Source organism: Prevotella herbatica, from assembly GCF_017347605.1.
GTDB lineage: Bacteria > Bacteroidota > Bacteroidia > Bacteroidales > Bacteroidaceae > Prevotella > Prevotella herbatica.
On record NZ_AP024484.1, the window covers coordinates 807,400 to 865,070 of the forward strand.

At 36.5% G+C, this 57,671-nt stretch carries 43 protein-coding genes (1 of these 43 running past the window's edge); 25 read left to right on the plus strand and 18 right to left on the minus strand.

The window, feature by feature from the left end:
• Positions 1–342 precede the first annotated feature (342 nt).
• The 20 genes from prwr041_RS03085 to prwr041_RS03180 all read left to right on the plus strand — a co-directional run bounded on the left by prwr041_RS03085 (position 343) and on the right by prwr041_RS03180 (position 29,200).
• Positions 343–1,593, plus strand: a complete 1,251-nt coding sequence (locus prwr041_RS03085) for an efflux RND transporter periplasmic adaptor subunit (protein WP_207154882.1) — start codon at positions 343–345, stop codon at positions 1,591–1,593.
• Positions 1,594–1,605: 12 nt separating this feature from the next.
• Positions 1,606–2,892, plus strand: coding sequence for an ABC transporter permease (locus tag prwr041_RS03090; RefSeq protein ID WP_207154883.1), 1,287 nt, complete (start codon positions 1,606–1,608; stop codon positions 2,890–2,892).
• Between the two features lie 6 nt (positions 2,893–2,898).
• Positions 2,899–4,191, plus strand: a complete 1,293-nt coding sequence (locus tag prwr041_RS03095) for an ABC transporter permease (RefSeq protein WP_207154884.1) — start codon at positions 2,899–2,901, stop codon at positions 4,189–4,191.
• 24 nt (positions 4,192–4,215) lie between these two features.
• Positions 4,216–4,881: an ABC transporter ATP-binding protein gene (locus prwr041_RS03100; protein WP_207154885.1), complete on the plus strand. Its 666-nt coding sequence runs from the start codon at positions 4,216–4,218 to the stop codon at positions 4,879–4,881.
• A 19-nt stretch (positions 4,882–4,900) separates the two neighbouring features.
• Entirely contained in the window at positions 4,901–6,145 is a 1,245-nt protein-coding gene (locus tag prwr041_RS03105; protein WP_207154887.1) for an ABC transporter permease, read from the plus strand.
• A 3-nt stretch (positions 6,146–6,148) separates the two neighbouring features.
• Positions 6,149–7,414 carry an ABC transporter permease gene (locus tag prwr041_RS03110; protein ID WP_207154889.1) on the plus strand — a complete coding sequence of 422 codons (1,266 nt, stop codon included), beginning with the start codon at positions 6,149–6,151 and terminating at the stop codon, positions 7,412–7,414.
• A 24-nt stretch (positions 7,415–7,438) separates the two neighbouring features.
• Positions 7,439–8,722, plus strand: a complete 1,284-nt coding sequence (locus tag prwr041_RS03115; RefSeq protein WP_207154891.1) for an ABC transporter permease — start codon at positions 7,439–7,441, stop codon at positions 8,720–8,722.
• Between the two features lie 4 nt (positions 8,723–8,726).
• The gene (locus prwr041_RS03120; protein ID WP_207154892.1) at positions 8,727–9,974 is read left to right on the plus strand and encodes an ABC transporter permease; all 1,248 of its coding nucleotides are present in this window, start codon (positions 8,727–8,729) and stop codon (positions 9,972–9,974) included.
• Between the two features lie 16 nt (positions 9,975–9,990).
• Entirely contained in the window at positions 9,991–11,460 is a 1,470-nt protein-coding gene (locus prwr041_RS03125) for a TolC family protein (protein ID WP_207154894.1), read from the plus strand.
• Between the two features lie 62 nt (positions 11,461–11,522).
• Positions 11,523–12,902, plus strand: a complete 1,380-nt coding sequence (locus prwr041_RS03130; protein ID WP_207154896.1) for a sigma-54-dependent transcriptional regulator — start codon at positions 11,523–11,525, stop codon at positions 12,900–12,902.
• Complete coding sequence (locus prwr041_RS03135; RefSeq protein WP_207154897.1) at positions 12,899–14,203, plus strand: sensor histidine kinase; 1,305 nt, start codon at positions 12,899–12,901, stop codon at positions 14,201–14,203. Before prwr041_RS03130 ends, prwr041_RS03135 begins: the two co-directional genes overlap by 4 nt.
• A gap of 288 nt (positions 14,204–14,491) precedes the next feature.
• Positions 14,492–16,735: an outer membrane beta-barrel family protein gene (locus prwr041_RS03140; RefSeq protein ID WP_207154899.1), complete on the plus strand. Its 2,244-nt coding sequence runs from the start codon at positions 14,492–14,494 to the stop codon at positions 16,733–16,735.
• 60 nt (positions 16,736–16,795) lie between these two features.
• The gene (locus tag prwr041_RS03145; RefSeq protein ID WP_207154901.1) at positions 16,796–17,815 is read left to right on the plus strand and encodes a sensor histidine kinase; all 1,020 of its coding nucleotides are present in this window, start codon (positions 16,796–16,798) and stop codon (positions 17,813–17,815) included.
• Complete coding sequence (locus tag prwr041_RS03150; protein ID WP_207154903.1) at positions 17,812–18,567, plus strand: LytR/AlgR family response regulator transcription factor; 756 nt, start codon at positions 17,812–17,814, stop codon at positions 18,565–18,567. Before prwr041_RS03145 ends, prwr041_RS03150 begins: the two co-directional genes overlap by 4 nt.
• Positions 18,568–18,937: 370 nt before the next feature.
• The gene (locus prwr041_RS03155; protein WP_207154904.1) at positions 18,938–21,682 is read left to right on the plus strand and encodes a TonB-dependent receptor; all 2,745 of its coding nucleotides are present in this window, start codon (positions 18,938–18,940) and stop codon (positions 21,680–21,682) included.
• A 4-nt stretch (positions 21,683–21,686) separates the two neighbouring features.
• A complete protein-coding gene (locus prwr041_RS03160; RefSeq protein ID WP_207154905.1) occupies positions 21,687–22,070 on the plus strand; it encodes a hypothetical protein in 384 nt (127 codons plus the stop codon).
• A 2-nt stretch (positions 22,071–22,072) separates the two neighbouring features.
• A complete protein-coding gene (locus prwr041_RS03165; RefSeq protein WP_207154906.1) occupies positions 22,073–23,587 on the plus strand; it encodes a DUF6850 family outer membrane beta-barrel protein in 1,515 nt (504 codons plus the stop codon).
• A 10-nt stretch (positions 23,588–23,597) separates the two neighbouring features.
• Entirely contained in the window at positions 23,598–24,848 is a 1,251-nt protein-coding gene (locus prwr041_RS03170; protein ID WP_207154907.1) for a DUF4876 domain-containing protein, read from the plus strand.
• 6 nt (positions 24,849–24,854) lie between these two features.
• Positions 24,855–27,662: a M16 family metallopeptidase gene (locus prwr041_RS03175; protein ID WP_207154908.1), complete on the plus strand. Its 2,808-nt coding sequence runs from the start codon at positions 24,855–24,857 to the stop codon at positions 27,660–27,662.
• A gap of 611 nt (positions 27,663–28,273) precedes the next feature.
• Positions 28,274–29,200, plus strand: a complete 927-nt coding sequence (locus prwr041_RS03180) for a hydrogen peroxide-inducible genes activator (protein ID WP_207154910.1) — start codon at positions 28,274–28,276, stop codon at positions 29,198–29,200.
• Positions 29,201–29,245: 45 nt separating this feature from the next.
• On the opposite strand, the gene prwr041_RS03185 is transcribed toward prwr041_RS03180, so the two are convergent.
• From prwr041_RS03185 to prwr041_RS03195, 3 genes are read right to left on the minus strand one after another with little or no spacing between them, the layout of a single operon-like run.
• Entirely contained in the window at positions 29,246–30,292 is a 1,047-nt protein-coding gene (locus tag prwr041_RS03185; protein WP_207154911.1) for a S41 family peptidase, read from the minus strand.
• Positions 30,289–31,143, minus strand: a complete 855-nt coding sequence (locus prwr041_RS03190; protein WP_207154912.1) for a DUF3316 domain-containing protein — start codon at positions 31,141–31,143, stop codon at positions 30,289–30,291. Before prwr041_RS03190 ends, prwr041_RS03185 begins: the two co-directional genes overlap by 4 nt.
• On the minus strand, positions 31,124–33,847 hold the full coding sequence (locus prwr041_RS03195; protein ID WP_207154913.1) for a DNA gyrase/topoisomerase IV subunit A: 2,724 nt from the start codon (positions 33,845–33,847) through the stop codon (positions 31,124–31,126). The genes prwr041_RS03190 and prwr041_RS03195 overlap by 20 nt, the downstream gene beginning before the upstream one ends.
• A 177-nt stretch (positions 33,848–34,024) precedes the next feature.
• On the opposite strand from prwr041_RS03195, the gene prwr041_RS03200 reads away from it, so the two are divergent.
• The 3 genes from prwr041_RS03200 to prwr041_RS03210 all read left to right on the plus strand — a co-directional run bounded on the left by prwr041_RS03200 (position 34,025) and on the right by prwr041_RS03210 (position 38,181).
• The gene (locus prwr041_RS03200) at positions 34,025–35,575 is read left to right on the plus strand and encodes a glycine--tRNA ligase (protein WP_207154914.1); all 1,551 of its coding nucleotides are present in this window, start codon (positions 34,025–34,027) and stop codon (positions 35,573–35,575) included.
• The gene (locus prwr041_RS03205) at positions 35,575–36,228 is read left to right on the plus strand and encodes an FKBP-type peptidyl-prolyl cis-trans isomerase (protein WP_207154915.1); all 654 of its coding nucleotides are present in this window, start codon (positions 35,575–35,577) and stop codon (positions 36,226–36,228) included. The genes prwr041_RS03200 and prwr041_RS03205 overlap by 1 nt, the downstream gene beginning before the upstream one ends.
• A 564-nt stretch (positions 36,229–36,792) precedes the next feature.
• Positions 36,793–38,181 carry an MATE family efflux transporter gene (locus prwr041_RS03210; protein WP_207154916.1) on the plus strand — a complete coding sequence of 463 codons (1,389 nt, stop codon included), beginning with the start codon at positions 36,793–36,795 and terminating at the stop codon, positions 38,179–38,181.
• A 77-nt stretch (positions 38,182–38,258) separates the two neighbouring features.
• Here prwr041_RS03210 and recA read toward each other — a convergent pair whose 3' ends face one another.
• From recA to prwr041_RS03225, 3 genes are all read right to left on the minus strand, one after another.
• Positions 38,259–39,278, minus strand: a complete 1,020-nt coding sequence (gene recA, locus prwr041_RS03215) for a recombinase RecA (RefSeq protein WP_207154917.1) — start codon at positions 39,276–39,278, stop codon at positions 38,259–38,261.
• A 63-nt stretch (positions 39,279–39,341) separates the two neighbouring features.
• On the minus strand, positions 39,342–40,580 hold the full coding sequence (locus prwr041_RS03220; protein WP_207154919.1) for a saccharopine dehydrogenase family protein: 1,239 nt from the start codon (positions 40,578–40,580) through the stop codon (positions 39,342–39,344).
• A 27-nt stretch (positions 40,581–40,607) separates the two neighbouring features.
• Positions 40,608–41,219, minus strand: a complete 612-nt coding sequence (locus prwr041_RS03225) for a DUF6621 family protein (RefSeq protein ID WP_207154921.1) — start codon at positions 41,217–41,219, stop codon at positions 40,608–40,610.
• A 213-nt stretch (positions 41,220–41,432) separates the two neighbouring features.
• Here prwr041_RS03225 and nhaD point away from each other — a divergent pair, with 213 nt between their 5' ends.
• Positions 41,433–42,797 carry a sodium:proton antiporter NhaD gene (gene nhaD / locus prwr041_RS03230; protein WP_207154923.1) on the plus strand — a complete coding sequence of 455 codons (1,365 nt, stop codon included), beginning with the start codon at positions 41,433–41,435 and terminating at the stop codon, positions 42,795–42,797.
• A gap of 44 nt (positions 42,798–42,841) precedes the next feature.
• Here nhaD and prwr041_RS03235 read toward each other — a convergent pair whose 3' ends face one another.
• The 12 genes from prwr041_RS03235 to prwr041_RS03290 form a co-directional block, all read right to left on the minus strand.
• On the minus strand, positions 42,842–44,251 hold the full coding sequence (locus tag prwr041_RS03235; protein ID WP_207154924.1) for a sensor histidine kinase: 1,410 nt from the start codon (positions 44,249–44,251) through the stop codon (positions 42,842–42,844).
• Between the two features lie 32 nt (positions 44,252–44,283).
• Positions 44,284–44,979 carry a response regulator gene (locus tag prwr041_RS03240; protein WP_207154926.1) on the minus strand — a complete coding sequence of 232 codons (696 nt, stop codon included), beginning with the start codon at positions 44,977–44,979 and terminating at the stop codon, positions 44,284–44,286.
• A gap of 1,537 nt (positions 44,980–46,516) precedes the next feature.
• Positions 46,517–46,900: a DUF1634 domain-containing protein gene (locus tag prwr041_RS03245; protein ID WP_207154928.1), complete on the minus strand. Its 384-nt coding sequence runs from the start codon at positions 46,898–46,900 to the stop codon at positions 46,517–46,519.
• A gap of 5 nt (positions 46,901–46,905) precedes the next feature.
• Positions 46,906–47,739, minus strand: coding sequence for a sulfite exporter TauE/SafE family protein (locus prwr041_RS03250; RefSeq protein ID WP_207154929.1), 834 nt, complete (start codon positions 47,737–47,739; stop codon positions 46,906–46,908).
• 246 nt (positions 47,740–47,985) lie between these two features.
• On the minus strand, positions 47,986–49,002 hold the full coding sequence (locus tag prwr041_RS03255) for an inorganic phosphate transporter (protein WP_207154931.1): 1,017 nt from the start codon (positions 49,000–49,002) through the stop codon (positions 47,986–47,988).
• Between the two features lie 25 nt (positions 49,003–49,027).
• Positions 49,028–49,675, minus strand: a complete 648-nt coding sequence (locus prwr041_RS03260; RefSeq protein WP_207155561.1) for a DUF47 domain-containing protein — start codon at positions 49,673–49,675, stop codon at positions 49,028–49,030.
• 116 nt (positions 49,676–49,791) lie between these two features.
• Entirely contained in the window at positions 49,792–51,147 is a 1,356-nt protein-coding gene (locus tag prwr041_RS03265) for an NAD(P)/FAD-dependent oxidoreductase (RefSeq protein WP_207154932.1), read from the minus strand.
• A 137-nt stretch (positions 51,148–51,284) separates the two neighbouring features.
• The gene (locus prwr041_RS03270; RefSeq protein WP_207154933.1) at positions 51,285–52,352 is read right to left on the minus strand and encodes an ABC transporter permease; all 1,068 of its coding nucleotides are present in this window, start codon (positions 52,350–52,352) and stop codon (positions 51,285–51,287) included.
• Positions 52,353–52,356: 4 nt separating this feature from the next.
• Positions 52,357–53,445, minus strand: a complete 1,089-nt coding sequence (locus prwr041_RS03275) for an ABC transporter permease (protein WP_207154935.1) — start codon at positions 53,443–53,445, stop codon at positions 52,357–52,359.
• 4 nt (positions 53,446–53,449) lie between these two features.
• Positions 53,450–54,913 (minus strand): ATP-binding cassette domain-containing protein, encoded by a 1,464-nt coding sequence (locus prwr041_RS03280; RefSeq protein WP_207154937.1) that lies wholly within the window; start codon positions 54,911–54,913, stop codon positions 53,450–53,452.
• A gap of 22 nt (positions 54,914–54,935) precedes the next feature.
• The gene (locus prwr041_RS03285) at positions 54,936–55,832 is read right to left on the minus strand and encodes an HlyD family secretion protein (protein WP_207154938.1); all 897 of its coding nucleotides are present in this window, start codon (positions 55,830–55,832) and stop codon (positions 54,936–54,938) included.
• A gap of 13 nt (positions 55,833–55,845) precedes the next feature.
• A complete protein-coding gene (locus prwr041_RS03290) occupies positions 55,846–57,078 on the minus strand; it encodes a TolC family protein (RefSeq protein ID WP_207154939.1) in 1,233 nt (410 codons plus the stop codon).
• Between the two features lie 157 nt (positions 57,079–57,235).
• Here prwr041_RS03290 and prwr041_RS03295 point away from each other — a divergent pair, with 157 nt between their 5' ends.
• Positions 57,236–57,671 carry the 5' end (the start) of a helix-turn-helix domain-containing protein gene (locus prwr041_RS03295; RefSeq protein ID WP_207154941.1) on the plus strand. It continues 464 nt past the right edge of the window, so only the first 436 of its 900 coding nucleotides appear in the window; its start codon is at positions 57,236–57,238; its stop codon lies off the right edge, out of view.

The following is a 57,671-nucleotide window of genomic DNA, read 5'->3' on the forward strand; positions in this document are numbered from 1 at the left end:
TATAACAATGTGTTTGGTGAAATCATGTAGGAAACAGCATTAGAAAATCAAAAAAAGTTTTTTTTATTGTGTCTCAAAACCAAAGGAAACGTATATTATTAAATTTTATATTACTAGATCTTTCGTTTGCAAGAGAGTAATTGCCCAGGTAAAAGATTTGGAAATTATGTAATACTATCCATTAAGTCAACTTTCACAAGTTATGCGATGCTATTAGTGTCCGATAATGAACGAAGTGTTCATTATCGGACACTATGCATTTTTGTTAACACACTAATAATCAGCACATTAGCTTCTTGGCACAGGCATTGCTTATAAATAGGCAGTAAATAATATAAAACTATGGACAGAGAAATACCAAAAGAAGAAATCAAAAAGCGCCGAAAGAAAAGAATCATTCGTGCGGCAGCAATTGTACTTATCATTTTTACTTGCTTCATCGGTGTAGAAAAATGGCTTGGACAAAGTGTAAACCGTGCTGATTTGACTTTCTCAACCGTAGACCGTGGTACTATTGAGGTCAGTGTTAACGCAAGTGGAAAAGTTGTTCCTATCTTTGAAGAGATTATAAACTCTCCAATAAATTCAAGAATTATAGAAACCTATAAGAAGAGTGGAGACGCAGTTGATGCAGGAACACCTATTCTAAAGCTTGATTTACAATCAGCCGAAACTGATTATAAGAAAGGTCAGGATGATGAGCAAATGAGAATATCTAAATTACAGCAATTAAAAGTAGACCAAAATACAAAACTTACTGATTTGGCTATGCAGATTCGTGTAGCACAAATGAAGTTAAATAGAATGAAAGTAGAAATGCACAGTGAACGATATCTTGACAGTATCGGTGCTAGTACGAGAGACAACGTGCACCAGAAAGAGATGAACTATAATGTTGCACGCATAGAATTGGAACAACAAAAGAAGCAATTAATAAACGAGCGTCTTTCGAGTGCTGCAGAATATAAAGTTCAAAAACTTGATTTGGATATGTTTATAAAGTCGCTCGGAGAAATAAAACGTACGCTTGAAGATGCTAAGATACGTGCGCCACGCAAAGCTATTTTGACATACATAAATAATCAGATAGGATCACAAATAACCCAAGGAGAACAAGTGGCTGTAGTTTCTGATCTAAGCCATTTCAAGATAACAGGAGAAATTGCCGATTCTTATGGTGATAAAATATCTGTTGGTGGAAAAGCTATTGTCAAAATTGGCGGTAAGACTATTAATGGAACCATAAGTAGTGTAACTCCCCTATCAAAGAATGGAGTTATCAACTTTACTGTCCAATTAAAAGATGATCACAACAGTGTTCTTCGTTCTGGTCTGAATACTGATATCTATGTTATCAACTCCGTTAAGAGTGATGTTATGAGAATAGCCAACAGTGCATATTACACTGGTCCAGGCACATATAGTCTGTTTGTTGCCAACAGCAATGGTGAGATTGTGAAACGCAAGGTTAAATTGGGCGAAGCTGGATTTGATTATGTTGAAGTTTTAAGTGGATTAAAACCTGGCGACAAAGTCGTAGTAAGTGACATGAATGACTACAAAGATAAGAATAAGTTGAAGCTTAAGAACTAACATTCATATAATATGATAAAAATATATATTCGTCAGGCATTGACGCTGATTAAACAAAACAAATTATACTCTTTTATATATATAATGGGTACAGGATTATCTGTAGCATTAATCATGATTGTATTCATCATATATTACATAAAGTTTGCTCCAATATATCCTGAAAACAACAGAAATAACACTTTGGTATTCAAATCCATTGATAAAATAGATAATCAAGATTCTAATAGTAGCGGAAATCTATCTTACTCACTATGTAGCAAAGTACTTGGAAAGATAAAAGGTGTAAAAAACATTGCTATTAAAGAAAGATTTACAAAATCAGGTTCAGGGTATGTCATAAACATGCCAAAAGGCAAAGACAACATATCTGTAGATTTGACACTTACGAATGGTGATTTTTGGAAAGTCTTCACTTTTAACTTTATTAGTGGTAAACCATATACCGAAGCTAACATAGAGGCTAATAATAAATGTGCTGTAATATGTGAATCGACAGCAAAGGCCGTTTATGGATCTACGAATGTAGCAGGAAGAGAACTAACTATAAATGGAGACAGATATAAAATAAGCGGAGTTGTAGAAGATGTTTCGGCAGCAATGAGCGCAACATATTCTGAAGTATGGACTACAATCTCAAAGGAGGCAATGAAGTCATATGACAAGGATAACCTACTAGGAAGCTATTCTTGTTTTATGACCATAAATGAGAATAGCACAAAGGATGAAGTAAGAAATGAAATACAGTCGTATTTTAAGCGTTTAAACAACACAAATAAGAACTTCAAGATTAATATCATGAATCAACCTGATGAGTATTGGCAAAGTACTTTCAGGTACTGGACTAACGAGGGTCCGAATATTAATGAGATAATTACCGATTTTCTTATCATGATGTTTGCCTTATTGTTTGTTCCTGCTTTAAATTTATGCGGACTAATATCAAGCCGCATGGAAAATAGACTATGCGAAATGGGAATTAGAAAGACATTTGGAGCGAAAAAGAACTCACTCATTTTACAGGTAGTTTGTGAAAATCTTGCGCTTACGGCGATTGGTGCTGTCGCAGGGTTGGTATTATCATATCTTGTAGTCTTAATTTCGAGTGACTGGATATTAAATATCTTTAGCAATGGAGGGGCAACAAATACTCACATTACATTCAACATGCTATTCAATCCAATAATTATAGGCATCGCAATAGTTATTTGCATGATATTAAATCTTTTATCAGCAGTTATACCAGCCTCTCTATCGTTGAGACATAATATCATTTATTCTCTTAACACAAAAAGATAAATCATCATGATAAAAATAATATTCAAAACAATTTGGAATCAGCGTAAACAGAATGCTTGGATAATGATAGAGCTTATACTAGTAGGATTTTTCCTGTGGAAATCTATCAATCCTCTAGTTGGTATTGTAAGTACGGGTATGGTAAATGAGGGATATGAGGATTCCAGATTATATTGTTCACAGTTTAGTATGTACGACAAGAGCAGTGAACACTACGATGCGAAGACTGATAATGACACCATAAACCACGATATTTTTATGCGTGCAGTCAATGCTATCAAGCAATGCCCTGAAGTAGAATCATACGGAGTTGCAAGTGGTTGGTTTTCTGTACCCAACAGTACAAATTACAGTGGCAACAGTATATCTTGTGATACAGCACACCACTCTACACAAATATATGGAATGTGTCATGAAGCAGGAGGCGATCTAATGAAGACATACAAATTCAAAGATGCCATAACCGGCAAGACAATGCAATGCAATAACAGGTTATCAACAAAGCAGGCTATATATATATCAGAACAATTAGCTAAAGATATTTTTAGCACAACAAATGTTATTGGCAGAAATCTGTATTTTAATGACGACAAATCAACAACATTCAAAGTCGCTGGTGTTTTCAAGGATGTAAACACAAGAACCCATACTACTCCATTTGCAGGCTTAACTGTAGGTGATCAAACTTTAAAAGACTGTGGATATACAAATGCAATCATTTGTTTTAGACTAAAAGAAGGAACAGATGCTATAAAATTTGAAGAAAAATTCAAACATAACATTGCTCCAAGATTTGAAGTAGGGAACTTCATTAATCTGTCGTTAATCAGTATGAAAGACATTAAAAAAGATTTTATGGAGAATGACGGTATCAACAATCAGTGTAGACTGCAAATAATGATGTCCGGATTCTTTCTTATTTGTGTGTTCCTTGGAATGGTTGGTACATTCTGGATTCGCTGTAATAACCGACGTGGAGAGATTGGAGTAATGAAAGCTATAGGATGTAGCATAAATAGGATAACAACCCAGTTTGTTACAGAAGCATTTATCATTGTTACAATAGCATTTATAATTTCAATCATCTTAATGCTGAATGTAGCTTATATACAAGATTTCTTTAAGACAGATCCTTCGAATATAAATTATCCATATCTAAGTTTCCATCCAGTAAAGATGTTTGCAGTAGTATCTGCCATAACATATATAATTATGATATTCATATCATTACTTGGAACATATATACCAGTAAGAAGAGCAACAAAAGCACTGCCGGCAGATGCTCTGAAAGAAGAATAAATATAAATAATAAAAATAACAATTATGATTACATTAAAAGGTATTAACAAAATCTACCGTACTGACGAGATTGAAACGGTAGCTCTTGAGAACGTAAATCTCGAAGTAGAAAAAGGTGAGTTCCTTTCCATAATGGGACCATCAGGTTGTGGCAAGTCTACCCTACTCAACATAATGGGATTGCTAGACTTACCTACAAGCGGATCTATCGAGATAGAAGGTATACAGACAGACGGCATGAAAGATAAAGCGCTTGCTGCCTTCCGCAATCAAAAACTAGGTTTTGTATTTCAGTCATTCCATCTTATCAATTCACTCAATGTACTTGATAATGTTGAAATGCCACTTTTATACCGCAACGTAAGTGCCAAGGAACGCAGACAAAAAGCCGAAGAAGTGTTGGAGAAAGTAGGATTAACACATCGCATGCGCCACTTCCCGACCCAACTTAGTGGTGGTCAGTGTCAGCGTGTAGCCATAGCACGTGCTATCATAGGTAATCCTGATATAATATTAGCCGATGAGCCTACAGGTAATTTGGACTCAAAGATGGGTGCAGAAGTTATGGAACTACTACACAAATTGAATAAAGAAGATGGCAGAACTATAGTTATGGTGACTCATAATGAAGACCAAGCAAAACTAACAAGCAGGACTGTTAGATTCTTTGACGGACGCCAAATTCAATAGAATAAAAATAAAATAATTTATGAAGACAATCATTAAGCAAGCAATAAACCAGATCAGGCAACAGCCGTTCTTCAGCATATTGTCTATCTTAGGTACTGCTGTGAGTATAGCTTTTGCAATGCTTGTTGTGATAAACTATGACATACATATCGGAGACATAACACCTGAAAATAATCGAAGCAAAATGGTATTTTCGGGTGAAGGATATTCTTATATGAAAAAAGATCATAGCAATGCAAATTCGGGAATGAGTTATCGCACGGCTAAAATGATATTCAATAACGTAAAAGGTGCATCTATTATAAGTTACCAACGTAAGGGTACAATGTTGTATTGTGGAACTAACAAGGATAAAGGTGAAAGTCATTTCTGCAAATATGTAGATCCTGAGTTCTGGCAAATGTATAACTTTAAGTTTTTAGCAGGCAAACCGTTCAATAAAGGCGACTTCCAAGCAAGGGCTAACGTTGTGGTAATAAATGAGCGTATAGCAAGAAAATTCTATGGTAGTGCTGAAAAATCTATAGGAAAGACCTTCTTCTGTGATTTCACACCAATGAAAATTATCGGAGTAGTAGATAATGTAAGTTCTTTCTTCAATTTTGCATATTCTGAATTATGGATGCCATTTGATCCGACAATAAAAGCCTCAGACCCTTTATATGGAAATATAACAGCTATGGCTCTATGTGCTCCAGGTGTTAGTACCTCTGAATTAAATGAGCAATTACAAATATCTCTTAAGCGCTACAATGCAACACTCAATGATTACACATTTGAGTTAAAAGATATGTGTCCAATTACAAAATACCAATTTTTCAAAGGTCATGTTAATACCACAGCTATATTATTCTTAATCGGACTTATGTTATTAGTAGTCCCAGCTATAAATATAAGCGGATTAGTATCGAGTCAGATGCATCATCAAATGAGCGAACTAGCCATCAGACGGTGTTATGGAGCTAGACGTTGGCAACTGATTATGAGATTTATAAATGAAAATTTTATATTAACTTTTATTGGTTCTATACTAGGTGTAATCTTATCATATTTAATGTTACTCATCGTAAAAGGTTGGTTACTCTTCTCAGAAACATCTCTACTGAATTATGCTGATTGCAAGATATCTACATCAATGATACTAAGGCCAACAATATTTCTTTGGGTAGTTGGAATTGCTATTCTATTCAACTTCATAAGTGTTTTCATTCCTGTTTGGATGGCAACACGTCGCAATATAATTTCCACCTTAAGAGGAGAATAAGTTATGATAAAAAATATACTAACACAAATATGGAATCAACGTCGTACTAACAGTTGGCTGTTTGCTGAACTTATCATTGTATTTGTCTTATTATGGTTTTGCGTAGATGTACTTTTTGGTCTTTTCTCTGCAAGAATTCAGCCAAAAGGATATGACCAAGAACATGTATATAAAGTAACTGTAAATTATAGAGATGATCAATCTGTTAAAATGCAAGATGCCGATAGTATATCTCGCTTCTGGTGGCATCCTTTATCTGAAGTAATAAAAAATTTTAAACAATATCCAGGTGTTGAATCTGTATGTACATCATTTGGAACAGATGTTTATTCTAACAACACAATGTTTCAAGGTTATCACATTGATGGTGACACTACAAATATTTTTACTGCTAATATACGTTATGTTGATGCAGAGTACATTAAGACTTTCCGCATTCCTATGTTACATAGTATACATAAAAACCTAGAAGATAAAGACTGGAATGCTATAAACAATGTAAACCCAGCTATCGTTAGTGCAGAATTAGCTGATAGTTTATGGGGAACTACAAATGTTTTAGGAAAGAAATTCTCAGATTATTATTCGCCTAACTTACACTATAAAGTCATAGCAGTGAGTGCCCCACAAAAGAATTCAGACTACAACAGGTATGAACCCTATATAATGACGCCCTATCCAGAATACATTTATAAATCACAGGCTATACCATCGATTTATATTCGAGTTAAAGCAGATGCGGACAATAATGAATTCGCAAACAGTTTCATTAAGACTATGTCTGCAAAAATACATATTGCACCATTTTATATTTTTGATATCCAAAGTATGAAATACTACAAGCAATTAGACGATGCAAGTCAAGGAGTTACACAAGAGGTTAACAACACTATATTAATGATGTCATTTTTTGTATTCAACGTATTCTTAGGTTTATTAGGAACATTCTGGTTCCGTACGAATAGTCGCCGTGGAGAAATTGCAATCAGAATGGCAATGGGAAGCAGCAGAAAGCAAACAGCTATCCACTTTTTAACAGAAGGAATTTTGTTATTAGCTATCGCAGCTTTACCTGGAACCATTGTTTGTCTTAATATATGGTATGCTGATTTGACAGTCACTATACACGCCGATGCTACTATATTAAGACTATCCATTACACTATTAATATCATTTATTTTAATGACAATAATAACATTAATAGGTATATTGATTCCAGCAAGAAAAGCTATGCATATATTGCCAGCAGAGGCTTTACACGAAGAATAGAAATGAATTATAATTTCATAAAATATGAAGACAATATTTAAACAAACATACCAGCAATTAAAAGAGCAGCCACTCATAAGTATTGTGAGTGTTGCAGGAACAGCTCTTTCGCTTTTTCTTATCATGCTTGTTGTTATGATACAACAGGTTAAGGTGGCACCATTTTCACCAGAAGGCAACCGTGATAGAATGCTACACGTTAAATTCGGATCATTACTCACAAAAGACGGTGAGACTAATGGCCCTATGTCTTTACATGCAATAAATGCTATCTATAAAAATCTGAAAACTCCTGAGGCTGTTACAGCCTACACTTATTTTCCTACACGTGAGCCTCTATCTGCAAATGGTTCAAAATCATTCACTGCAAACGTAAAACTTACCGATGCTGCTTTCTGGCACGTATTCGATTTCAAATACATATATGGCAAACCATATAACGAAGCAAATTTCAAGGCAGGTATACCTTTAGCGGTAATAAGTCGCTCTACTGCCATAAAACTTTTCAATACGACAGGAGATGTTGTAGGACGTACATTCCTATTAAAGTATATAACATATAAAGTTGCTGCAGTTGTAAGCGATGTATCTTCACTTGCCACCATGTCTTATTCACAGATATGGATACCATATACCACGGATCAAGAGACATGCAATATGGTATGGAATAATACAATGGGAATGTTCAGCACAACAATATTAATGCATTCCCCTAAGGACGAAGCAAAAGTACACGCCGAGGCCTTAGCTAATCTGAACAAATATAATTTAACGATAAAAGATAGTGGCAATAAACTTGCAAATAGAAATCGTCCTTACAATACAGAGAAAGAATCTATTGATTTTGCAGCAAACCTCGAACCAGATTTGTCTGCAGAACATCGTACAGAATTAATAGTATTCCTTATCCTTTTAATTGTTCCAGCTGTAAACTTGAGTAGTATGACACACAGTAGGTTGCGCCAACGCATATCAGAGATTGGCATACGTAGAGCTTTCGGCTGCACGCGATGGAGCATATTAAGTCAAATTATCACAGAGAATATGATAGTAACACTATGTGCCGGAGCATTGGGATTTATAATGAGTATAGCGTGCGGGTTCATTTTTACAGACTCACTGTTAACGCCAGCATATTCAAACTCATATAATAATGGGCCGATGGTGAATATAGGCATACTTATCCACGTTTCCACTTTCTTTTATGCACTTGCGTTCTGTTTCGTGCTAAATCTTTTGAGTACAAGCATACCAGCATGGCAAGCATGCAAAACTTCAATTATTAATGACTTAAACGGAAAGAGATAAGACTATGAGCAAGAAACTATTCAAACAGATACGCAACGAATGGCATTATAATATATGGATATTTGTTGAGCTATTGATTGTAAGTGTTGTTATGTGGTTTATAACAGACTACATGTATGTAATAGCAAGAAATTATATTGAGCCACGTGGTTTCGATATATCACATTGCTACCTAATAAGTATGGGCAAACTAACACCAAATAGCCACGAATACAATCCTGCAGACACAACAGACAACGATGATCGTGCCGAACTTTTAAACCGCATTCAACATAGACCAGAAGTTGAGGCTGCAAGTTTATCAAGTAATTCATATCCTTATGATGGTAGTAATAGTTCAACGATTATCAGTCATGACACCATACAAGTTGGTAACAACGATTGGACAATGCGCCGTCTTGTTACTCCAGATTTTGTACGCGTTTTCCGCTATCAAGGTGCAAACGGAGAAACACCAGAGCAGTTGGCAAATCTTCTTAGTAAAGGCGATATTCTTATATCAGACAACTTATTTAATAAACACAGAATGCCTTCACTTACAGGATTAATTGGCAAAACATTCCATCTTAATCTTGACTCTACAATAAACTATACCCTTGGCGCCTCACTCAAGCCTGTTAAATATGACGATTTTGAGAGTGCTCGCTATTCATATTCTGGTATGATCAAACTAGGTAAGGAAAATTATAAAGATATGAACGAACTCTGTGTGAGAGTAAAAGATAATATGGACCATAACTTCATTGATAATTTATGGCGCGATGCAGACAAACAGTTACGTGTTGGCAATCTATATATCAGTGATATACAATCATTCCATGATCTTCACACCTCTTTTGAAAGATTAAAAATGAATACTGTGCGTAATTATGTAGCCGGAGGATTATTCCTAATGTTAAACATATTTTTAGGCATACTTGGTACATTTTGGTTCCGCACACAACAACGTAAAGGAGAGATTGCTCTGTTCAAGGCTCTTGGAAGCACTAACCACGATGTTTTTAAACGTCAGATATTAGAGGGAATTATACTACTATCTATAGCTACGGTCTTTGCAACAATAATAGATTTAAATCTTACTTTCGCAAACTTTAATGCAGCTCATGATGGCATATACTTTGAACCCATTCGTTTCACCGCTACAGTATTGATTTCTTATTTTCTGATAGCAACCATGATAATCGTTGGTACATGGTTCCCTGCACGCAAAGCAATGTCAATTCAACCAGCAGAAGCTTTACACGAAGAATAGAATAAGTATTTATGATATGAAAAAAATTATATTTCTAATTTCATTTTTTCTAATGCATGCATGTGCAAAGGCTGCAGACAACAACATAAAGTTAACTCTTACAGAGGCTATCTCGATGGCTCGCAAAAAGAGTGTTGATGCAGTGGTAGCACGTGGAGTGTTGAAGTCAGCTTACTGGGCATACCGCACATACCAAGCCGACTTGCTCCCAGAGTTATCTTTCGATGGAACAGCACCACAATTCAATAAGAGCTATAGTTCGTATCAGCAAAACGATGGATCTTATAAATTCATACGAAATAACTGGTTCGGTATGAATGGTGCCCTAAATGTTAATCAAAATATTTGGCTGACAGGTGGTCAACTCTCTCTCTCCACCTCTTTAGACTATATAAAGGGGGACGGCATGAAAAACTTTATGTCTGTCCCCATCAGCCTTACTCTTAATCAACCGATTTTCGGTGTAAACAACACTAAATGGAATCGTCGTATCGAACCTCTTAAATATAACGAGGCTAAAGCTGCTTTTGTAACAGCAACAGAAGAAGTAACGATGAAGACTATACAATATTTCTTCAACCTTTTATTGGCGCGTGAAAATGTGAATATAGCAAAGCAGAATTTACAAAATGCAAAGCGTCTATTTGATATCGCTGATGAAAGAAAAAAGATGGGGCAAGTTAGTGAGAGCGATTTGCTAAGATTAAAATTATCAGCCATCAATGCACAAAGTACACTTACTGACAATGAAAGCTCGCTTAATAGCAATATGTTTCAACTAAAAACATTCCTGAATATAAACGACAGCACTCCTATTGATTTGGTCATACCTGAAAAATTGCCAGAAGTGTCTATTCGTTATGCTGATGTTCTGGATAAAGCTTTAGAGAATAATTCGTTTGCTCTGAACATTCGTCGCCGACAATTAGAGTCTGACTATGCTGTAGCAAAAGCAAAAGGCAACTTAAGAAGCATAAAGCTCACGGCATCTGTTGGTTATAGCGGCATAAGCAATGACAGAATAAGATATGCTTATGACGATCTTAAAAATAACACGATAATAAGTATTGGATTTAGCGTCCCTATACTTGATTGGGGTAAGCGCCGTGGTGAGGTAAAAGTGGCAGAAAGCAATCGTGAAGTAACAGAAAGTAAACTGCGACAAGAACAACAAACTTTCAATCAAGACATATTCTTACTTGTAGAGCATTTCAACAATCAGAGCAAACAACTTAAGCTAGCCACTGAGGCTGACAGTATTGCTCAACGTAGATACAAAACTAGTATTGAGACTTTTATGATAGGAAAAATTAATACGCTAGACTTGAACGATGCACAGGTAAATAAAGATGATGCAAGGCAGAAAGACATCGCGCAACTTTTTTACTATTGGTATTATTACTATCAATTACGTAGTCTCACCTTATGGGATTTTGCAAAAAATAAAGGGATAGATGCTGACTTTGATGAAATAATTAAACAGTAATAATAAATCAAATAAGTATATTTCTACTTGCAATTAATCAAAGAAAACTGTATTTTTGCAATATGATTCTAATTATAGACGATGACATTTCTATACGCGCTTCACTATCATTCATGTTGAAACGTGCTGGTTATGAAGTTGTGGCTGTATCCTCTCCTAAAGAGGCTATGGTCACAATTCGTGACACTGCACCTCAATTGATATTGATGGATATGAACTTTTCGCTCTCCACATCCGGAGACGAAGGAATAACTCTGCTAAAACAGGTTAAGTTATTCAGAAAGGATGTGCCTATAATACTCATGACAGCATGGGGAAGCATTGATCTGGCTGTAAAGGGTATGCGTGCTGGTGCATTCGATTTTATAACTAAACCATGGAACAACGCATCTCTTCTGCAACGTATTGAGACAGCTTTAGAGTTAAACTCTATTGATGACAAATGTGATAAGGAATGCTCTCAAAGCATTAATAGCCCAAATAAAGAAGAAGATAGTTTCGACCGCTCGTTTATCATAGGAAACAGCGATGGACTAAACAAGGTTCTTGATGTCGTGAAACGTGTAGCTAAGACTAATGCTTCTGTTCTTATTACCGGTGAGAGTGGAACAGGTAAAGAACTTATCGCAGAAGCTCTTCATCGCAACAGTATGCGTAAGAATAAAAACTTTGTGAAAGTTAATCTCGGTGGAATATCTCAATCGCTTTTTGAGAGTGAAATGTTCGGTCATAAGAAGGGTGCATTCACGGATGCATCAAACGACCGTATTGGACGCTTTGAGTTGGCTGACAAAGGTACGATATTCTTGGATGAGATTGGTGATTTAGATATTGGCAGTCAGGTAAAGCTTTTGCGTGTATTGCAAGATCAGACTTTTGAGCCCCTTGGTGATAGCCATGCTCATAAAGTAGATTTGCGTATCGTATCTGCCACAAATGCTGATCTTACTAAGCGCATAGCTGAACATTCTTTTAGAGAAGATCTGTTCTACCGTATCAATCTAATCACAGTACATCTACCAGCGCTAAGAGATAGGCGCGAAGACATTCCGCTATTAGCAAAACATTTCGCTAACAAACAATGCGAAATTAATAATATACCACAAGTAGAATTTTCACCAGATGCCATGAATCTGCTAACACGACTTCCATATAGTGGCAATATACGTGAACTTAAAAATCTTGTGGAGCGTACTATCATCATCTGCTCTAAGAAAATACTTACTGCTGATGACTTTAAACCACAAATAAATATTCGCCCAGAGACTAATATTGCGATCAATAGTGATGGACTTACGCTTGATGATATTGAAAAACGTACCATAATTTTATCTCTTAAAAAGCATAATAATAATCTATGCCATGTAGCGCTCGACCTTGGACTAAGCAGAGCTGCACTTTATAGAAGACTAGAAAAATATAATATAGACTATAAGAAATGAGACTTCGAGGCTGGTTTATAATACTCATCATACTGTTGTCTGCAACAATCACATTACTGCTGGTGCAAACTTTTGTTCCACAGAAGTTTTTGTTCTACTCAACAGAGGTACTTGTTGCTGTTATAATAGCCTATATGTTTTTCTTCTATCGCAAAGTTATCAATCCTATTCGAGTAATTGGCAATGGTGTCGAATTGCTTAAGGAACAAGACTTCAGTAGCCGACTACGTCACGTAAATCAAAAAGATGCCGACCGTATTGTTGATGTGTTTAATCGCATGATTGCCCAACTTAAAGATGAACGTCTGCATGTAAGAGAGACTAATCAATTTCTAGATTTGCTTATTAATGCCTCACCGCTTGGTGTTGTTATTCTCGACTTTGATGGACACCTATCGTCTATGAACCCTGCGGCAGAGAAGTTTTTGGAAATATCATTAATAGCAACCAAGGGAAAGAAAATAAGCGAAATTGGTAGTCCGCTATCTGATAATTTATCATCTTTAGGTAAAGACACATCAAGAACATTCCAGTTGAACGACTCACATATATACCGTTGCAGCCGTTTATCATTCATAGATAGAGGTTATGCACATCCATTCTACCTTATTGAAAGTCTAACAGAAGAGGTTATGGATGCAGAGAAGAAAGCATACGAAAAAGTGATACGAATGATTGCCCACGAGGTAAACAACACGACTGCTGGTGTAACATCTACTCTTGACTCGCTATGCGATATGCTAAAAGATACGCCCGACTCTACCGACATACGTGATGTGATGTCGGCCTGTATTGAGCGTTGCTACTCTATGAGCAATTTTATAACTAGATTTGCCGATGTTGTTAAGATTCCACAGCCTCAACTTATGGTTAATGACCTTAATCAGTTGTCAGATAACTGCATTCAGACCATGGAGACAAAGTGTGCAGAAAACAACATACACATACACAAGGATTTCGCAGATGGGCAGGTACTTGTAAATGTAGACTCAGAACTAATAGAACAAGTTATAGTCAACATAATAAAGAATGCAGCAGAGAGCATCGGACAAAAAGGTGATATCTATTGCAAAACTTCATCATCACCCACTATACTTGAGATCGCTGATACTGGTGAAGGCATATCAGATGATACACAGAAGAAACTATTCAGTCCATTCTTTTCTACGAAGCCAAATGGGCAAGGCATCGGCCTTATATTCATACGAGAAGTACTTAACAAGCATAACTGCCATTTCTCACTAAAGACTTATACGGACGGCATTACAAGATTCAGAATAGAATTCGCAAAAATAAAATAAAGTCTATGCTAGCACTTATCAAGCTTTTGTATATAGCAATGCTATAATTGGAAATAGCACTCAAGTTTTATAGAAAATATAAGTAAAAGTATATATCATTGTAATGTATTAATTTCTAAATTAAAACTATTACATATAAAATTTGGGAAGAGATAGATTGGTAAAAAGGCCAAACTAAAGTAAGAGAATCTATCATTTCAGTATCATTTTTTGCTGCTTCAGAGAGTTTACAACTTATGTTTACTCCAACCTTTAATACTTTTGCATTGCAATTTTAACAAGACTACAATGAAAGTAAAAGTATTATTTGGTATTAGTGTAATGCTGTTATCTGCGCAAATGATGACGGCACGGACAAAGAATGTTGTTAAGAATGATACAACGACATTGAATAAAAAAGTTCCCAAGGAATGGTACGAGAAAGAACATCAGCTACATGACGTAACCGTTGTAGCACATACACCTATCGTGAAAATGAAAACCGATAAAATTACTTATCAAGTTCGTCACGATGTAGATGCCAAGACTCACACAGTACTAGAAATGTTACGAAAAGTGCCAATGATTACTGTAGACGGCAAGAATAATATATCTGTCAATGGGTCAAAACAATTCAAGGTTTACATTGACGGCAGACCAAGTACAATGGTTACTCGCAATCCAACTCAAATATTACGTAACATGCCTGCAAATAGTATCGAGAGTATAGAGGTAACTACTAACCCAGGTGCACAATATGATGCAGAAGGTGCGGGAGGCATACTGAATATCATCACGAAGAAAAATAAGAATTTGAACAATAAGATAGAAAGTATTAATGGTACTGTACATTCTACTATTGGAACAAATAATTATGGTTTAGATGCAAATATCAGTGGACAAAAAAATCATTTCTCATATGATGTGAATCTAATGACAGACTATATGAAATATAAACACAATAAATCAGAATCTGACATTAATCAAAAATCATTCTCAGCTCATACTTCTCAAGACACCAAACAGTCAATGCCTTTCCATATGGCAGAATTCGGCATAGGATATCAGCTAGATTCTTTATCTTCTTTACATATGAATCTGTCTGTTACAAATTTTAAGCTACATGAATATGGCTTTCCTGAATACTTTTATAAAGGTGGCACTTACGGCAATGGACTGAAATTTGGCAACAACCTAGACACACGCAGTAATGAGACATCGTATGATGGAAGCATTAACTACCAGCGCTTTTTTGGAAAGAATAATAAAGGAAGCATGATGTTTACTTATCAGCTTTCACATAATCCTGTAAAAAATGATAACGTAAATAGTTTTTTCAACATTAATCAAACTCAACTTGTAATCCCTGAGAGTAGAAAGTCTAGCGTAAGGGAGAAAAATACAGAGCATAATTTTCTAGCAGACTTTACTATTCCGCTAAATAAAAACACGAAAATTAATACTGGAGCCAAACTAACACTTGGGCAGAATCAAAGCAATTCGTCTGATTACAGAATTGACAAAGGCCTATATAAAGAGAATATTGACGGTTCTGTTTTCTATAAGCAAAAACAACAAATTATGGCTATGTATGGAGAGTATGATGCCACAATCGGTTGGTTATCCGTAAAACCAGGACTACGTTATGAATATACATTGCAGAAAACGAAATATCTGAAAGGAGCTGGTTCTAACTTCAATATCCACTATGGAACTATTGTGCCAGCATTAAGCATATCGGCTCGTATTAGTGAACTGCAGAATATAGGTGTAAACTATAATCTAAGAATACGCCGACCAGGCATTACTGAACTTGACCCATATGTTGATCGTTCCAATCCAACAACTCTAGTTTATGGTAATTCTCACCTCGATGCAGAAAAAACCAATAATCTATCAATTGTTTATAATCTCACAGCTAGTAATTTTGCAATGAATGCGACTTTACGCCATAGTTTCAGCAACAACGCCATTGAGCAATATTCATTTAATAATAATGGAGTTCTCAATACCACCTATGGTAATATCGTGAAAAGGAACATCTCTGCCCTTAATCTATATATGAATTGGAGTATGACCACCTCCACACGTATGATGCTTAATGCCGAAGCAGGATATACCGACTTAAGAAGTGCAGCTCTAAATGCAAAAAATAATGGATGGAATCTAAACGTTAACTACGGTATACAGCAAAATATGCCATGGGATATCAAACTGACTACAAATTTGGAACTGATGACCCGCAAGCATACACTTCAAGGATACGAATCAGGAATGTCACTACTATCAGCTAGTATATCAAAATCATTCTGTAACGACAAATGGAATGTTACAGTATCAGGGACAACAGGGTTAGGGCATGGTGGAAACATTGTATGGACATCATATAATAAAGGTAATGATTTTAATTCCACAAACAGTTTTACAGAACCAGTAAAGAATATATCATTGGGTATCAGTTACACGTTTGGAAGTAAGAAAGAAACAAACAAAGATGATGATGATTGGATGCAGATTGGTAGCAAATCGCATTCAGGCAAACATAGAAAGTAAAAAATCACAGTATTAAATTCAGTGTATTAGGAAAATACAGTATCTTTGCGACATATGAATATGGTACAACGATTGATATTGAAGATTGTTAGAGTAGTAGCACTTTCTCTATTGAGCCTACTACTCTATTACATACTTTGGTCTACAATAGACGAAGATTTTAGAAAACAGATCTTTCATTGGCCTTTTGAGCCTATGGATATGATTTATGATTATTCATCGTGTCTCATATTCACTGTATTAGCTCTCAGTCTAAGCAAACTTGTTTTCAAGTATATCAAATGGTCGCGTCATCCCATGTTGATGATTATTACCCAGATATTCCTTATACTCGTAGTTAACAATATCACAGCGGGAATAGTCAGTAATTTATTGAATTCTCCATATAACGATAAAGACCCAATCTTATATGTTGAAAGCTTGTATCTAACAGGCATATTGTCTACTTTCATAGCTTGCATATATGCGATGACATACTACTGGAAATCTTATGAGAATGTAAATAAAGAGCGTAACCGTTTCAGATTACAAGCACTTGAAAATCAGATCAATCCGCATTTTGTATTCAACAACTTCAGCATCTTGGCAGACTTGATTGAAGTTGATCCGCATAAAGCAACAGAGTATCTGATGAAACTGTCAAAAGTATATCGCTACACACTTTCACACTTTGACCGCAGTCTTATTAGTATTGCCGAAGAACTGGATTTTTTGAATGAATATCTCTATCTTCTGCATGAACGCTTCGGTAATACAATTACGGTAAACATTGATAAAGAAATAAATAAGCTTGATGGATTTATTCCACCAGCAGCACTGCAGATGTTCGTAGAAAATGCTATCAAGCACAACGAGCACACCACAAACAATCCTCTTATAATAGAAATAAAGACTGATGGAAGCGATATTATCGTGAGCAATAAAAAACACTGTATAAACAGCAGTGTGCTATCAACAAATATTGGCAATAGTAATGTATTAGAAAGGTATGTCATTCTTAGTAAACAGTCTATCAAGATTAATAATACAAAAGAGAACTTTATTGTAAGACTTCCTATCATTCATAAAAAAGACGCATGAAAATATTGATTATCGAAGATGAACTAAGCAACACTACACGACTATGTAGAATTTTAAAAGAAATAGAAAAAGATGCTCAGATACTTGCTACGACAGCAAGTAATAAAGAGACAAAAGACTTCTTTTCAAAGACAGAAGAGATGCCTGATTTAATTCTTGCTGACATCCAATTAGGAGATGGACTTAGTTTTGAGGCATTAAAGTCTGTTCCACAATCAATACCGGTCATTTTCACAACCGCCTACGATCAATATGCTATAAAAGCATTTAAATTTAACAGTATAGACTATCTGCTAAAGCCTATTGATAAAGATGAACTTAAAACGTCCATCAATCAGGCTCGCGAAAAAAGTAATTCCAACACTGATGCCATAAAAGAATTACTTTCCTCTATTCACGGACAGGATATAAGATATAGAGAAAGATTTTTAGTTCCATATAGGGATGGGTATGAAGTTGTATTGGTAACCAACATCAGTCATATCTGTACCGTCTATAAAGATACACGAATATATATGAAATCAGGTTATTTTTATAGTATATCTTTATCACTTGATGACATCATTAGCCAATTAGACCCAACACGTTTCTTTCGAGTAAACCGTCAATTTATTATCAACATAGATGTTATCAGTCAATTAAAGACATACTTTGCAGGAAAAGCCCGTGTATATATTAAAGAATACGAGGATTTAGAAATCATGTGCAGTCGTGAACGGGTGCCGATTCTGAAGAGTTGGTTAAACAAATAAGCAAAGTACATAAATCGCGTTTAGATAATTATTTATTTAAGGTGAAAATATGAGGCATATCATTTGAGATTATTTTAATCCAACGATATGCCTTAATCTCACATAGTAACAAACAATCCCATAGTACGATCCTGAAAACCAGCAGACTTAGCAAAGACTATAATCCTAATCAAATTTACAGGTATCACTATATGCAATGAATTAAATCTGCTACAAATATATCAATCGTATATACAACAAGGTAATGTTCTATTTTAATATTTTATTGATTTGTTTATTTTATCAACAGCTATACATTATCCCAAATCATTATTTTTAGGTATTGCAAATATTTTTCAATCAGTCTACCTTTGCAAAAAAAATAAATTAGATGAAGTTTTGGATATTAATATATTCTTTCCTTTTTATTGTTTTTGCTGATGGCTTAAAAGCTCAGAACATATATAAATGTAGGATTGTCGACGGAATAACAGGAGAACCTCTTGTTGGCGCAGTTATGAGAATGAGCGCTGATAAGAGAATTTCAGCAGTTAGCGATATTAACGGATATGTATCAATCATTCCGAAGAGAGAGCTTATTAAAGATGGAATTGATATAACATATATTGGATATAAAAAACAACATAGCTTACTTGGAAACGGCAATATATATAAACTATCTCCATCAGAAACAACAATAAACGATGTTGTTGTAACGGCAACAGAATCTCATGGAATAACAAGTTCGTCAAAAATAGCGAAATATGCTATGGAACATCTTCAGCCATCAAGTTTTGCAGACATACTTGAACTTTTGCCGGGAGGAATGGCAAAAGATCCAGCGTTAAACGCACCGAATGTAATTTCTTTGCGTGAAGTACCAATATCAAGCAGTGACTATTCAACATCATCTTTAGGAACATCATTTGTTATTGACGGTGCTCCAATAAGTACAAATGCAAATATGCAGTTTATGAACGGAGCATGGGATACCCAAACAACATCACGCGATTTCACAAATTCAGGAGTTGATATGCGTGCAATATCTACAGATGATATTCAGAATGTAGAAATTGTAAGAGGTATACCATCTGTGGAATATGGCGACTTAACCAGTGGTTTGGTTAAGATTAACAGGCGGAAAGGCGGCAATGATATATCTGCTCGTTTTAAGGCTGACATGGATAGTAAATTATTTTATTTGTCAAAAAGCTTTACGTGGATTCCTAGCCGTATGTCGCTAAACTTAAGTGCTGATTATTTAAACAGTAAATCAGATCCCAGAAATATTCTAGAGACATATAGTCGTATCACTATTTCTGCACGATTAAACAAAGAATGGATATCAGACACCAGGAAACTTACAGCTAGTTTGAATATGGATTATGGCGGCTCTTTTGATGATGACAAAGTGGATCCTGAATTAAATTATGGAGGTGTTGACAAATATGCATCAAAATATAATCGCTATTCATTGAATGCATCGGTAGATTACATAAATCTTAATAAGAAATCTATCTTTAAATCAGCTTCAGCGCTTATGTCTGTTGCTTATGAGAAAGATCTTTTAGACCGCACAAGATTGGTACAGCTGAACAGAGAGACTCCTGCTGCAACAACGACAACAGACGGAGAGCATGATGCCGTATTAATTTATCCATACACATATACTGCAAATCAAAAAGTAGACGGGCAACCTTTTAGTTTATATGCAAAGGTAAATACATCTTTAGCGTTTCCGTTAAAAGGTACATCTAATGAATTAAAATTAGGTGCAGATTGGCAGTTAGACAAGAACTATGGTGATGGTCAGATATTCAATCAGTTAAATCCTCTTTATCCAGGATTATCTGTTCGTCCACGTAAATATTCAGCAGTTCCAGCATCACATATACTATCAGAATATACAGAAGAGAATCTTGGATTATCTATCGGCAAAAATAAACTTGATGTTCAAGCAGGAGTAAGATTAAGCACGATGTTAAATCTATCTGATAAATATGCACTTCATAATAAGTATTATATCGACCCAAGAATAAATCTAGGATGGACATTCCCATCTATTGATTTTTTGGGTAAGACTTTAACTATTCAGATTGCAGGAGGATATGGTGAACATACAAAGATGCCTACGATGGATTATATGTATCCTGAACCTGTATATATGGATTTGATAGAACTTAATTATTATCATCCTAACAGAGACTATCGCAGAATATACTTACAGACTTATGTTAAAGATCCTACTAACTACAACATACGCGCAGCACGAAATAACAAGTGGGAACTGAGAGGAGATTTTAATCTTGCAGGGAATAGACTATCGGTTACTTATTTTAGAGAAGATATGAATTCTGGATTCCGTTCTACAGCGATATACAATTCATACAGTTTTAAGAATTATGATGCTTCGGGCATAGATGCTAATACTATAACATCACCACCTGATGTTGCAACATTGCCTTACACAATGCAGAATGAGCTACACAGCTATACTACCACAACGAATGGTAGTCGCACATACAAAAAAGGCATTGAATACACATTCTCCACGATAAGATTTCCTATCGTAAACACACGTCTTACGATAAATGGAGCTTGGTTTAAAACTGAATATAGTAATTCGCAGTCGATAGTGGAAATGCCTTCAAAACTTATTGGTGGAGAAAGCTTTCAATATGCCGGAATATATAAAAATGACGATGGATATATTAGAGAAATGGTCAATACTAATTTTACATTTGATAGCGATATACCAAAACTTAAACTAATATTCTCCATCTCGGCTCAATGCGTATGGATGACAGCATCGCAAAATAAAGAAAAAGAAAATGTACCGACACAATACATGGATAAATATGGAGTTATCCATGATTTCACAGAAGAAGATAAAAATGACACTTATCTTCAGTATCTAGTACGTTCATATAATTCATCTTTATATGACAGGCAGACTGTGCCATTTTGTATGAATGTGAATTTTAAAGCAACAAAGAAATTGCTCGACGACAAGTTGACGATTGCATTATTTGTAAACAAATTGCTGGATTACAATCCTGATTATGTGCGCAATAATTATACGATAAGACGCCACGTGACTCCATATTTTGGACTTGAAATGAATGTAAAAATATAGGTCTATGAGAAAAAAGACACTCGGCATATTGATTTTGATATCATTTATATTGAATATACTATCAGCTTGTCATGATGATAATGAAGACTATACCACATCTGCAAATATCACAGTTAGTGTTCCCGACAGCATTCATATTGAAAAGATGCAGGGCACAGTAACTGTTGTGAATCTTAATAACAAACAGTCTTACTCTTCATCGGAGTTCAATGGTACCTCAACATTAATTGATGTTATGCGTGGAAGTTATTCTATCAATGTGAATGGTACCGTATTATACCATGACAAACAGAATATAAAACACACAAAAAGCTTTAGAGCGGCTTCAAGTTATTGTGAATTTCTTGATCATCCAGCAAAAGCTTATGTTAATATAATATTCATGTAAATATGAAAAAAACAAGGTTCATATTATCATTATTAATGCTTAGCGTTTGCACAATAGTTCGTGGAAGCGTTGAGGATACAGTAACAGCTATAAATGAGCATAATTCTATATTCGGTGATGTACTTTCCTTGCAAAAGAATAATCCAGCATTTATGAATAATGCCTACGATAAACAATATTCTGAATTACGAGTATATACAGATTATGAGAAACTGAATCGCCCTATACTATATGAACTGGGAGATGGACATAATTATGCTGGTATAAATATTAATTCCTACATCAAATTAAACAATACGACAACGGTATGGGGAAGTGCTTCGTATAGAAGTGGAAGCAAAAAAGATATAAAATGGAATTCTACTGCAGATTTCAGCACACTCTATCCATATATTATGGGCGATACACTGGGTGGAAATCTTAATAATGAGCGATATACATTCTCGGGTGGATGTGCAACAAAAGTTGGACGACTAACTATCGGAGAACTTATTTACTTTAGAGCAGAGCACGAATATCGCACAAAAGATCCAAGACCCCGTAGTATAGTAACTGACCTATCCATGCGCTTAGGTGTATTATATGATTTGGGAAAGTATCTTCTTGGAACTGGTTTAGGAGCAAGATTCTACAAACAGACAAATAGCGTTGAATTTTTTAAAGAAGATGGTGTGATACCAGAATATCAAATGCTGGGACTAGGCATGTACCACAAAAGATTTTCGGGTAATAATGCATCATCATATTACAAGGGAACTGGATTTTCTTATGATATAAATATTTCTCCAACGAAGAAAAATGGAATGTATCTATCGGCAGAATATAATTATATTCCATACAAGCGTGTTTTGCCAGATATGAACTCCTTCCCTATAACGACACTCTATTTGTATAATTATAACGGTGAGGTAGGTTGGAAAACCGTGGAGAAACTTGGGTGGAGTTGTTTTGCCGGAATCAATTATGAAAAAAGAGATGGAGATGAACATATTGCTGGTAATTCTTCTTCAGGCGAGTATCTTGTAATAGCAGATATGACAATGTTTCATAGTCATAAAACTGATAGCTACATAGGTGGCGCACTAAACTTTAATGGCAGGACGCAATGGAATTTTACAGGGCGCATAGGATATATTGATTACGCGTCAAATTACGTATTTCCAATTAGCAAGATGTCTTTTTCTAAGTTATATGAACGAATCGAAGGTCAGTTTATTGGTAATATTAAAAAAGATATCACCGTGAATTGCATACTTTCTGCATCATACTTTCATAACCAGAATAAAGACATCACGATGCCCTATACAGCTATGGATAATGCGAATATAAACCTTATGGAATATACATACTCCAACATAACTGGTAATTATTTAATTATATCAGCAAAAATGAGAGCAGACTACACACCATCAAATTGGAAATCATATGGCATGTTTATAGAACTCGGTGGAGGAAGATTTGAAGGAAATAATAATAATGGAAATAAAATATATTTATCAACAGGTATAACATTCTAAATAAAATAATATGAATACAAAAGAAAAATTCAGACTTATACTGGCATTTATTGCCGTAAGTGTTGTTTTCGCATCTTGCAAAGATAACGATAATGAAAATGAGGTAGAGCAAAATGTGAAGTTCGCTATGTCGCTAGACATGCCGCTAAATATTAATTCGCCATCATTAACTGGAGCAACAGCTACCCTAACAAATGTACAAACAAAAAAAACTTATGTAGCAAAAAACTTCAGAAGAGCGGGCACACAGTATGTTGACACAACAGAAGTTCCGGAAGGCAACTACACTCTCGACATACGAGGAGGAATTTCTTATAATCTTGATACAACAATTGTAAATACATCTGTAAAAGCAACAGAAAGTAACGTCATCGTAAATAAAACATCTACTGGTAACGATATGTCTCACAAAACAATAGCATTAAACACCTATAATGCACAAGATGGTTTTGTTATTTCAGAGATGTTTTTCACAGGCACACTTACTCCAGAAGGAAAGCAATATAGTAATGACCAATATATTAAAATAGCAAATAATAGTGATTCTGTTTTATATGCAGATGGACTTGCATTCGTGGAGTCTTCATTCATGACTGTTTCAAAATTTGATTATACTCCTGACATTATGAATCAAGCTATGACTATTGATGCCATATACATAATTCCAGGTAGCGGTAAAGATCATCCTATAAAACCGGGACAAGAGATAACACTTGCACTTAATGCTAAAAACCATAAAGAAATTAATGCGAACTCTATAGATTTGAGCAACGCCGACTTTGAATTCTATGATGTATCTTCTAATCCGAAATTCTCGGATGATGATAATCCAAATGTACCAAATCTTGCAAATTGGTATGACTACTCAAATACATATTTCACGCTTCATAATCGCGGATATCATTCTTATGCTATAGCAAAGCCTGAAACAGACAAGGAGACTTTCTTGCGTAACTATTATTACAAATATAGCTATGTTATGTCAGCAAATGGAAATTCATATACGATGAATAAAGATGGATACAAACTTCCTAATTCATGGATTATTGATGCCGTAAATCTGAGTATTGCAGCTTCTTATCAATGGAACGTTGTGTCGGCATCGCTTGATGCAGGATGGGCTCATTGTGGAAGCATTGACGCTGATAAAACAAGATTTAGTAAAGCCGTAGTGCGTAAGAAATCTGGAAATAGATTCATTGACACCAATAATTCAACAGAAGATTTTGAATCTGATGCAACACCAACATTATTAAAATAACAACTTATGAGAAAACAATTAATAACCGGAATATTGCTAGCCTTTGCTGTATTTTCGCAAGCAGCCGAGCAACTTCCACTAGACAAGAATGTACGTAGAGGAAAACTTCCTAATGGACTTTCATATTATATACGTAATAATACGCAAACTCCAAATGTTGCCGACTTCTACATCGCACAGCGTGTAGGATCTATACTAGAAGAAAAGCAACAACGCGGATTAGCTCATTTTCTTGAGCACATGGCTTTTAATGGAACATTAAACTTTCCTGGTGACAGTATTAAGCCGGGTGTAGTTAAATGGTGCGAAAGCGTTGGAATAAAGTTCGGACAAAATCTTAATGCTTATACGAGTGTAGACGAAACTGTATACAATATTTCTTCTGCACCGGTAACGAATATGAATATAGTTGATTCATGCCTTCTCATTCTTCACGACTGGAGCCATTCATTACTCCTCAAAGATTCTGAAATAGACAAGGAGCGAGGCGTTGTTCATGAAGAGTGGCGTACTAGACGTTCAGGAATGGCAGTACAACGACTGATGGAAGATGCAGCTCCCGTGATATATAAAGGTACAAAATATGAAGATTGCCTGCCTATTGGAAACATGGATATTGTAGACCATTTTAAATATAAGGACCTTAGAGACTATTATGCGAAGTGGTATCGTCCAGACCTTCAAGCTATCATCGTTGTTGGAGATATTAACGTAGATAGTATTGAGAATAAAATAAAGACTATCTTTGGCTCTATTCCAACTCCGGTAAATCCTGCTGAGCGAATATACTATCCTGTAAATAACAACGATTCTATCATTGTTTTTACTGCCAAGGATAAAGAGCAGCCAACGGTAAACTTCAGCATCTATATGAAACGTGATGCAACGCCTAGAAATGAACACAATTCAGTATCTAACTACGAAGATAGTTACAAGTCTAAAATTATAATGAAGATGCTTAACGATAGATTGAAAGAAATTGTCAAGCAATCTAATCCTCCATTCTTATCTTCATCAGTGCGTGATGGTTCTTTCTTCTTATCAAATACAAAAGATGCCTTTAGTAGTTCGATGATGTGCAAGCAAAACAATATAAAAGAAGGTATCGCTGCACTTATTGGAGAACTGCAGCGCGCACGCCATCTTGGTTTCACACAGTCAGAACTTGACAGAGCAAAATCAGAAACATTAAGATTTGCACAGAATGCATACAACAGCCGCGAAAAGAAGCGTAACGGTCATTACGTAAAAATGTGTCTACGTAATTTTTTAGATGAAGAACCTATGATGTCTGCCGAGGATGAACTAAAGGAAGTGACAAAATTAAACTCAGAGATTAGCCTCAAAGATATTAATTCTGCTGTTGATAATATCATAACTAACAACAATGAAGTTGTAACAATATATGGACCAGACAAAAATGGTTTTATGATGCCTTCACGTAGCGATATTATTTCATGTATAAAGAATGCCCAAAGCAAGAAATATGAACCTTATGTTGACAAAGGCGTTTCTGCTGATTTAATTTCAGGAAAGATTAAAGCAGGGAAGATTGTCTCTGAAAAGGAATGGAAACATGGATATAGATTGTTTACATTATCTAATGGTATGAAGGTGTACGTTCGTCCAACCAACTTTGAAGCAGACAGAATTAATCTTTATGCATTTAGTCTTGGCGGAAAATCTTTATACCCAGTATCTGATATGGCTAATCTTAACTATATAACAGCAGCAATAGCAGAGAGTGGTATTGGAGATTTTGATGCTACCTCATTAGATAAAATACTTGATGGTAAGACCGTAAAACTTTCACCATATATTGGTGAAGAAACAGAAGGTTTGAAAGGTTATAGCAATATAAAAAATATGAAGGAGCTATTCCAACTTGCTCATTTATACTTTACATCACCAAGACAAGACAAAAGTGCATTTGCTAGTTTGATGAATAGACAGAGTGAGTTTCTAACCAATCGTGATGCAAATCCTAATGTTTCATATAATGATTCTATCATTTCAATACTATATGGTAACAACCCAAGAATGGCACCAATAAAGAAAGAGAACCTGTCTTTAGTGAACTATGATAGAATTATGCAAATATACAAAGAACGATTTGCTGATGCTTCAGATTTCTCTGTCATCCTTACAGGAAATATAGACATGAATACTGTTCGCCCTCTTATATGTAATTATTTGGCAAGTTTGAAAGGTTATAAAAGTAATGAACAAATAAAAGATAATCACGTATATATACGTGATGTAAATGAAACTCATATATTTCAAAAGGAACAGTCTACTCCATCTTCATTAACAAGTATCTTTATAAAGGCCAAGACAGAATATAATGCTGAGAATTCATTACTTATTGACGTTATGAGCCAAATTCTCCGTATGATGTATACGGAGAAAGTGCGTGAAGAAAAAGGAGGCACATATGGAGTAAGTGTTAATGGTGAACTTGAAAAGTATCCATACGCAGAAGCCCTTATGAAAATAAGTTTCCGTACTGATCCTGAAAAATACCAAACTCTTATTCCTATTATATATGAGCAGTTGAATATATTGGCAAAAGATGGTCCTAGTGAGGAAAACTTAAACAAGGTAAAAGAATATGAATATAAGACATACGGACAGGTTAAAATCACAAATGACTATTGGAATTACATTGCTTATAATCAATTGTTTAATAAAGTAGATTTTGATGATAACTATCTACAGAGAGTAAAATCTCTAACCATAAATGATATACGTAATTTTGCCATGAAAATGCTACAGCCTAATAACCGTATAGAAATTACGATGAAGTCAAAATAGAAATTACGATTTAATTTTTGACTTACATATATTGATATCAAAAAAAACAGCGTACTGCTTATATGCAGCACGCTATTTTTTATAGAAATACTAATCCTCGTATGCAAAGAGTTTTATTTACTTTTGTCAATTGTAAGTTTAATATTGTTGTTATCCCAACAACTATTCGTACAATAATGCATGGGGTGATATCTAGAAATATAATCAATCATTTAATCAGTCGAACTTACATACTGAGGATGTTCCTAGTGTCTGTATTCTTATTATATTCATATTTTTCACAAACACCATTAGTCTAATACCATGCTATTTTAGACTACATCTATTCATTCACTTTTAAGTTGAGAATTCAGCATTTTATTGTAACTAATTCTGAGAATGAAATCGCAAGAAAGTTTGACCTTAATAACGATATACATACTCTAGACGCTGAATCTATTACTTCTAACAATAGAAAAATTAAAATCTTACTAAAGATATGTCATGCCGCAAAGATAATATGTTTCCCGATAGACTCCAACAGATAATATTTATGAGCATATTGATAAAATCTATTTTATGTGATCAAATTTAAATTATAATGTGTACATTTGTAGGAAATTTATGATATTATGACACTGCAACAACTAGAATATATAATAGCAGTAGACCGTTTTCGTCATTTCGGAAATGCGGCAAATTACTGTAATGTTACGCAACCAACTTTAAGCGCAATGATTCAGAAACTAGAGGATGAACTTGGAATAAAGATATTCGACCGCCAGATGCATCCTTTGGAACCAACCAAAATTGGAAAGATTGTATTAGAACAAGCAAGAAAGGCCATACTTAGTTCTATGCGTATAAAAGATATCGTAAATGAACAACAGAATTCTGTTGACGGAACATTTAATCTGGGCATAATTCCAACAATAGCACCATATCTGATTCCTCGCTTCTTTCCACAGATGATAAATAAGCACCCAGAAATGGATGTAAGAATTACAGAAATGAAAACCGAGGATATTAAGAAAGCTTTGCGTCATGGTGATATTGATGCAGGTATAGTTGCAGACCTCGACGGAATGGATGATTTTGTAAAAACAGAACTTTATTATGAAGAGCTCTTCGTATATGTATCACCAAATAATAAACTTATAAATAATGAGACCATAAAAGATAAAGATCTGAATGGTGAATTCTTATGGCTTTTGGGTGAAGGTCACTGTCTTAGCAAACAAATGCAGAAGTTCTGCCATTTGAAACATGCTGCAATAAGTGAACGCGCATATCGTCTTGGAAGTATAGAGACTTTCATGCACATTGTTGAAGGTGGGCGTGGTGTTACTTTTATTCCTGAACTTGCCGCTACACAATTGACTGAAAATAAAAGAAAATTGGTTCGTCAATTCGCTATTCCTTCTCCTACAAGAAAGATTATTATCATAACTACGAATAGCTTTATTCGTAATACGATACTTCAACTTATTACCGATAGTATTAAAAAAGCAATACCAGAAGATATGCTAAAGTTGAAACCCCATCAGCAACGAGTTTAATAATAATCAAGTAAGTTCTTCAGTCTATGATTGAGAAAATTATAGTTATTTTGACAATAGATTTCTCGCAAATTCTATTATAGTATCCTTGCCATGGTAGAAATCTGTTGTCGTCATATCTACTTTATAATCAGGGGCTATGCCAAACTCAGTGCTTGCTTTATTTTTGTCAAATATAGGACATGCTGAAAAACGAATGCCCCAACCAATCGGTATCTCACTGCTGAATGGCATTCCTGCTCCGCCACCAGTTTTATCACCAACTGTCATAACATTTGGACAACACTTCATATACTTCACAAACTCATTAGCTGCACTGTAAACGCTACGGTTAGTGAGTATGATAACGGACTTCTGCCAGCGTATCCCCGTACTAGGTTCTAGATATTGTTCTTGTAATGATGAAAAATCATCATGTCCCTTACCAGTCTTGTGCTGCATATATCCAACCAGAAGCTTCTTGTTGGTAAATCTTGCCGCAAACTCCTCTGCACTGGTCATCATTCCACCGGTGTTATCCCTTATGTCAATAATCAATCCACGCGTCAACAGTAAGCTTGACATTATCTCATCAAGGTTACCACTACCCAACTTGCCTTCAAATGTTGAACAACGTATATAGCCAATATTGTCATCAAGTACTCGATATTTCATGCCATTGGCAATTTTATAATCGGTACCAAGATATTTTGTTATAAGCGAGTCACTAACATTGCTTGGATAGTTTTCATGCCACGACCAGTTTCTTGCAACATCGAAACTCGAATACATATTAACGTGTCCGTCACGCAGTTCGCTAAGCATGTTTCCAAGAACCTCAAAGAGTTGTGCATCAGTCATTTCTCCATTTATCTGTTTGGCATATCTTGTATGGACTTCGTTCCAATCCAGTCCATATTGTTGAGCCTTATAGTCAAAAAAACAATAATGCTGATCTATTATACTCCAAAGAGCTTCAAAGTTTCCCTTGGGATTGTCAGCATACTGATCCTCGTCTACACAGCCTGTCAATGAAGTGAGTGAGAATAAAACAAATAAAATCAATAATGATATATTAGTTTTTTTAAATATGCCTATTGAATAATATCTCATTTTCTTACTTTAATTAGTTTAAATGTCTTCACTATTCCAATCATTATGGCGTGAGTATAGACATGCTGTTTAAGGTTGTTCACACGGGCCTGTTGAAACTCGCCAAGATATCCTATGCTAAAAGTGGAATGCAATAGCGGAAAATCAAAAGTTAGCATGTTGCGTAACGATGGGGCATTGCCGGGATGCGTGAAACAGACATTGTGGTCGTAGTTTCCCTCAGAGAATATCTCATAATAAGACTGTCCGTAATTCGGGCTAAACATTATTCCTGCAACAGGAATACCTATTTCATATCTTAGTTTAAAGTCACGATATGCCCCACTATGAAATGGGTTATGGAAATTATATTCAAGCGCTGCTGTTGGCACAATATTTATAAACGCACGCGCCTGTGCTGGATTATTTCCATTGCGCGTGTTGTATATAAATCCAACGTTTGCCTCTACGTTTCCACCTGCTTCAAGCAGAAGCTGATTGCTCCCTATATTCCAAGTATTAAATAGATAATGCACACCATATTGAAAATTATAGTTGCCAGACATTTCCTTTCCGTCTCCAGAACGATTATCAATATATGAAATATTACCTTGATGAACAAGTTCATAGATAAATCTGTTTCCTTGTCTCTGTCTTAATGTATGACTCATATATCTTACATCTGTACCAGTGTATTTTTCAGGGCTTAGATAAGTATCAAGTATATTTGTCGTTCCTATACCTATCATCTTGCGGTTGGTGATAAACTTATCGCCAAACATCAATGAGTCTGTTTGCGCATTCATACTCATGTTGCACATTAATATTGGCAACATGAGAAGAATCCTATTTTTAATCGTCTTTATTTTCATTGTCTTCTGGGAATAAGCTGAGCTGTCCTATCTGCTCATCGATTATTTGTTGCTGGCTTTTACCAGCATCTGGGTCAAGATTTTCCTCATCATCATCTCCATTTTCAGTGTTTTCATTTTTGGTATATTCCTCTTCACTGAATCTTGTTGGTTCAAGTTCGGTTATCGAGTCAATCTCCCAAGTGGAAATTCTCTTACCCTTTGCCTTAAATCCCTTAACTCCGATGAATTGTTCTGCGTCTATTTCCTCTGCTGGTCTTACAGAGTCGTTACCTCCATAAGAAACTTTTATTAGGGGATAATATGTATCTGTGAGCAATACGAGTTGACTGTTTGCATTATCGCCCAACATATTTTGAGGTCGTTTAATTGCATCCATCGTAAATCGCTTTACATAAGGATAGCCTTGATTGTCAGCATCATACAAAACTGCTGTCCAAATTTTGTGTTGATTCCATTTCTCAATACGCAAAATATTATCAGGATAATGGTTGTTTGCATCAAAGTCTGTGATATAAAAATCACCGTTTTTGAGCACTACTAGTATACGATCTTCATCAAAGAATTCACCTAATGAATATCCGTGCTCTTCATAGTTGATTCGTTTCACGTCTGGATCATACCAAACCTTACGACCACCAAGAGTTGAATGACCATGATTTTTCAGGCTTATGCGATGTATTCCTACTTTAGATAGAAGATTTCCCTTTGCAGACCTAGACTTTATCATGATTTCACTAAAGTCTTTTTCACGGAATATATTCTGTCGTTTCAGTTTTGGATCAACATCGAGAGTAATCTTTATAACCTCAGCTTCTCCATTTGGATTAGCTGTAAAATACATAATTTTTGATCCAGGAGTGCCAAGTGTCAAGTTGTAATCTCTATCACGTGTTATACTAGTGACATTGAATCGCTTGATATAATAACAGCCCTGTTTACCATCCCTGTATACAACGTTGTATATGGTACGTCTATCATTTTTCTTGAACACTTGCAACCAGATGATACCTTTACCTACAAATATCTTTTCGGCAACCTTTACCACCTTAAACAATCCGTCCTTATAGAATATGATGATATCGTCTATGTCAGAGCAGTTACATACAAACTCATCTTTCTTCAATCCTGTACCGACAAAGCCTTCCTGACGATTGATATACAATTTTTGATTAGCTTCAACGACCTTTGTACTATCTATCGTGTCAAAGCTGCGTATTTCGGTATGACGAGGATGATCGGCACCATATTTATTCTTGATAAACTTAAACCAGTTAATCGTTACATCTGTCATATGGTCAAGGTCATTGTCGATATCAGCAACTTCAGCCTTAATCCTTGCAAGCAGTTCCTCTGCCTTATCCTTATTGAACTTAAGAATGCGCTGCATCTTTATTTCCATAAGTCTGAGTATATCCTCACGTGTAACGTCACGTATAAAGTCTGGTTTAAATGGAGTTAGCTTCTCATCTACAAAAGCGATAGCTATATCCATATCTGAAGCCTGTTCAAATTTCTTTTCCTTATATATTCGTTGCTCAATAAATATACGTTCAAGACTTGCAAAGAACAACTGTTCAAGCAATTCTCCGCGACGTATCTGAAGTTCCTTGCGCAACAGTCCCATTGTACGTTCTGCACTATGGCGAAGCACATCACTTACCGTTAGGAAACATGGTCTGTTGTCTTCAATTACACAACAGTTAGGGGATAAGTTTATTTCACAGTCGCTGAATGCATAAAGTGCATCAATAGTCTTGTCTGAGGAAACACCTGGTGCAAGGTGTATCTGTATTTCTACCTCGGCAGCAGTGTTGTCATCAACGCGTTTTGCCTTTATCTTTCCCTTGTCAATTGCGCGAAGTATGCTATCAATAAGAGTTGTTGTAGTCTTACTAAATGGTATTTCACGTATAACAAGAGTTTTACTGTCAAGTTTCTCTATTTTCGCACGAACCTTTAAAGCTCCGCCACGTTGCCCATCATTATACTTATTGATGTCAATAGCTCCACCTGTGGGGAAATCAGGATATATATGGAAATCTTTTCCACTGAGGTAGTTGATTGCGGCATCACAAATATCATTTAAGTTATGCGGAAGTATTTTGCTGCTAAGACCTACGGCAATACCTTCAGCCCCCTGCGCAAGCAACAAAGGAAACTTAGCTGGGAGTGTTATAGGCTCCTTGTTACGTCCATCATAACTCAACTGCCAATCGGTAGTTTTAGGATTAAATACAACATCAAGCGCAAATTTTGATAAGCGTGCCTCAATATAACGTGGAGCTGCAGCACGGTCACCGGTTAAGATGTTACCCCAGTTACCCTGCGTATCAATTAGTAAATCTTTCTGTCCCATCTGCACGAGTGCGTCACCAATAGATGCGTCACCATGAGGATGAAACTGCATAGTATGTCCCACGATATTAGCCACCTTGTTGTATCGTCCGTCATCCATCCTCTTCATAGAGTGTAGGATACGTCTTTGCACAGGTTTAAGTCCGTCCTCAATATGCGGCACGGCACGTTCCAAAATTACGTAACTGGCATAATCTAGAAACCAATTCTTATACATGCCACTGAGATGATGAACGGCAGACGCATCAAATTTATCAACCGGTTTGTAATCGGAATGCGCATTATCCGTCAATTCCTCATCCTCATTGTTTACAATATCATTATTGTCTTTATAGTTATCGTCCATGTATGTATTTTTGTCGTAGTCTTGATTTAATATGGAAAATAGAATGATGCAAAGATACAAAAAAAAATTGATAAATGTCTTATTTATCCTTAAAGTAGAACTAAATTAATAATTAAATAGGGCTTTTTTTATTATAAATATTGTATCTTTGCACAAAAATTTGAACACTTAGTAATTATGGCACAAGAAGATGTATTCAAGAAGATTGTAAGTCATTGTAAAGAATATGGCTTCGTCTTCCCAAGCAGTGAAATTTATGACGGACTAGCAGCTGTTTATGACTACGGTCAGAATGGTGTTGAGCTTAAGAATAATATTAAGGAATACTGGTGGAAAAGTATGGTATTGCTTCATAGCAATATCGTCGGTATTGATGCCAGTATTTTTATGCATCCTACCGTTTGGAAGGCAAGCGGCCATGTTGATGCATTCAATGATCCATTGATTGACAACCGCGACTCTAAGAAGCGTTATCGTGCCGATAACCTTATCGAGGACCAGATTGGAAAATACGAAGAAAAAATCGAGAAGGAAGTTGCAAAGGCAAAGAAACGTTTTGGCGACTCTTTTGATGAGGCTAAATTCCGTGAGACTAATCCACGCGTACTTGAGAATTTGGAGAAGCGCAATAATCTCCATGCTAGATATACAGAGGCTATGCAAGGTCCAGACCTTGAGGCATTAAAGCAGATTATTCTTGACGAAGAAATTGTAGACCCTATCAGCGGCACAAAGAACTGGACGGACGTACGTCAGTTCAATTTAATGTTCTCTACAGAAGTCGGTTCACTTAGCGATCAGGCAAACAAGATATATCTTCGTCCAGAAACAGCTCAGGGTATTTTCGTAAACTATCTTAACGTACAGAAGACGGGCCGCATGAAATTACCTTTCGGTATCGCACAAATTGGTAAGGCTTTCCGCAATGAGATTGTAGCGCGCCAGTTCGTATTCCGCATGCGTGAATTTGAGCAGATGGAAATGCAGTTCTTCTGCCAGCCAGGAACTGAGATGAAATGGTTTGAATATTGGAAAAAACATCGTCTTGCATGGCATGAGGCTCTTGGTTTGGGTGCAGAAAACTATCGTTTCCACGATCATGAGAAGCTTGCTCACTACGCCAACGCAGCTACTGATATAGAATTTAAGATGCCTTTCGGATTTAAGGAAGTTGAAGGTATCCACTCACGTACAAACTTTGACTTGAGCCAGCACGAGAAGTTCAGCGGTCGACAGATTAAGTATTTTGATCCTGAAAAGAACGAAAGCTACACTCCGTATGATGTTGAGACATCTATTGGTGTTGACCGTATGTTCCTATCTATACTTTGTCACAGCTACACAGAGGAGCAGCTTGAGAACGGTGAAACACGCATTGTCTTGAAATTACCAGAGGCGCTGGCACCTGTTAAGTGTGCAGTGTTCCCACTTGATAAGAAAGACGGTCTGCCGGAGTTGGCTCAAAAGATTGTTGACGATCTTAAGTTCCACTTCAATACACATTATGGTGACCCTAAGGATTCTATCGGTAAGCGCTATCGTCGTCAGGATGCAGTCGGAACTCCTTTCTGTGTAACAGTAGACCATGATACGCCAAATGACCACAAAGTTACTTTGCGTTATCGTGACACGATGAAACAAGAGCGTGTGGATATTGATGATTTGCGTTCATTAATGGAAGATCGCGTAAGCATTACCAATCTTCTTAAGAAACTGAATATAGACTAATGAAAAAATATCATATATTATATATCATGCTGCTAGTGATGTCAATCACAGGATTCTCATCGTGCAGCGAAAACAACAACACTGTAGAAGAATTCCCTAACTGGCAAGCTACTAACGAAAGCAAATTCAACAGCATTTATGCTGAGGCTGTGAAATATGTAGCATCCGGTAGTGATTCATGGAAGGTCATAAAGAAATGGTCTTATCAGGATAGTATTCATAATAATCCTGAAGATTATATTGTGGCTCAAGTAATAACAAAGGGTACAGGTACGACAAGCCCAATATACACAGACTCTGTTCGTGTGCATTATGAAGGTCGTCTGCTACCTTCTACAAGTTATCCTGAAGGATACGTATTCGACAAAAGTTGGAATACAGATGAATATAATGCTTCTACAAATGTACCGGTAAAGTTTGCCATTAGTAATGTAGTTGACGGTTTTTCTACCGCATTGCAGAATATGCATATAGGTGACAGATGGAGAGTTTATATTCCATATCAGTTAGGCTATGGTTCAAGCGGTAGCACTGGAATACCAGGGTATTCAACCCTTATATTCGACATTACGCTAGTGAGCTATTATCATGTTGGCGTAACAGTCCCTAGTTTCAAAGCTAAGGCTACAGATAACACATGGATAGATAAATGAGAATAATTCATTGATATATAATATATAATAAGATATATGGCGGTGACTTACTATAAGTAGGTCACCGCTTTTTTATAATGCAGAATATAAATGTAGAACAATGCATAATACGATATATTTAACATTGTGTGCGAACACATATCTTGATATATATCAAGAATGCTAGTTCTTTAAGAATAAAAAGAAAGAAAAATATGATCGAATGATTTATAGTTACTATCTTTGCAGTGTCAAAAGACAAGGTAATTTGATTAAGGATAACGCTAGGTATTGGTCAAGGTAAAGAGAATTCAGGAAAAGGTATTAGTAGAAGCCCATAATTAGGCACTTCATTAATTTCAATTAGGGCATAAGTTTTTTTAGAGGTATATAAAGATTGCTTCAGATACGGATAACAGATTATATAGAAAAAGACAATAGTATTAGTATAAATTTGAGAGTAACGATTCCAAAGATCTGGAATCGTTTTTTTTGTATATATCTGTAATAGTGGTAATTTAAAAACCATCTATTATTTTGAAATTCGATGTATTTACCGTAATTTTGCAGTTTCAATAGATATTTATGTTAAGCAACAGAAAAAGCGACGCTTTATTGGCAAACATCAGAAATGGTAAGCCAATGGCACAACGAGAAAAGCTCAATCTTATAATAGGATTGAGTATACCTTCCATTTTAGCACAGATTACATCCGTAATGATGTTTTTCATAGATGCAGCAATGGTTGGACATCTTGGTGCAGAAGCTTCAGCAAGCATTGGTATCATAGAAAGTACCACATGGCTGATGGGTAGCATGCTTGGCGCTTTATCTACGGGTTTTTCAGTTCAAGTAGCACACTTCATTGGTGCCAACGACTTCTTCAAGGCTCGCCAAGTGTTTCGTCATGCATTGATATGCGGATTAATTTTCAGTCTGCTGATGATGGGTATTGGAATAGCAATACACACTCATTTACCATATTGGTTAGGTGGCGGTTCTGATATCGCAGGAAATTCATCAGCCTACTTCCTCATATACTCTTGTGCTTTACCGTTCGTGCTTCTCTACTTCATGTCGTCATCCATGTTGAAATCATCTGGCAACATGAAAATTCCAAGCATACTTTCAGTAACTATGTGCTTGCTTGATATTGTATTCAATTACATATTTATCTATGTATTTAAGTTAGGAGTATCAGGAGCAGCATTGGGCACCCTGTTGGCTTATGTTGTTACAGTGCTTCCTATGGTATGGCAAGCAACTTGTAAGAGTAAGATTTTAGCATTAAACCTTGATCATGTTAAGTTTTTATGGAATTGGAATTACATACGTAATGCAGCAAAGATAAGCGGTCCTATAGCCTTACAGGCTCTACTTATGAGTGGTGCTCAAGTTATAAGTACTATGATAGTAGCTCCATTGGGTAACATATCTATAGCTGCAAATTCATTCGCCATAACTGTAGAGAGTTTGTGCTACATGCCGGGATATGGTATCGGTGATGCAGCCAGTACTTTAGTAGGTCAGACTTTTGGAGCTGGACGTAAAGACCTTTGCAAAAATTTCGCCCACATGACTGTAGGACTTGGTATGGCAGTCATGGCGTTCATGGGAGTTATAATGTATATATTTGCACCAGAGATGATGTCTATTTTATCTAGTGTCCGTGCAATCCAAGATTTGGGTGCTCAATGTCTACGCATAGAGGCTTTTGCAGAACCATTCTTTGCAGCAAGCATCGTAGCTTACAGTGTATGTGTTAGTACAGGAGACACATTCAAACCTGTACTTATAAATCTATGTACGATGTGGGGCATACGTCTTACCACAGCATACATATTGGCTTCACAATACGGACTAAAAGGTGTATGGTTTGCTATGGCAATAGAATTAACTACACGTGGAATATTATTCCTTGTACGTCTTTTCCGTGGAAAATGGCTAAACGCCCCAGCTATCAAGCATGCATAAATTCACAAAGAACAAAAAAGTGGGATTTGACATATAAATCAAATCCCACTTTATATTATATCTAATGCAAGCAGATATTACTTCTTGTTTTCTATTCCCTGCATGATAAGTCCTTCAAGTTCATCACAGAGTTCTGGATTATCTTTCAGTAAATTTTTCGTTGCATCACGTCCCTGAGCTAGTTTAGAACCATTATAGCTGAACCAGCTACCACTCTTCTGAATAACGCCATATTCTACGCCCAAGTCTACAATCTCACCGACCTTACTAATACCTTCACCGAAAGTAATTTCAAATTCAGTCTTACGGAAAGGAGGAGCGACCTTATTCTTAACAACCTTAACACGCACCTGATTACCTACAACCTGATCGCCATCTTTGATACTTGTAACACGACGTATATCAAGGCGAACACTACTATAGAACTTCAATGCGTTACCACCAGTTGTAGTTTCTGGATTTCCAAACATCACACCAATCTTTTCACGCAACTGATTGATAAATACACAACAAGTGTTTGTCTTGCTGATTGTAGAAGTGAGCTTACGCAAAGCCTGACTCATAAGTCGAGCCTGAAGACCAACAACATTATCACCCATATCACCCTCTATTTCCTTCTTAGGAGTAAGAGCGGCAACTGAGTCAATAACAAGAATATCAACAGCACTTGAACGGATAAGTTCATCAGCAATCTGCAAAGCCTGCTCTCCATTATCTGGTTGGCTGACCCATAGATTATCCACATCAACACCCAACTTCTGTGCATAGAATCGGTCAAAGGCATGCTCTGCATCTATAAATGCAGCAATACCACCCTGCTTTTGCGCTTCTGCGATAGCGTGAATGGCAAGAGTCGTCTTACCAGAAGATTCTGGACCATAGATTTCTATCACACGTCCGCGAGGATAACCACCAACACCAAGAGCAGCGTTTAGTCCAATGCTACCCGTTGGAATAACATCTACATTCTCGACTTTTTCGTCCCCCATTCTCATGATGGAACCTTTGCCGAAATCTTTTTCTATTTTAGACATAGCTGCCTGCAAAGCTTTCAGTTTATCGCTTTGAGCTGCAGCCTGATCTGTTTCTTTTGCCATAATTATATAGTATTGAAGTCTACCTTAATATGATATAAGGTAGACTATTTTATTTAAATTTGATTATAATTCCAAATCACCATCAAACTCCTCATGCCAAGGAAGTCCCTGCTTATTTAGCTGTTCCATGAATGGATCTGGATCAAAGTCCTCTACATTCCACACACCAGCTTTTTTCCAGATACCTTTTATAAACATCATTGCGCCTATCATTGCAGGAACACCAGTTGTGTAGCTCACACCCTGCATACCTGTTTCCTTGTATGCCTCATGATGCTTACAATTGTTGTAAACATAATATGTATGTTCTTTTCCATCCTTGATGCCACGTATACGACAACCTATACTGGTCTCCCCCTCATAGTTTTCACCTAGTTCCTGAGGATTAGGCAATACTGCTTTGAGGAATTGCAACGGAACAATCTTCACACGAGTAGTCTTTCCTGAGCCATCTGCTAGAGGTGCTTCATATTCAACTTCGTCGATGCGTGACATTCCTATATTCTGTATAACGTCAAGATAGTTAAGATACTGCTGACCAAAAGTCATCCAGAAGCGAGCCTGCTTGATAGTAGGATAGTTCTTTACAAGACTTTCAAGTTCCTCGTGATGCATAAGATAACTATCACGTGGACCAATGTTAGGGTATGTAAGATCTTTATGAACAGCCAAAGGATCTGTTTCAATCCATTCTCCGTCCTTATAATACAATCCTTTTTGAGTGATTTCACGTATGTTAATCTCTGGGTTGAAGTTTGTAGCAAAAGCCTTGTGATGATTTCCTGCATTGCAGTCTACGATGTCAAGATATTGAATTTCATCGAAGTGATGCTTTGCTGCATAAGCAGTATATATTCCGCTTACTCCAGGATCAAAACCACATCCAAGGATAGCGGTCAGTCCAGCTTTTTCAAATTTATCCTTATAAGCCCATTGCCAGCTATATTCAAAGTGAGCCTCATCTTTTGGTTCATAGTTGGCTGTATCAAGATAGTTACATCCACAAGCCAGACATGCATCCATAATAGTAAGGTCCTGATAAGGCAAAGCCAGATTAATTACGAGTTCGGGTTTGAAACTATTGAAGAGGGTCTTCAACTGTTCAACATCGTCAGCATCCACCTGAGCAGTCTTGATATCCATGTTCAGACCAGCTTTGTGAATAGACTCTACCAGTTTGTCGCATTTCTCCTTGCGACGAGAAGCAATCATAAACTCAGAAAACACATCTGTATTCTGGGCAATTTTAAAAGCCGCTACTGTAGCAACGCCACCGGCTCCAATCATTAAAACTCTACTCATATTTATATCTTTTATTTTTTATTCTGCTTATTTGCCATTGATTTCATTAGCACGAATACCAAGAGCATTCATCAACGAATATCCCAATATCTCCTGACGGAAATTACCACCTTCAATAGGTTGCATAGCAAACATCGTTATTCGTTTATTATCGTCTTCCACATTACGCAGTAAACTTCTTATCTGAGAACAAATATCACTTTTTTCACTATCAGGAATAATCATGACTCTCTTCACTTCCTCATGTTGCAATACGGTCTTAAGTACATTCTCAATATACTCATCTTTATTCACAACATCGCCTACTTCAACTGAAGTAAATGTAAACTCACCGAGTTTATCGTCATTAAAAGCTTTCGAATTTAAATCCTTTTCATAATCAGAAGGTTTGAAATTGTCCAAGGATGTATTTTTTTTCTCATGAACAAGTACTATCTGAGTATCGTTTTTACCCTCACGAACGCCTCCATCAAGAGCGACACAAACAGCCCATTGGCTAAGGTCAGCTTTTGGAATGGCACGTCCAATCATACGCTCGAAATTTACGATAAGGTTGAAAGCTACAGAATCCACATAATCAGCATCAGCAATAATTATGTTTTCGCTCATCTTTACATTGTCAGTATTTGGAGTATTCATGCTACAAAGATAATAGAAACGAACGTAAATGCAAAGGAAAATTTGTTTTTAATTTTGCATTTCCACTCATTTCAAGTATCTTTATTAATAAGACACACCACATCTTTACAATAAAATAAATAAAATTTATTTTGTATTATCTTCGATTTACATTACCTTTGTCAGTGAACTAAAAAACAAATTACTCATAACTGCAAATTAATAATTAGGAAAATGAGTTCTTTAACAATCGCTATTGTTGTAGTATTCGTTCTGGGCTATCTATTTATAGCCCTTGAGAGTATTACAAAAGTCAACAAAGCAGCCGTAGCGCTGCTCATGTTTGTTGCATGTTGGGCACTGTTCATGATCAATCCGGGGAGTTACATTTCTGGCTTTACTGGCAATGAATTAGTTAATGAAGCATGCAATGCAATTGAACGGCACTTGGGAAGCACCAGTACTACCCTATTCTTCCTTATGGGAGCAATGACTATCGTTGAGATTGTCGACCAGAATGGAGGATTCAATTGGGTTCAAAGCAGGATGTTTACTAAGAGCAAACGAGGAATGCTATGGAAAATAGCCTTTATGACATTCTTCCTTTCGGCTATTCTCGACAACCTCACCACAAGTATCGTGATGATTATGATTTTGCGCAAATTGGTTCACGAACATAAGGACCGTATAATCTACGCATCCCTAGTAATAATAGCCGCCAATGCTGGTGGGGCGTTCTCCCCTATTGGCGATGTCACGACAATCATGCTATGGAATAAGGGAGTCATTACAGCGCTAGGCGTCATATCAGAAGTATTTATTCCTTCAGTAGTTTCTCTTGTTATTCCTGCACTTATATTACAAACTCAGCTCAAAGGTGAACTAATAGACAATAATGTTGTTGCTAATGACAAGCGTGAGGGAGAAGGATTAGATTTCTCCAGCATAGAACGCAAGGTAATATTCTTCATTGGTGTAGGCGGTTTAATGTTTGTTCCTGTATTCAAGTCATTGACAAATCTTCCACCGTTTATTGGAATACTCTTTGTCCTCGGTGTACTTTGGACAATCACAGAAGTATTCTATCACCGTTTGCATAAGATAAATTCCGAAGTCACATTCCAGAAAAGAGTAAGCAATCTATTGTCTCGCATAGATATGACAACAATACTTTTCTTTCTCGGCATATTGATGGCAGTAGCATGTCTTGAGGAAGTCGGAATCCTCACATCACTTGGTTCTACTCTTAATACCACATTCAATGGTAACCATTATTTTGTAACAGGAATCATTGGTGTCGTGTCAAGTATCGTTGATAATGTACCTTTGGTTGCAGGATGTATGGGCATGTATCCTATCGCACCTACTGGTGATATTGCCGTTGACGGATTGTTTTGGCAGCTTCTTGCATATTGTGCAGGAGTAGGTGGAAGCATATTAATCATCGGCAGTGCTGCCGGAGTTGTTGTAATGGGATTAGAAAAGATTACTTTTGGTTGGTATATGAAGAAAGTCAGTTGGATAGCCTTTATCGGATATATTGCTGGTATTTTCAGCTATTGGCTCATAAGGACTTATCTTTTTACAGCACCGCTATAAATTTAATATAAAGGCTGATAAAAACTCTATCAGCCTTTATTATTTTATTTTTTCAAGAAGAAAGTAAACATAAGTCCACCCTCTTTTCTATTTTCGACTTTTATCATTCCCTTATGAAGAAGCACAGCATTTTTTACAATAGCTAGTCCCAAACCAGTACCTCCCATCTTTCGACTTCGTCCTTTGTCTACTAGATAGAAACGCTCAAACAGTCGTGCCAGATGCTCATGCCTGACACCTATACCATTGTCTTTGAATACAAACTGCCATTCGTTTATATTGTCTGTTGCACTCAAAGTTATCTCTGTCCCTAATCCAGCATAGGCAATGGCATTATCTGTAAGATTACGGAATATACTGTATATGAGACTTTGACTACCGTTGACAACAATATTATCAGGCAACAGGTTCTTAAACGTCATTTTTTTACTGCTAAGCTGCAATTCCGTATCCTTAATAATATCCTTAACAGTCTGTGATATATTCACACTAGTAAAGTCTATCAAATGAGGAGCATCATCCATACGGTTCAACATTGATATATCCTGAAGTAATGCCGTTAGCCTCTGACTTTGTGCATAGCACCTCTGCATAAACTGCAATCTTGTTTCATCGTTTATATTAGGATTATTGAGAATTGTTTCAAGATATCCCTGTATACTTGCGACAGGAGTCTTTAGTTCGTGTGCAATATTCTGAGTTAATTGTCGTTTCAGTATGTCCTGTTCCTTTCGCGTAGACTGCAACCGTTTATACAACTTAATAATTTTCTCAGCAATTTCACCAAGTTCGTCACCTGGAAACTCCATAAGATCTTCTGTGTCAAGGCTCTCGTTATGATCTGCTTTACTTGCAAAGCTACGCAACTTAGTAATATTTCGTCCAAGAGGACCAGTAAACTTATAGAGTACTAATGTAAGAATAATTATTGCAGTAAGAGAGAACCAAATATAATGCTGATCTGTTTTCAACGATTCAGAAAGGTAGTTGTCATAAGGCATCGCACTGCGTATAATAAAGCCGTCTTTTTTAAAATATGTGGCATAATAGAAATATTCTTTTTTCAGCGTACTACTGTTACGGTCTATTTCTGAACCATAGCCATATCTAAGTGCAGACTTCACTTCTTTTCTATTTGCATGGTTACCAAAGTTGGCATAGTCTTTTCTTATATTGTCAAAAATCACCTTTCCTTTTGCTGTGATAAGGGTTACTCTAAGGTCGGAATTATTATATCTTCTCACGTAACCATCAAGAGTCTTCTCATCTATTTTGCCAATATAATGCAAAGCATCGTCCATACTCTCGTTAAAAGATTGCAGACGTATTTCTAGATTATCAATCTTGTATTGCTTTTCTCTAACATGCTGAAACAAAGTAAATGCCACGGCAAATAAGAGAAAAACAAACATTACGGTCAGATGAAGTTTTGTTCCTACGGATATTCTCTTCATTCTTTTGCTATATTATATTATTATGGTCGGCTTTATGAGTCGAAATAATACCCAAATCCCAGCCTTGTGACTATACATTTAGAAAATCTACCAATCTTTTTTCTAAGTCGTGTTATGTTTACATCAACAGTTCTATCAAGCACCAATACGTCTTTTGGCCAAATTCGGTCAATTAATTCTTGACGAGAAAATACTCTTCCACGTTCTTCTAGAAGCAGCTGCAGAAGTTCAAATTCTGTTTTAGTGAAAGGAATGTTCTCTCCATCAATAGCCACTGTCTTTTTGCTAAGATTCATTTCGAGTCCTTGGTAGCTTAGCAATTGCGGTTCAACAGAAGCAGTTCCTTCATCAGAAGTCCGTCGCAGAACAGCACGTACCCTTACCATCACTTCCCTAATTGAAAATGGTTTAGATATATAGTCGTCGGCACCAATATTGAATCCTGTTACGGTGTCGTTTTCCGTATCACGAGCTGTTAGGAATATGATAGGAATATTAGCAGTTGCAGGCTCTTTCTTTATAGTCTTAGCCATTGAGAAGCCTGAGATGCCTCCCATCATAACATCAAGCAACAACAAGTCGAAGCCGGCTATATCCATAGTCAAAGCCTCTTCGGCAGAGTTAGCAGTCTCCACTTGATATCCTTCGGTTTCTAAATTAAACTTCAGAATTTCACATAAGTCCTGTTCATCATCAACAACAAGAATACGATAATTATTTTCTGTCATGTCTTTATTATTTGTGATGTTGCAAAGATACAGCTTTGTTTATTTATATCTATTTCATTATAGTTACAATAATGTTACACACCATATCCATGTAATAAAAATCAATAGCAAATATACAACATTTTCTAATATGAACTAATAGTTTGACAGATTTTTTATTATTGCTGTCCGATAAAACTTTTTGAGTAATTACAAAAAAAGACTGAATTCTTTTCTAAGTTCAGCCCAAAATGTGTACTTTTGCCCATGGTTATAAATTTGTTTTGTGGTAAAAGCAAAGTAACTAAAAAGGGCTGATTCCTGCAAATGGAATCAGCCCTAATTATATGACTATTTTACTTTTTATCGGATAGCAATAAAAGTTTTTAAACATCTTGCAAGTGAGAGCCAAGTTTACTTGAACAATGTTGAGTGCAGCCTATATTCATGTAATAAAGACAAAACGTCAATAAAATCAATGTAATTAAAAGATTATCTTTTAATAAAGCAAGTGTAAAATGACTTAAAATCAAGGGATATTTATGGAGAATACTACCCCTAAATAGAAAAAGATTCCAGAAAAAAAGAAAAATAACCTACATTACCTACATTTTTGACTTAAATTGTTATTTATCAATAGTTTATATGATGTATATGAGTGCCTTTTCCTACATCTTTCCTACATGGTTCCTACATTATAAACGCGTATTTATACCTAAAACGATGAGAATCGATCAAAGTATAATACCCAAATCGCTTTTTTGTCCCACCATCAAGTCGTGTATTTGGCTGTAAAGTAAATCACAGTAATGCCTTTCTTTCGAATTATAAAGCTAGAAATATTATATCTATTTGTAAATAAAATTTTAAAACAAATGGATTTATATAGCATTTTGATATGCCAATCTTTTCAGTAAAGGATTTCATGCAACTATACTGATTATCAGTAACAGCTTAAAAATGTGTATAGTGTTTCAGAATTTATAACTTCAAATGTTTATAATCAATTCCTATTATAGTCAAAATGTATGGAGCACAACAAAAATAAAATCACCTTTTTCGGTGCGCCTTTGAGTAATAAGGGTCTTATTACTCTGCAAAGCATGTAGGACAACAGAGTGATTAGGCCCTAATCACTCCATAAAATGTATAAGAACGGACTTATATACATTAGCTAACGTATTGGATAACAATGCGTTTGGTGAAATCATGTAGGAAACGGCATCAGAAAATTAAAAATAAAAAAATATTTTAGATACTCATGACTCAGTTGGTTTCATCATTTTACTAACGGAATGAACTAAATTTGTGGAGGATCGTGTGCTAACTTTTGATAAAGTTATTATTGCTGTCCGATAAAACAAGTAATAGCATATGATAAGACAGAATACACGTTTATAAAACTCATAACATATCGCATGTTCGTTTATATTATTTTTCTACATGCCGTTTTCTATGAAAAGATAATTTGCTATAAAAAAACAGCAAATCGAATAAGACTGATATAAGGTATTTATAAAAAAATGCAGGAGATTAACTCCTGCATTAATATATTTATTTATAATATTCCACCAAGCGAATTTAACAATATTACGAGAAAGACTATTGTTGTTATGGCGACATATAGCCAATCACGTTGATGTGCAAAGTCAAACAGTGAAAGTATGATTCTGGTTATTGGAGTAAGCATAAGAACCAATACTCCTAGTTGTATCAAATTTGCAGCCTTTAAATGAATCAAGCCACCAAATATGCCACTCAATGAAGTCAATGATGTCGGTTCACCATGAAATTTATAGTAATCAGGCATTGGCTCAGAACCGTGGCTAATCAAATAGTATGCTCCACCAAGAATGGCAATGCAACATGCCGTCATTACACCAATGCGCAGAGTTGAACCTATCAGCTGCTGCATCTTCTTATTTTCATTTATCAATTCCATAGTCCTTAAAATTTACCCATTATACCATTATATATCATATTTATCGCAACCAATAGAATGGCTAAGACAAATATCTTCCTCAATATGGTTACATCGAGTCTCTTCAAGAGTCGGGCTCCAAAAAGCGAACCACCCAAGACACCTACCATTATAGGGAAAGCTATTCCCGGGTCAATATAACCTCTCTGAATATAAACAACAGCAGAAGCCACGGCTGTAACACCGATCATAAAATTACTAGTTGTTGTACTTACCTTAAAAGGAACTTTCATTGCCCCATCCATAGCGAGCACTTTCAAAGCACCACTACCAATACCAAGAAGACCTGAAAGAACTCCAGCACCAAGCATTACAGAGAATCCTCCACCAACATTTGTAAGTTCGTATTTTTTCTCACCATCTTTAGTCGGATAAGTTCCATATAGCTTTAGTTTGCGTGCTAACTCACTTCCCACAACATTTGTATGATCAACCTTTCTACGCATTTGCATGGCAGAAGTCAAAATCAACACCAAGCCAAAGATAACTGCTATAATATTTGTCGGCATCCAAAGGGCTATAATAGCTCCACCAACAGCTCCAATAGTAGTGGCTATCTCTAAGAACATTCCAAGTCGAACATTTGTTATACCTTCTTTTACATAAGCACTGGCCGAACCAGAAGATGTGGCTATTGAAGCAACTAACGCTGCACCTATGGCATAATGGAAATCAATATTAAAACAAAGTGTCAATACTGGTATCACTACCACTCCACCACCTAAGCCCGTAAGAGAGCCGAGAAGCCCGGCCAAAAAAGCCGAACAGATCAAAATGATTGTAAATGTTAAAACTGTCATCCTTTTTATTTTTCGCACAAAGGTACAATTTTTGTACTCTCAAAAAGTATTTTCAACAATTCAATAATATATATTTAATTATTTACAAGGCTTTTAACGATAGTTTGCAAACTTTACAAATATATTTTATTATTATGACCAGGGATTATTGTATAATATTGGCCGAAAAAGAAAAACGTTACAAAAGAGAACTTATGCATTGAATTGCACTTTCTTTTGTAACGCTTGCTTATTATCAGTATAATATCACAAGAAAAGTGATACCAATAGATAAATCAAAGCTCCGAGGAGCGCACTTACTGGAATCGTGAGAAGCCATGCTACCATCAAATCTTTTGTAACACCCCATCTTACAGCAGATAGTCGCTTTGTTGCTCCTACTCCCATGATAGAACCAGCTATTGTATGAGTGGTACTAACAGGTATCTTTAAATATTCGGTAATAAATAATGTCAAGGCACCAGATGTCTCTGCAACAACTCCTTCAAACGGAGTTACCTTCGTAATCTTTGTACCCATTGTCTTAACGATTTTCCAACCTCCTGACATTGTTCCAGCTGAAATAGCAAAGAAACAAGAGAAAGCTACCCAATCAGGGATGTCGTCAACAGTATGTATTCCCATACCAATATGAAGCGGATGAGCCGCAATAAGCGCAGCCGCGATTATACCCATAACTTTCTGAGAGTCATTCAAACCATGACCAATACTAAACAGGGCTGAAGATATTAGCTGAAGATGTTTAAACCAAACCTCAGCCTTACTGTGATTCATATTTCGGCATACGTACAACACAAGCATTGATGTGAAAAATGCTATTATCATACCGATAAACGGAGCCAACAGAATGAATGCAGCGATCTTAAAAATCACAGATCCCTGAATTGCCTGAAAGCCGTTTGCCATAATTGCAGCACCGGCAAAGCCACCGATAAGAGTATGTGAAGAAGATGAAGGGATACCCTTCCACCATGTAAGCAAGTTCCATATAACAGCACCAATAACACCTGCAAGAATTATCGGCAACGTAATAAATTGCTCATAAACCGTCTTTGAAACAGTGTTGGCAATACCAAACTCACCTATTATATATTTTGAGATGAAAAAAGCTACAAAATTGAAGAATGCTGCCCATATCACCGCCTGAAACGGAGTGAGCACTTTCGTTGTAACGATTGTTGTAATAGAGTTGGCTGCATCATGGAAACCATTGATAAAATCAAACGCCAACGCCAGAATGATAATTGAGATAAGTAATATCATAGATACTTATATATTATTACGTCAATTACGCATATTTTACGATAATCGTTCTTAAGATCTTACCAACATGTTCTGCCGCATCGGTAGTCTTTTCAAGTTCATTCAGGATTTCCTTCATCTTGATTAGTTCGATTCCGTCTTTCTCGTCCTCAAACAAGTTGATAATAGCTGTTTCGTAAACATCGTCAGCCTCATTTTCAAGATCGTGCAAAGTCTTGCAGTTCTGTTTCAGTTTTGAGGCATTCTTACGAATAGAAGCAAGCTCTCCCATTGCACCATAAATGCATTCAGCATCTCTCTTGACGATTTCACCCAAAGACTTCTCATAAGGATTATTCTTTTTGGGATTGTATATTGCTATACGTTTCGCACAACTATTGACTCTATCAATAACATCATCCAGTTTGTCTGCTAGAAGATGAATATCTTCACGGTCGAAAGGAGTGATGAAAGAAGAACTCAACTCTTCAAAAATTTTATGAGACAATTCATCGCCTAGACGCTCCTTCTCCTTGATTTTACGAAAAAATTCCATGCGTTCTTCTCCAGTTTTGCTATCTAGAGCACCTTGCAACATATCAGACGCTGCCAAGAGTATCTCCGAAACCTGTTCCAGATAGTCAAAGAACTTTGGTTCTTTAGGACCGAATTTGCTAAAAAAAGAATTGTTCATCATCTTGTTCTTTTTAATCACGTTATAATAATTAATATTTTTACGTTGCAAAAGTATTAAACAGTTGTTACAAAACTGCTACAATTGTTTTATCAACTTGTTACATTCACATTTTTTTATTCACAATTTTCCTCTTTCAGTAAATCTTCACCCCAATGCGTAACAGCCTCTCGTGCCTCTCTATCAATAACTTCCTTAGCTTTCTTTGGATAGAAAATCATTCGCAAAGACTGATTGTAGTTAAAATAGTTCCATATCCAGTTGAGTAGCACGATAACCTTATTGCGAACACCAAGTATAGAACGCAAGTGAACAACAAGCCACAAAACCCATGCAACAAATCCCTGAAGCTTTATCTTGCTGAACTCAGCAACAGCTTTATTTCTTCCTACTGTGGCCATTGAGCCAAGGTTCTTATAAGAGAATGGTGTCATGCTCTTTCCCTTAACAAGACGACGAAGATTCTTAGAAAGTAGTTTTCCTTGCTGTATTGATACCTGAGCCAACTGTGGATGTCCATTAGGATAGTCCTTATCACCACTCATAATACACTGGTCACCAATCGCAAATACGTTTTCCATACCAGAAACTCTGTTATATTCATCAACCTTAATACGGTTGCCTCTTCCTAAGAAAGACTTATCCATATTGGCTATCGGAACACCAGCAATACCACTTACCCATATAAATGTACGAGTTGCGATTTCACTTCCGTCAGCAAGCACAACCTTATGGTCACGATAATCAGTAACCTTCTTATTTAGCAAGATATTAACTCCCATTTTACGCAAGAATTCCTCTGCTTTAGCTGAAGATTCAGCCGACATGGCAGAAAGGAGACGATTACCTGCTTCAATCAGATATATATTCATCAAACTACTGTCTAGATCGGGATAGTCATGTGGCAAGATAGTATGCTTCATCTCTGAAAGTACACCAGCAACCTCAACACCAGTTGCTCCACCGCCAACGATAACAACATTGAGTAATTCCTGACGTTCAACGTTATTGGCGCAAGTAATTGAGCGTTCAATATTTGCAAGAATAGCATTCTGCAGTCCCATTGCCTCGGCAACATTCTTCATAGGCATTGCTTCTTCAGCAATATGCTTGTTACCATAAAAATTTGTCGTTGCTCCTGCAGCAAACACAAGGTAATCATAGTCAACCTTTCCGATTGATGTCTGGATGATCTTCTTATCCGGGAACACGGCTCTAACTTCAGCCATGCGGAAATAGAAATCTTTGCGATTCTGGAATATCTTTCTAAATGGGAATGATATTGAACTAGGCTCCATACCGGCAGAAGCCACCTGATAGATAAGTGGTGGAAATTGATGATAATTATTCTTGTCTATCAAGATTACCTGCAAACCTGAATGGTGTAGACTGGTAGCTAATTTCAAGCCACCGAAACCTCCGCCTACAATAACTACTCTTTTTTTATTTCCCTTTTCTACGTTTAAGCTCATACTAAATGATGATAATGAATATACAATTTAATAAATAATGTCAGCTAAATAGTCTTCTGCAAAGATAGTATCTTTTTGTGAATCTATCAATAAATTCAAGCTGAATTTCTTAATATTTATTTATTATATGTTATATATCAATTGTTCTTCCTGTAACTCACCACTGCCCATGTACCCATAACGGCAGAAAAGGACATAAGAGCAATAAATTGAGGCATTATTTCGAATAGATTTCCACCACGAATAAACACGATACGCATTGCATCTATAAAGTAGTGCATTGGATTTATTTCTGTTAGATATTGAGCCCAATCAGGCATACTACGGACTGGCGTGAACAGTCCGCTTAAAAGGATAAAACATACCATGCAGAACCACATCACCAGCATTGCCTGCTGCATGGTGCTACTATAATTGGATATGATAAGTCCGAGCGAACTCATAATAAGTGCCATGATTATTGCGATGAGATATATCACCGCCAACGGCCCTGCCGACGTGATACCATAAACAGCCCATGAAAGAATAAAGCATATTGTCATCACGACAAGCCCAATCACCCAATAAGGTATAATCTTTGCCATGATAAACGAGAACTTGCCAACAGGTGTTACATTTATCTGTTCGATAGTTCCAACTTCCTTCTCACCCACGATATTGAGCGCAGGCATAAAACCACAAAAGAGAATAAGTAGTATTGCCATGAGTGCCGGAATCATAAACACTTTATAGTCCTGATAAGTATTAAATAGATTAAGCACAGATATTGGAAGTTTCCCCGTTGATGGGATTACGATATTCGACAGATAAGCCGCTCCCATACTACCTTTTGTTCCATTTACAGAGTTGGACGCAATAAGTATATGTGCAGGGCGAGTGTTTACCAAATCGCGTGAATAATGCTGCGGAATCACGGCTATAATATCAGCGCTCCCCTTTTCCATCTCCTTTAAGGCTTCATCATAAGACGAAGACATCCCTTTAAAGATGAAATAATTAGAAGCCTCCATCTCGTGTACCAGTCGTTGTGATGTAGTTGTTCGGTCATTGTCTACGACCAGCAGGGATATATTTTTTATTTCCAAGTTGGTAATCCAAGGAATAACAAGCATAATCACAATGGGAAACATTATAATCATTTTTGGCAGAAACGCATTACGACGTATCTGCTTGAACTCTTTTTCTATGAGGTATCTTAGTATCATAATTCTACTCTAATCTTTTCTTGAACTTTTTGAGACTAATGGTAAGAAGCAATATCGCCATAATTGTCATAACGCACACTTCTTTCCAAACCATTGTGATGCTTACGCCCATTATCATGATCTTTCTGCATGCAGAAATAAACCACGAAGCTGGCACAAGATGAGCAATAAACTGCAACACGACTGGCATACTCTCTATAGGGTATATCATTCCTGACATTAATATGCTAGGCATGAGAAGCATCATTCCTGAGGCTAACATTGCTGCCACCTGAGTTTCGGTAAGAACACTTATAAGGAGTCCTAACGACAACGCTACTATTATAAACAATATAGATACTGCCGAAAGGGATAACAGACTACCAGCTATAGGCACATGTAATACAAAATATGATATAGTTAGAATCAATATCAGGTCTACAATGCCGAGAACAAGATATGGTATCATCTTGGCTATAATAATAAGTATCGGGCGAACTGGCGACACAAGCAGTATCTCCATCGTGCCACGTTCCTTCTCGCGAACAATACTGATTGAAGTCATCATTGCGCATATTATCATCAAAATCATTCCCATTACTCCGGGTACAAAATTATAAGCACTCTCCATGCGTGGATTATACATAAGTTTTATCAACGCACTACCATTGGATACTCCAGCCGATGACAATTCTGAAAGTATAATCTGACTGGCATAATTACTTTGTTGTATTGCCATGTTAGGATCGGCACAGTCGGCAATAATTTGCACCCTAGCCTCACCATCATATATGTGACTGGCAAAATCAGGACTGAATATGATAGCCATTTCAGCCTTGTTTCCTTCAAGCATCGTCTTAGCCTCATCCGTATTTCTAGCCATTGCCGTGATATTGAAGTATGTAGATGCATCAAGACGATTGGCTATTTTCTGAGTAGTCTTGTCTATCGAAGACGAAACAAGCACGATGCGCACATTGCGCACCTCTGTGGTGATGGCAAATCCAAACAGAAACATCATTACTATCGGCATACCGATAAGTATTAGTAGTGTGCGACGGTCACGCAATATATGGCGTGCCTCTTTTATTATAAATGATATGAATGTTGTCATATTATCAGTCTGATTTTCGTTGTGCCTTTCTAGCTAACATCGTGAATACACTATCCATATCGGTAACGGCGAACTGATGTTTTAGTTCCGATGGAGTGCCAAGCGCCTTTATCTGTCCGTCTACCATAATGGATATGCGGTCACAATATTCAGCCTCATCCATGTAATGAGTTGTTACGAAAACTGTGATACCTTCGGCTGCAGCTTCGTAAATCAATGTCCAAAATTCCTTTCGTGTAGACGGATCTACACCTCCTGTTGGTTCATCAAGGAAAACAACTTCGGGTTTATGGAATATAGATACTGAGAAAGCCAACTTCTGTTTCCATCCAAGCGGCAGTTCCTTAACGATAGTATCTTTATGTTCACTCATACCAAGACGACTGAGCAAAGAATCCGTCTTTTGTGCAATATCTTTATCGTTCATGCCGTATATGCCAGCAAAAAGGCGTATATTTTCCCAAACCTTAAGATCTTCATATAAAGAGAACTTCTGACTCATATAACCTATATGCTTTTTTATCTGCTCGTATTGCGTAGATACATCATAACCGCCTACTGTAGCTTTACCGCCAGAAGGCTGACTTAATCCTGTTAACATGCGCATTGCCGTAGTCTTTCCAGCTCCATTGGCTCCAAGAAATCCGAATATTTCACCTCTATGTACCCTAAAGGATATATGGTCTACAGCATGGAATGTACCAAATGTCTTGCACAATCCATCAACAACAATCACATCATTATCTTCAGAAACCTTTGCTTCATCTGAATGCGATAACGGTTCAGGGCAAAATACATCCTTAAATTCATTCAGTATTTCATCAGGAGCACCTACTCCACATATCTTTCCTTTATTTAGAAAGGCTATCCTACCGCATTGGCGTACTTCATCAAGATATGGAGTAGACACAATTATTGTCATTCCCGTATTACGCAACTTTTGAAGTATAAGCCAGAACTCCTTGCGCGAAACAGGATCTACACCTGTAGTTGGTTCATCAAGAAAAAGTATGCTTGGCTTATGTACAAGGGCACAGCAAAGAGCTAGTTTCTGTTTCATTCCTCCAGAAAGAGCGCCAGCACGTCTGTTCTTGAACGGTTCAATCTGTGAATATATATCACGTATCGAATCATAGTTTGCTTCTATTGTCGTATTGAAAAGTGTAGCGAAGAACTTAAGGTTTTCCTCTACAGTAAGGTCTTGATACAACGAAAACCTACCAGGCATATACCCCACACGCTTTCTGATGTCGCGCATCATTGTCAAGGTGTTAAAGCCATCAACAGATGCTACGCCGGTTTCAGGAACAAGCAATGTGGCAAGTATGCGGAAAAGAGTTGTCTTGCCGGCTCCGTCAGGACCAATAATACCAAAGAGTTCTCCTTGATTTATACTTAGCGAGACATCGTCAAGCGCACATACCTTGCCGAAATGCTTAGTGACTTTATCTATTTCTATGGCTGTCATGATAAGCTTTGAATAATTATGTCTAGAAATTTACTTCACCATACATGCCTAGTTTAATATATCCGTCATTTCTGACAAGTATTTTAACTGCATAAACAAGGTCAGCACGTTCATCATCTGTCTGTATTGTCTTTGGAGTGAACTCTGAATGTTCAGAAATCCATGTAACCGTACCATTATATTCTTTGCGTTTATTGTCTCCATAGTCACTGAACACCTTTACTTTCTGACCTACTTTCACCTTTTCAAGCTGTCCTGATGTGATGTAAGCACGAAGATAAACGTTATTCATATCTGCTATCTTGAATAAAGGTTTTCCTATTGTGGCAAAATCGCCTTTTTCCACATATTTTTCTAGTATAACACCGCTTATTGGAGCCACAATATGGCATTTGCGCAATTGGTCAATTACCTGTGAACGTTCTATTCCTGTAGCACTGCTCTGACTAGACAAACTTCTGGTACTGTTACCCAATATAGATATCTGCGCTTCCAACTGACGACGCAAGACTAGCACTGCCGAGTTAGCATCATCCAACTGCTTCTGGTTTGCCGCTCCGTCTCTAACTAGACCAGCAGACCTGCGCTGTTCTCTTTGTGCAGTAGCCAACTGTTGGCGTAATGCCGCAATCTGTTTCTGCACATCTGGTTTTTGATTTTCAAAAGTTTCTCGTGTCACTCCAACCTGCATAGCCTTTAACTGCAACTGCACGGTATCAATGAGTCCCACTTGCTTACCGCAATCTATATTCTGTCCTTCTGTTATATCAAAAGCCATTATACGTCCTGTCTGTTCGGCAGCTACAGTAACTTCTGTGGTCTCGAAAGTACCAGTGGCATCATAACTCTTCTTATCTGATGAACACGCTGCGAACATCGTCGCCATTGAAACCCATATAATAAATTTTCTTGTTTCCATATCTATTTAAATATTAATAGTTGCCAATATTTTTAAGTTGGTAAATCTCTTTCAGCAGTTGAATCTCGTGCAAAGCCTTAGCCTGCTTTGCCTCGCTCTCGGCATTTATCTGGCGCAGCATCTCATTGATAGTCAACGTGCCGTTTTCCACTTTGCGTTCAGCTTTGCTTCGTATGTTTGTACGAAGTACAACAATATCATCATCTGTCTTTATTTTTTCCTTCAGATCATTGATAACAGAAGTCTCTCCGACTGTCTGCAATCTTGTATTGAAAAGAAATGTCTGACGATTACTTTCAATCTGTTGTCTATTAGCCTCAATCTGTCTTTTGTCATTCTTCCTCGTATAAAGTCCGCCTATATTCCAAGTTAGTTTAGCGCCAGCCATCAACATACTTTTGTTTATCAAATCCAGACCTGTATTCCCCACCAGTCCTGATACAAACAATCCGAATTTTGGTTTTAAATTCACATCAAGCGCTTTCTCACGCTCATTTAGTAATATTGTCTGTGCGTCAAACAGTTTCATTTCTGGTCGTTTTACTTCCATTGATTCAGGCATATCATCAGACGGACGAGATAATGTAATGTTGTCATCAATCTTTTCATCTATAAAAATAGCCAACATCATAATATATGAGTGTCGTTGTTCTATCAAGCTCTTCATCTGTTGTTCTGCGTTCAATTGTTCAACCTTTATAGCATCAATATCGCTCTGATTGGCTATACCATTCTTCATCATAGCGTCTATACTTTTCCTACTAAGCGCCAAGTCTTCCTGCAAAAGTTTATTCTGCTTGATTTGCTCGTCAAGGAGCAACGTTCCAAAAAACATTTGATCTACTCTTGAATTTACATCATACATTGAAACATTTAACTGTTCTGTACTCACATTCGCATCGGCTTTGGTTATACTCTTACGAGAAGAAACAGCGCCACCATCATATACATTCTGAGATACTTGCAACATTCCACCATAGAGATAGCTTTTAGTATCAATAGCTGAAGCCATATTACCTTTAAGCATATCTGTATGATATGTTGCCAAACCAGTTACAGAAACTTGTGGTAAATTAGCGACAGAAGCATTGGCAATATTATAGTCACGCAATCGCTCAACCAAATCATATTGCTTTATAAGCGGATAATTATCATGCGCTTTCTGTCTACATTGAAGTAATGTTAGTTGGGCGTAGCATCCTGTGGTTGCCATAATCAGTCCCAAAAGAATCATTCTTATTCTCATATATTATATTTTTCTGCAAAGATATGCTGTTTCATTAATAAAGTCATTATCTATAAGAATTGAAAAATGTCCTTTTTGTACTATAATTCAAAAAAGATGGTCAACAATAGGGATATTTTATTATCTTTGAGGCATATTAATTGATAAATAGTAGGATATGGAAAGTAACAGACCTATAAAACTGGACTTCGAACGTATACGCGATTATATAAAACTAGGTATATTGGATAATGCTAATGCAGCGTACGTTGCAAAGGACTTCGCTGTATTACTGAGTTTCAACAAACTTAGAAAAACATTTATAACATTAAACCAACCATACAGATTTGATGAACTACGTGTATGCTGTGTAAAAAGCGGAACCGGCCATGCTATCATCAACCTTATTGACTATACTATAAATAAAGGTTCGATGTTGTTTATCGGAGCTGGGAGCATTGTACAACCTATATGTTTTACCCCTGATTTCGATATGGAGGCTATATCTGTAAACGACGAGTTACTGCAAATGTTATTTAATGGGAGAGTCCCGTCATGCTTAATTAGCGGTGAGAGTAAAACGACAATACCGATGAATGAAGAAGAAGAGAACA

Bases quoted from the DNA above. Each gene is read 5' to 3' on its own strand.
- prwr041_RS03085 (WP_207154882.1), top strand. From the start codon at position 343: ATGGACAGAGAAATACCAAAAGAAGAAATCAAAAAGCGCCGAAAGAAA.
- prwr041_RS03090 (WP_207154883.1), top strand. From the start codon at position 1,606: ATGATAAAAATATATATTCGTCAGGCATTGACGCTGATTAAACAAAAC.
- prwr041_RS03095 (WP_207154884.1), top strand. From the start codon at position 2,899: ATGATAAAAATAATATTCAAAACAATTTGGAATCAGCGTAAACAGAAT.
- prwr041_RS03100 (WP_207154885.1), top strand. From the start codon at position 4,216: ATGATTACATTAAAAGGTATTAACAAAATCTACCGTACTGACGAGATT.
- prwr041_RS03105 (WP_207154887.1), top strand. From the start codon at position 4,901: ATGAAGACAATCATTAAGCAAGCAATAAACCAGATCAGGCAACAGCCG.
- prwr041_RS03110 (WP_207154889.1), top strand. From the start codon at position 6,149: ATGATAAAAAATATACTAACACAAATATGGAATCAACGTCGTACTAAC.
- prwr041_RS03115 (WP_207154891.1), top strand. From the start codon at position 7,439: ATGAAGACAATATTTAAACAAACATACCAGCAATTAAAAGAGCAGCCA.
- prwr041_RS03120 (WP_207154892.1), top strand. From the start codon at position 8,727: ATGAGCAAGAAACTATTCAAACAGATACGCAACGAATGGCATTATAAT.
- prwr041_RS03125 (WP_207154894.1), top strand. From the start codon at position 9,991: ATGAAAAAAATTATATTTCTAATTTCATTTTTTCTAATGCATGCATGT.
- prwr041_RS03130 (WP_207154896.1), top strand. From the start codon at position 11,523: ATGATTCTAATTATAGACGATGACATTTCTATACGCGCTTCACTATCA.
- prwr041_RS03135 (WP_207154897.1), top strand. From the start codon at position 12,899: ATGAGACTTCGAGGCTGGTTTATAATACTCATCATACTGTTGTCTGCA.
- prwr041_RS03140 (WP_207154899.1), top strand. From the start codon at position 14,492: ATGAAAGTAAAAGTATTATTTGGTATTAGTGTAATGCTGTTATCTGCG.
- prwr041_RS03145 (WP_207154901.1), top strand. From the start codon at position 16,796: ATGGTACAACGATTGATATTGAAGATTGTTAGAGTAGTAGCACTTTCT.
- prwr041_RS03150 (WP_207154903.1), top strand. From the start codon at position 17,812: ATGAAAATATTGATTATCGAAGATGAACTAAGCAACACTACACGACTA.
- prwr041_RS03155 (WP_207154904.1), top strand. From the start codon at position 18,938: ATGAAGTTTTGGATATTAATATATTCTTTCCTTTTTATTGTTTTTGCT.
- prwr041_RS03160 (WP_207154905.1), top strand. From the start codon at position 21,687: ATGAGAAAAAAGACACTCGGCATATTGATTTTGATATCATTTATATTG.
- prwr041_RS03165 (WP_207154906.1), top strand. From the start codon at position 22,073: ATGAAAAAAACAAGGTTCATATTATCATTATTAATGCTTAGCGTTTGC.
- prwr041_RS03170 (WP_207154907.1), top strand. From the start codon at position 23,598: ATGAATACAAAAGAAAAATTCAGACTTATACTGGCATTTATTGCCGTA.
- prwr041_RS03175 (WP_207154908.1), top strand. From the start codon at position 24,855: ATGAGAAAACAATTAATAACCGGAATATTGCTAGCCTTTGCTGTATTT.
- prwr041_RS03180 (WP_207154910.1), top strand. From the start codon at position 28,274: ATGACACTGCAACAACTAGAATATATAATAGCAGTAGACCGTTTTCGT.
- prwr041_RS03185 (WP_207154911.1), bottom strand. From the start codon at position 30,292: ATGAGATATTATTCAATAGGCATATTTAAAAAAACTAATATATCATTA.
- prwr041_RS03190 (WP_207154912.1), bottom strand. From the start codon at position 31,143: ATGAAAATAAAGACGATTAAAAATAGGATTCTTCTCATGTTGCCAATA.
- prwr041_RS03195 (WP_207154913.1), bottom strand. From the start codon at position 33,847: ATGGACGATAACTATAAAGACAATAATGATATTGTAAACAATGAGGAT.
- prwr041_RS03200 (WP_207154914.1), top strand. From the start codon at position 34,025: ATGGCACAAGAAGATGTATTCAAGAAGATTGTAAGTCATTGTAAAGAA.
- prwr041_RS03205 (WP_207154915.1), top strand. From the start codon at position 35,575: ATGAAAAAATATCATATATTATATATCATGCTGCTAGTGATGTCAATC.
- prwr041_RS03210 (WP_207154916.1), top strand. From the start codon at position 36,793: ATGTTAAGCAACAGAAAAAGCGACGCTTTATTGGCAAACATCAGAAAT.
- recA (WP_207154917.1), bottom strand. From the start codon at position 39,278: ATGGCAAAAGAAACAGATCAGGCTGCAGCTCAAAGCGATAAACTGAAA.
- prwr041_RS03220 (WP_207154919.1), bottom strand. From the start codon at position 40,580: ATGAGTAGAGTTTTAATGATTGGAGCCGGTGGCGTTGCTACAGTAGCG.
- prwr041_RS03225 (WP_207154921.1), bottom strand. From the start codon at position 41,219: ATGAATACTCCAAATACTGACAATGTAAAGATGAGCGAAAACATAATT.
- nhaD (WP_207154923.1), top strand. From the start codon at position 41,433: ATGAGTTCTTTAACAATCGCTATTGTTGTAGTATTCGTTCTGGGCTAT.
- prwr041_RS03235 (WP_207154924.1), bottom strand. From the start codon at position 44,251: ATGAAGAGAATATCCGTAGGAACAAAACTTCATCTGACCGTAATGTTT.
- prwr041_RS03240 (WP_207154926.1), bottom strand. From the start codon at position 44,979: ATGACAGAAAATAATTATCGTATTCTTGTTGTTGATGATGAACAGGAC.
- prwr041_RS03245 (WP_207154928.1), bottom strand. From the start codon at position 46,900: ATGGAATTGATAAATGAAAATAAGAAGATGCAGCAGCTGATAGGTTCA.
- prwr041_RS03250 (WP_207154929.1), bottom strand. From the start codon at position 47,739: ATGACAGTTTTAACATTTACAATCATTTTGATCTGTTCGGCTTTTTTG.
- prwr041_RS03255 (WP_207154931.1), bottom strand. From the start codon at position 49,002: ATGATATTACTTATCTCAATTATCATTCTGGCGTTGGCGTTTGATTTT.
- prwr041_RS03260 (WP_207155561.1), bottom strand. From the start codon at position 49,675: ATGAACAATTCTTTTTTTAGCAAATTCGGTCCTAAAGAACCAAAGTTC.
- prwr041_RS03265 (WP_207154932.1), bottom strand. From the start codon at position 51,147: ATGAGCTTAAACGTAGAAAAGGGAAATAAAAAAAGAGTAGTTATTGTA.
- prwr041_RS03270 (WP_207154933.1), bottom strand. From the start codon at position 52,352: ATGATACTAAGATACCTCATAGAAAAAGAGTTCAAGCAGATACGTCGT.
- prwr041_RS03275 (WP_207154935.1), bottom strand. From the start codon at position 53,445: ATGACAACATTCATATCATTTATAATAAAAGAGGCACGCCATATATTG.
- prwr041_RS03280 (WP_207154937.1), bottom strand. From the start codon at position 54,913: ATGACAGCCATAGAAATAGATAAAGTCACTAAGCATTTCGGCAAGGTA.
- prwr041_RS03285 (WP_207154938.1), bottom strand. From the start codon at position 55,832: ATGGAAACAAGAAAATTTATTATATGGGTTTCAATGGCGACGATGTTC.
- prwr041_RS03290 (WP_207154939.1), bottom strand. From the start codon at position 57,078: ATGAGAATAAGAATGATTCTTTTGGGACTGATTATGGCAACCACAGGA.